The organism is Roseovarius sp., assembly GCF_040219995.1.
In the GTDB taxonomy this organism is placed as follows: domain Bacteria; phylum Pseudomonadota; class Alphaproteobacteria; order Rhodobacterales; family Rhodobacteraceae; genus Roseovarius.
On sequence record NZ_JAVJUC010000024.1, the window covers coordinates 1 to 57,671 of the forward strand.

Below are 57,671 nucleotides of genomic sequence, written 5' to 3' on the forward strand. Positions count from 1 at the left end.
TCAGCGCACTTCGCGCCGGCCTCATGCTCGGTCAGGATGCCGATGATCTGTTCTTCGCTGTATCTCGTTCGCTTCATTGTCCGTCCCTTCGTTGGGTCGGACTCTAATTCCAAATGGAGGAAAAATCCCGTGGCAGGTCAACACCATCACTTCAGCACGGGGGCAATCCCAGCCGGTGCTGATTGCGTTCTTGGCAATCAGGATGCGCACCCAATCGTCCTGCTGCACCCGCTGCGGCTCGATATAGGGAACAGTGTATCGGCCAAAGGTCTCGGTCTTATGCTCACCGAACACGTTCGCGATGCTGTCTTCGGGCAGTTCGGGAAATCGCTCAAGGATCACATCCAGCCATTTGCCTATGTCATTAGGGTTCGGCGCATCCGGCACTTGCAGCACCATAAGGGGCTGCACCTTGCTCCCGTCGCCTTGTTCCTCAGCATAACCCGCCCATGCTTCAGTGATATTTTGCAGCTTGTCTGCCCCACGGCGGAGAAGCACGGTCTCAAAATCCCCAACCTCGTCTGGCACGTCCATCGTGATCGTGTCTTTCAAGAGGCCCGATGCCTGCACTAGACCGGAATCCACCTGTACATGCGGCAGGGTCGTGCGGCCCTGCATCCCTTCAAGTGCTTTGTTGAAGCGGTCCACAGTGGCTGAGATGCCCCAAACAATCGGAATGGCGGGCGTACCGCCAGAGCCGTTGATGAGCTGTTTCACGATGGTCTGCCTGCCGGAGGCCGCAGCAATCCCGCCATCGGGCTTCATGCCCCTGTGCGCTTCGTCCAGCACAAGGTGGAGCGTCAATTCGGAATCTTCGATGGTGTTGCGGATCGTGTCCCAGATGGTGAAGGCGCGCATGTCGGGCATAATCTTCTGTCCGTCGGCGGTCTCTAGGCTGTCATCGTCCGGGTCATGGCCACGCGTCAGAAGGCTGCTTTTGGACAGCTTCTGCGTGTTGAGGAAGTAGATCTTCCCCGCCTCTAGGGTCTCCCGATTGAAGGTATTCTCTACCGTCACAAGGTCGGAAATGGTTAGCTTGTCGGACGCCTCCTGCAAGCGCCACTTCGATTGCGTGTTGAGCGATGGGTCATCGCTGAACCAGATCACGACTGCGCCGGGGTCGGGTTCGAACTCCAATTCGTCATTGCCGAACAGAAGCGCCTCGAACACGGCGGCGGCCATGACCGTCTTACCGGAGCCGGTTGTGGCGGCGAGTGAAAACGCGGTCTTCATGTCGTGGTCTTGCCAGAACACCCGCGCCTTTTTCATGTTGTCCAATACATCGGCCACGGCTTGGGCCTGATAATCGATAAGCGTAAACTTCATTTCTCAGCGCCCCATCGCGAAGCGGAAATTGTTCAAGTAGGATTCATAAAGGCGCACCGGCTCCACCCCGGCGGGCAGTTCCCGTGTGATAGCCTGAAAGCGGCGCTCGTCGTCGGTTACGATATAGGCGATGCGAATATCGCCCTTTTCGGCGATAGCGGCGCAGAAAGGCGTGGCGCGGTCGAGATTGGTCAGAAGGCCATAGGTATCGGCCACTTCCCAGCCTTCTGCCGGTTCCTTGTCGATGCGCCGCCCTTCGCTACCCGCGCGCATCCATAGAAGCGGGGCAATCCGGGCGAAGGCGCGATTGTGGGCGATCTTGACCGGGGTTTCATAGATGAGGGTGAAGAATTCTGCATTTTCCTTGAAGCCCTCCGCCATGGGAAATTCATCAGTGAATTGATAGTCACTTTCGATAGGCACGCCTTCTGGCGTCGTCCCAACGATAGCGGCTTCGATCCGAGGCTTTGTTATGTAGTCGCAGATTCCATGTTGTTCCCATTCGTGGTCGCCTGGACGAAGTGACTTTTGACGCAGCGCTTGCTGTTCGGACGCTTCCACCTCGTTGTTGGTGACAGATATTGATTGCATCCGATGGCCTAACCGTCTGTTGAGCTTAAATACTGCGTGCGCAGTTGTCCCTGAACCGGAGAAAAAGTCCAACACGATAGCGTCCGGCTTGTCCAAAAGGAAGAAACTGAGGCAGTCCTCAACGGCGTAAAGGCTCTTAGGATATGGAAAACTCCTGCTGCCAATTAAGTCCTTCACGATTTCCGTCCCATACCTCTGCGCATCATGAGAAGGTCTGTTCCAATTTGTCGCGGGCATCTTTTCTTTGCCGGTAGGATAATGGGCTTCGATAGATTTATCAGCCTTGCGTCCCGTCACGATAACCTTACCCAACCCAATGTCTCTGACGATGCCGCCGGTCAGATAGCTGATCACATAGGGTTGCGGGGCATCCTTCGTGAATTTCCCGGCTCGCAAATGACCGTCTCGAAGCAAACGTTTCGCAACATCTGGCGTTACACCCCAATTCATTTCAATGCCATTTGGGCGGATAGGTAGAACAGTCACCATTCCTTTCTTTTGGGGTGCATCCTCGACTTTTACATCCTCCGGTAGGGGGGCACCGATTTCAGCTATCCAGCCAGTCTTCTCATCAACATATATTGGATAGAACTGATTGGGACCGCATGCGCCTTTGCCTTTTTTCCCTCGCGCGCCTGCCAAGCTACTCCTGCGGAGGGTATCCCAAACTACAGGGACATTCTCAAGTTGTCTGTCCTCAGGAGCAACCCGAGCATTTCCGAAACGACAAAAGAAGATATACTCGTCGGTTCTCGCGAATTCCGCCGTTCTGCCTGCGCCTGCCGGGTTAATAACAGAAGAAATCATCTGGATCTTTGCCTCTGGGAATACTTGTTCCAGAAGCAGGCCGAGTCGAAGATACTCTTTCTCGTCGATAGTAGCGATTAGTACAGACGAAGTGGGGTCAAGAAGTTCCTTTGCTACCCGAAGACGCCTCTCCATCATGGCGAGCCACTTTGAGTGCCTATAAATATCCTCTTCCCCAACATAGTTGTTATTGTATTTCCAGTCCCGCGCACCTGAATTGTAAGGTGGGTCGATGTAGATGACATCTATCTTGCCACGATGAGTGAAGGTCAGCGCCTCCAACGCGTGGAAATTCTCGCCGTTGATCACGGTGTGATAGGGCTTGCTGCCTCCGCGCTCGACCTTTCCGGTACTGACAAGGCCGGGGTAGATGTAGTCGCGAAACTCCGCGACCACGATCAGGTCAGCCACCGCTACCTCCTGTGTATCTGGCTCTGTTGCGCCGATCAGCGCCACCTGGGCCATGCGCTCGGCCCCTCTGCCGGACAGGCTGCGCACCTTCCAAAGCCGTTGATCGCCCTTCTTCGTCTCGCCACGCGGAGGCAGAATGCGCACCTTGTCACCCTTGCGTATCGGCCGCCCCGGCAGTTCAACGCTTTCGGGCCGGTGCCGCTCGAAGTTCAGGCCAAAGGCGCGACGACTGGTCAGCGCCTTGAACTCGCGTTGCAGCTCTCGCCCCAGATCGGCATCCTTCGATTTCGCCTGAGCGATAAGATCGGTCAGGCGAGACATTGGCGGGCCTCCTGTCGGGGTGGGCTGTGAGGGGGTGGTGTGCGTCTGCTTCGGATCATCTTCTTGCTCTTGCGGCAAAAGGGCCGGTGTCTGTTAGCGATTGAAAAGGAAGGGGTTTCTCCCGATCATCGTCAACTTCGCATTTCAGGGCGCAAGAGGCTAGAGGGAAGTGAAGCGCTCCGGGCAGGATTAACCCACCCGGAGCGGCAGCAGTATCTGCCAACTGCAATGGGTTCGTATCCTTTGACCTGTTATCTTGCCCTCAAAACGTCATGCAATTTCTTGTCGATGATTAAGTCATGCAATTTCTTGTCGATGATTAAACTGGCTTCCGTCAGGCTGTGGATCGAGTTCCATGAGTCCGCTGCCTAATTCATTTTGTGTTTGGACTGCGGTTGAGCATATGCTGGCGGCGCTCTTAGCTGGTTTGTCGCGGAAAAGGTGCCGGTACTATCAGACCGATTACCTTAGACTTCTCTACTAAACCAGTAATTGTACTCCTAATGGCGGTTTGCATTGGGGACAATTGGAACGAGATGGGGTCACTGGATAAAGTCCTTCCCGACGTCCATTAAGTCAAAGGTGAGCTCAGCCGTTCTACCCTCGATTTCCACGTCACTCAGGAAGTAAAAAGAAACATCCTGAATGCCCAATAATGCATCCACTCCGCTGGGAATAAGTGCTGCGGCTGCTATGCATGTCTCAAAGCTAGCGAGTTGAAGCGGCTGGCCGTCTACTGTACTTCTCCTGATCTCAATTTCACGCCTGTCCGTTCCCATGATGTTATAATAAAATTTGTCTGCTGGAAGTTGCAGGCATCTTGCCGTCGCCACGGAGGGGAAATCCGAAACCCTCAACACGTTTACCTTTTCGTTATTGAGTATCGTGTCTACACCATGCGGCGCGACGATCTCTTCGAAGAAGAGGCGTAGTTCTCGGTATTTATTTGGTCGAGACTTCATGCAGTGCAGATAATGCTCACAAGCAGAGGCGGAACCGACTGGACTAAGGACTCTAACTTGAAAACATCTCTGATTTTCCCAATATCTATCCATTTCCTTTCTGGCGTCCTGAAGGCTTGCTGGATGACATTTTTCGATTTTGGGAGAAACCAGATCATTTCCCCACGAAAACGCCTCCACTATGTACTCCATCTGATTTCCTGTTCTTAGTTGAGTGTCGGACTTGAAAATCACGATGTTATCAAAAAGCGAGGCCTACAACCCCTAGAGGGGTGTTTCTGGTTAGGTCTGGTGGTAAGCGGTTATAAGTTGGAATTTGAAACCCGCGCGGATTGTAGATTAGCCGTCAGCAGGTCCCGCAGTTCGCCATTCGTACCTCCCCAAGGGGCGTCGCCATCTTGGTTGTGTGGCGTAGAAGCTGTCGAGTTCAATGACGTGTGTGGCAGAGAAAAGGTTGACCGGCTTGCCAAGTCTGACATTCTGTCGGGCGGTTTCAAACATGGAATCGAAAGTCTTGGCCCGAGCGGTCAGAGACCCCACGCCTTTGAGCAACCAAGTTGCCCGCTCTTGGAAGAAGTCGTAGCACTGATCCTCGAACAGATACTGGATCCCAATGCGCTCGGCGGCCCATGAGCGGAGCGTGCCATAGAGATAGAATACGGGTTGGCCTTGGGCTGGCCTCAGAAAGAGGGGTGCAACAGGGGCTGGTCCTTCTCCTCGCGTTCTCCAGCAATGCATGGTCGCGGGCGAGGTGTTGACTAGGGCGGCGGCTTGCGGCGACGAAAGAAGCCACCAGGGCGGAATCACCGGCCAAAGGGCGGAATCCTTATACAAATTGGCCCCAGGTTTCTTGGGCATTATTTATATCCTATATTTTGAGAACAGATTCTGGGGTGTAGGTAGTGTAGGTAAAGAAGGTACTTTTCTGGAATCGAAACAGAATAGAAAGGTACCTTCAGAGCCTACACTACCTACACCAATCAGTGACGCGACCGCCGCAAAGATACCCCTGACCAAACCATACCTTCCTTAGTTCGGGTCGGGACGATCTTCGTTTTCTTAATCATTTCTGCCCGGAACTGCGGCTGGCTCAGTGGTCTCAAACCGTTCTCGCCGCACCACATCCGATAGTGAAACTGGAGCTCCTTGGCTCCGACCTTGCCGTCTGGCGTGAAGTTGCAGCTGTCTTCGATGAAGCCGAAGATCATGTCTGAGGATTGGACATATCTGGCGGCCTCGGCCTTCAAGTCTTCTGGGATGGCAAGCCCGTTCGCCCGGTAGGATTCAAGGCCTTCCAGAAGACGGTTCAGTATCCCAGAGGCTTCAGCTTGCAGCTTTTCCGGTAGCGATGAGTCCCGTTTCTCTTCAGGGATAACCTTGTTGAACGGTATCAAAGCTATCCGACGGCCCATCGCGCCGTCTGCCCCATTGATGACCGGTAGAGCGTTGGTAATCATGAACATTACGAACTCCGGGTCGAATTCAAACAGTTCTTTATGCAAGAACCGGGCAGTGATAGGATCACCGCCAGTGATCCGCTTTACCAACGGCGCATCAAGGATCTCGCCCGTCGCAAGTTCGGAGGTTGCAACCATCCGGGCACCTTTTAGGCGGGCGAGATCGTTTCGAATGCCAGGGTTTTTTTGCTTGATGAATGTAGATGGCTCAGCGTTCATCGCGTAGCCGCCCATGGCGTGGGTAACCGCGTTCACTAGTGTCGACTTGCCGTTCGCACCTGGGCCGTAGCACAAGATGAATACCTGCTCCTTAGGCTGCCCCAAGAGTGCGTAACCGAACAATCGCAGAGCAAAATCACGATGTTCTTGGGGGAGAATGTCCTCCAGCAGTTTGTCAAAGAACGGGCATGATGCTTGGTGGTCGAATCTGGCGTTCCCGACTTTTGTCACTAGATCGTCTGGATCGTGATCGCGAAGCAAACCTGTGCTCAGATCGAGAGTCCCATTTTGAAGGTTGAAGAGGCTAGGTTGCGCGTCGTAGCTGGCCCATTTGGTGCGAAGACAATCATCGCTGGCTGCCAAGGAGATGGCCTTCGCAAGTTTTCCGGCTCCGAGGATCTGACGCGCCCGCTTGGCCGCATCATTGTCTGGATCACTGTTCGCATGCGCAGACTCATAAATGCGTTCTGCGAACTTTTTGGCGCATTCCTGAACTGCGGAGCCATTAGTATCCGGTTCCCAGGCGATCCCGTCGTAAGCCATCCAGCCGACCGCTTCAGTGCTGCGAAATGTCGGCGAAAGATGCGCCGCCAACTCACGGGACAATGGAACGTCGTCGTAATTTGCTAAACCGTTGGCTGCGTATCCTGAAACGCTTTTAGCGATCGCGCGCACCTCAGCCTCGGCCAATGGAGAGGGAGATCCCGCATTCGTCACCATCAATTGGCGATAGAGCTGGTCTGCGTCGTATCCATGTTTTCGGCGATAAAAACCCGCTAAGCTGGTCAGATCGTTATTACGAGATCCTTCGCGCATAAACCCAGCGACGGGAGAGTTCGTGTTTGCGGCAGATCCTTTTGAAGATGTCAGTTTTTCCACCAGCCATTCCGGCGCGTTCTCAATACTATTCATCATCTGGGGTCTCCCATACGTATTTTTTTCCTGACAGGTGAATAGAAGGCGGGGCCACCACATATCCTCCGTTGGCGCGGATATCTATTGCAGCGCCAAGTTTCCCCGTGCTGCAACCGAATGGGCGGTCTGGCATGTTCAAATAGATATGAACCCCACCGCTTCCGGTTCGCACGCGTGCGGAAAACGGGATATGTCCAAATTCCCGATCGAGCGCTGCTAACGCGCCAAATCCATCTTTGCCCGGCCCGCAGTCGATATCGATTACGAAGAGACCGGAAACCTCACCTGTTGCGATGGCAATATTCGCGTTCGGGTGGTCAGACCACCAAGCCTCAATTGTTTTCAGCTCGGTGGTGGCATTCTTGAACCCACCCGCATGGAGCGGATGTTTCCCCGGGCTGCTGCAGTCCTGCTTCCCACAGGTGCAACGCCCATCTTTGATGCCGTGCACGGGAAAGACGGACCAACCGGCCTCGGCATATATAAATGCATGATCCAAGATGCTCATATCATGCCTCCCCGAACGAACGTGTGGGGTGGGTCTCATTCTTAGCGAGCCATCCCTCGATCGCGTCGCGCCGGTACAGAACCTTGCGTCCGACTTTTGCGCGACCGGGGCCAACACGCAGCGCATGCCAGCGGCTCAATGTGCGCTGGGAGACGCCGAGAAGCTCGGCGACGTCAGCGGGTTTCAGGTAGGTGGTACTGTGAGGCATCGAAATCTCCTATGTTTTCCTGTGTGGAGACTTCTAGCCGTGAGTGACGTTCTCGTTTGGCGGTTGCTTTGTCAAAGACCTTCGGGCGGCCAACTCCGCAGGCTAAATTCCTCAAGAGAAGCAAGAAAGCTAGCTATTGCTAGAATGCCGCGCGCGTCATCAATTTGACCGTTTTCCCAGAGCTCGGGCGTCTCTACCAGGATTGCGAATAATTCGACCGGGTCACTTGGCAGGTCATCATTAAAGTACCATGCCGTTAACCATGCATAGAGACGTGGCCCCATTTTTGGAGGCTGCCCGCCACCTTGTCCTGTTAGACCAAGCACGCGATTAACTTGGCTGGTTTTCAACGTGATGCTAACGAACGCCCGCTCGTTTGTGCTGTCGATCAGGTTGGCTTGCGTGCCAAAATCGCTGTCATGGCTGTAGTTTAAGGAATGATCTTGCCATTCGGCATCCGTCATAGGCTCCTTTTTGTTACTTGTTCGCGTGAACGGCAAATGGAGATCAAGCCATCCGACAGATGCTGCGCTTTCGATCCGCCCACGGCGCAAGGCATCTATCACTGTGTCGACTTGCGCCTGGCTCAGATTGTCGAAAAGCCATCCGAGTGGAACGGTACGGTTTTCAATAGGCTTGTTTAGGTGGCGGCGAGTATCGTGATGGGTTTCCCCTGACAGGTTGGTCATAGAGTGTTCTCCAAGGCGTTGCGGCGTTAGTGCTGGACTTGGAGATGGCAGTGACTGCGCGGCATGACAAGCCGGGCTGCAGTGCAATTAAGCCACTGTCATTAAACTAAAATTTCAAGATATCACTGCAGTGAAACCGCTTGAAAAAATCACTTGCCGGGAAAATTGGAAGCCATTTTGTTGGCCGCATTGCGCAATGGATCATCCATCAAATGGGCGTACCGCATAGTGGTCTGATGCTGTGAATGACCCAGTAGTTTCCCGATGGTTTCAAGGGTTTCGCCGCTCGACACCAAGGTGGACGCAAAGGAATGGCGCAGATCATGGACTCTCAAATCGGGCATGCCAGTTTCCTTCCTGAGCCAGCGCCAAGGCCGATTGATATCTGGAAGATGCCCCCCCGTTGCGGTCGGGAATAGAAAACTACCGTCTGCAGTCTCATGCATGGCCTTCAATAGAACGAGTGCCTCATTGGACAGGGGAATCCTTTTGCGCTTCCTGTCCTTGCTCTTGTGAGGCGGCCTGTTCCAGATTCCCAGGCTCAGATCAAGATCGGCCCATTCGAGCCCCAGCACCTCACCGCGCCGTGCGCCGGTTAAGATAAGCAAACGAATTGCGTTCGCTGCTTTGCGGTTTTCCATTGCGTCAAGCGCTGCAAAGACGCGCTCATACTCATCCTTTGAAAGGTACCTCTCACGGGAATGCTCTGCATTCCGGCGGAAGCCATCTGCAGGGTTCTTCTCGATCCAGTCCCACCTTATAGCAAGGTTGAGAGCCTTCCGCAGAACCTCCAGAACGCGGTTTGCGCGGGTAGGCGCCGTCATGCTGATCTTGGCATGAAGGCGATCGATCTGGCGGCTCGTGAGCTCTCTGACGGCTATGGAACGCAGATCCGGAAGGATATAGTTGGCCCACATTCCGCGTTGATCAGTCTGGCTTCGAGGGGAAAGCGTCTGAAGGTGAACCTTCTCGTACTCATCCCAGAGATCGGCCACATTTGGAGCCTCGCGTCGTTCGTTGCGCTCCTCCAAGGGGTCTGCACCCTGATCGATGAGCCTACGTAATCCTGCGGCTTTTTCACGGGCAGCGGCGGCGCTCCAAGCGGGAGACTTGCCGATCGTGTACCTGCGTTCTTTCCGGTTGATGTGATAGTTCAAGACGAAGGCTTTGGTCCCCGTCTTGGTGACACGCAACCCAAATCCGGGAACCTCGCTATCGTAATGAATCTTGTTGCCTGTCTCTGGGGCGGCAGCTTTCTTGACAAACGTCTCGTTGATCTTTTGCACCTTGTGTCCGTTCTGTGTCCGGCTAAATATTGGAAATCAATGACACGCGGCGTCTCCCAATGTCAATGAAAAGCATTGATATTGCACTGCAATCAAAGAGAATTGCAGAGATTCCTTGAGGAAATCGAAGGTATGGCACGCAGGCTCATAACCTGAAGGTCGTAGGTTCAAATCCTACTCCCGCAACCATAAATACTATACTTTGCATAACCTCCTGTTCACAGGAGGTTTTTTGCTGTCCGGGCTTCCCCGCATCACCAAGGCTCAGCGCCAGAATGCCCGCAAGCGCGCCGTGAAGGTCCAGCTGCGGCTCCATGCGCTTGCCGCCTGTCGGCACCGGCGTGACCACGATCTTCTCGATCAGGCCACGGATCGCCTCGCGGGCATCGCCATCGCGGCATGGCTCGTGATCTGACCCTCGCAAACTGGACCGTTTAAAGGTGGAGTTTCCGCTACGATTTCCCGGCTGGGAGAGGAGCGGACTCACATGAAGGCATCGAAGTTTTCGGACGCGCACCGGGGTAGACTTCTTGGCGCGGATGCGACAAAGAACTGGGCCTGACAGAACCCCGCGCGCGTGCGCCTTTCTCAGACAGATACCATGGACCTCATCTCACTGCCTTGCAATCCTGGCCGCGAAACTGTGCGCAGGCCATTTCTGTTCGTAAGCTCCTCGGGCATGCGCGCCCGTCCATGCCGGACCACAAGCATTGGTGAAAGCGGCCTCCTGATGCGCACTGATACCGACAACATTACCCTTGCTGACATGGCGCCCAGCCTCGTGCGTTTTGACAGGCTCTTGCCCGGAGCGGATCGATAATGGTTCGTGTCAGCGTGCTTACCAATGCGACGAGCGGCAACAATCGCAAAGGGCTCGTGCGTCTCACCACTCGATTATCTGCATACAGTCACGTTACGCATCACGTGACCCGCTCGCCCGAAGAGGCACGTGCACTGATGCCCGCATTGTACAACGCGGCCCCGGACGTGGTGATTATCAACGGCGGCGACGGCACAATTTCGGCCACGCTCGGCCTGATGCTCGCACATTGGCGCGCTGAGACGCTGCCCCTCGTCATGCTGCTACCGGGCGGCACGTCCAACATGACGGCAGGCGATATTGGGCTGGCCTCCTCGCCCGCCCGCGCGCTTGACCGGGTGTGCCGCTGGCTCGACGCCGGCGCGCCGCTGAAAGGAGGGGACATCCGCAGCCGCCATATCATGCGCGTGACAGGAGCCGCCGATGGTGCTGTGCGCTATGGCATGTTCCTGGGTACCGGCGCGATCATGCAGGCCACGCGCTTTGCCCATGAAAAGGTTCATTCGCGGGGCCTGCGCGGAGAGTGGAGCCTTGGGCTCATCCTCATCCGCACGCTCTGGGGACTTGTCCGGCAAGATGCGCGCTTTTACCAGCCCACCCATGTCGGCCTTGCACTGCACGGTCCGGAGACAGCCCCCGTCCGCCGCGCCGAGGCTCCCATGCTCATTCTGGTGGCAAGCACGCTCGACCGGCTGTTCCTGGGTATGCGCCCGTTCTGGGCGCAGGAGAGCGGGAGCATCGGCCTCACCGCCATTCGGGGTGGCGCCGAAAGATTCGGACGCACGATCCTTTCGGTACTGCGGGGACGGCTCAATCGGCACACCACCCCCGGGAAGGGCTACGAAAGCTTCCGCACCGACCGTATCGAGATGCACCTTGACGGCGAGTTGAATCTAGACGGCGAGCTTTTCATGACCGAAGGCGGCAAGAATCCCCTTGTCGTGAGCGTCGAAGGTCCGATCCGTTTCCTGCGTCCACCGCAATGAGACCCGCACGATATCTCGACCGTCCCGGGCCCGGGGGCGTAAGACCCGGCTGTCGCATCTGGGGCAACCCGGGCGCAGACCCCGGTTGTGACGCCACCTAAACCCGTAAGATTGTTACAAGCCCGTGCGCCAGAACGGCGGGTCCTTGCCACAGAGCGCTTGCAGATCAAGAAGCAAAACCCGATCAGCAGCGAACAAACCGTTCATCGCGCAGAGGTGCGTCTTGTCCAAATACATCCTCGGAAGCCGTCTTAACCACAAGGTGCTCGACAGTCGGGTCGCTGCGACAGCACTGTGGCTTGTCGATCTTGCCCTGATCGGCACCATCAGCGCCTTTTTCGCGGCGCTGCCACTGACCTGGGCCTCGGCCACGGGCACGCGGTTCGGCCGCTTTCTGGGGCGTGTCTTCAGGAACCGTACCCGCCACGTATGCGCCAACCTGGTGCTGGCGCTGCCCGGCACGTCGCCCGAAGAGATCGAGCAGCTGGCTGAAGAGGTCTGGGGCAATGCCGGCGCGGTCTTCGCCGAGTATCCGCACCTGGCAAAGTTCACTGACCCCAAGCATGGCCTTCTGCGCATCGAGACGGTCGAGCCCGACCCCGCCTATTGCCGCCCCGGCACGCCGGTTGTGTTCGTCGCTGCCCATCTCGCGAATTGGGAGGTGGCCTGCGCCGCAATGACGCAATTGGGCATCCGTTCGCACGCGCTTTATGCGCCGCTGGCCAATCCGTGGCTTGACAGGATCATGGTGCGCCACCGCTCCAAACTCGGTTGCGAGACGGTCTCGCGCGAGGCCGGGCTGCGGGGTTTTCTCGAAGCGCTCAAGAGCGGCGAAGCCCCGGCGATGATCATCGACCGGCGCATCAAGGGCGGCAAGCCGATCCCCTTCTTCGGAGTGGACAAGGACAGTTCAACCCTGCCTGCGGGCCTTGCGCTGCGCTTTGACGCGCCGCTCGTGCCTGTGCAGGTCGAGCGTCATCCCGGCGCGCGCTTTACCGTACGCTTTCACGCGCCGCTCACGCCGCGTGACCCGGATGCCGATATGAACGCTCAGGCGCTCGATCTCACTTGCCAGATTCACGAACACTATGAAGACTGGATCCGCGCGCGCCCCGGTGACTGGCTCTGCACCAGCAGGATCTGGCTGGATTCCGCCATTGAAGCGAAGGCGGCCCCAAGCGGTCAGGACTGCCCGCCGGGGCGTGACAAGGCACCTGCCGGTGTCTGATTTTGGTGTCGTGGCGCTCACCCTCAGGGCAGCGCCGCGCACTTGCTCGCAGTGCTCCTTGCGCTTATCCCGCCCGCCGGAGCGGTTCGCCAACCTCGAGCCGGTGAACCACGTCTGCAGCCTTTGCGAGCGCGTCGTTATGGGTGATGGCGAGGATCGTCAGATCGTTTCTCAACACCTTTAGCGTGTCGATGATCTCAGCCTCGCTATTGGGGTCGAGCGCGCTGGTCGCCTCGTCAAGGATCAGGAGCTTCGGCGCGTTGATCAGGGCGCGGGCGATGGCAATACGCTGCCGCTGCCCGCCAGACAACTTGCCGCCGCGCTCTCCCACCATGGTCGCCAACCCCTCGGGCAGGGAGCGTACGAATTCCCAGGCCCCGGCCTTTTGCAGCGTGGCGATGACCTGCGCCTCGGAAATGGCAGGATCGCCGAGTGTAACATTGTGAAGCACTGTGTCATGCAGGAGCACAGTTTCCTGCGGAACATAGCCAACCATCCTTCGCCAGCGGCGCAGGTCCACCGCCTCGAACGGCACCCCGTCGATACTTATTCGGCCGCTTTCGGGGCGCAGGAGGCCGGTCACGAGGTCGATGATCGTGGTCTTACCCGAGCCCGACGGACCAATGAGCGTCGTGATCCGATGCGCCGGAACCTCGAGACCGACACCGCTTAGAACCGAATACCCCTCATAGGCAAAGCGCAGCTCGCTGAGTGTGATGCCGCGTTCCAGCGTGGGTGTGACGAGACCGCCCAGATGCTCTTGTTCGGCTGCGGCACGCGCGCTCGTGTCCTTGAGCGACCAATAAGCGCTCTCAGTTTGCGCGAGTTTCTGATACTGTTTCTGCACTTTACCAAGAAAGGCAAAGGTCCGCCCCAGCGCAACCGCGAGGATGAGCACGGTGGCGAACTCCATCGACAGAACGTCGATCGCCAGATAGATCCCCAAGGCGATCAGCATCACGAACATCAAATCCTGGCCCGAATCGAGTGCTGCGCCCGCCAGCACCTGCTTGCGCAGCGTCTTGTTGAGGCGATTGGTCTCGCCGCTCAGCACTTCGTCGATCTGGGCTTCGCGCGCCATCGCCTTGAGCGGCTTGACAGAGTGCAGCGTGTCGGTGAGGTGGGAGACCAGTGATGTCATGAGTTCGGTCTGCCGCATGCCTGCCTTGCGCATCATCCGGACGAGGAAATGCGACAGCCAGATTACCGTGGCGCCCGCCATGAGACTGACTACGGTCACCTTCCACGAGACCGCGAGCCCCACTGAACCGTAGACAATCGCCTGAATAAGGAAGGTCAGCGAGGTGGTGCCGTGAAGATAGGCATCTGATGCACGCTGCGCCTCGGTCGCAAGCGCATTGGTCAGCCGGCCCGCCGGTTGATGCAGGAAAAAGCTCCAACGGCTGCGCATCATGTTGCGTAGCACCTCGAGCCGCAGGTCGGTCGCCACCCGCGCCGCAGTATAGCCTACCTGCCGCTGCGCCACGAGCAGCAGGATCGCCTTGACTGTGGCCATGGCGACGATCAGCAATAATAGCGCGCCAAGCGTCGCTGGCACCCCGAGCCATGCCAGAACGTTGAGCACCACCTGCTCCACCTCGCCTGGCGGTTCGGTATGTGCCGCCGCCTCGCCCGAGGACAGCGCGATCTTGAGCATCGGCAGCATCGCCGAGAGGCCAAGCCCCTCAGCCAGCCCTGACAGCAATAACGCCAAGACCATGAGGAGACTGGCCGTCGGATAGGCGCGGAAGAGGTGAAGCATCAAGCGCATGGTTTGGCTCTCCTGTGATCTCTTGCGCTGGAGATCCGGAGTGGGGACCGCTTCACTGCCTCAACGGGCGGCGTGGGATGTGTGGCTATCGCCGAGAACCGGATCAATGAATCGAAGGAGAGTAGTCGTAACTTGCTCGGGAGCCTCATCGGCGTTCGCCTCTTCGTTGGGACGTTGCTCTGTCATGGCGCGGTCGCGGAGATTGGGTGCTCGCGTGAGCGTGCAGCCTGCGTCGCTCAGCCGGGAATGATCCATTCAGCTTGCGGCACCAAGATGGTCATCACAGTGAATCAGTATTTTGATTGCGGATTTGATATTGATCAAAGACCGGCACTTTTTCGGCGCGTTTATTGATGGGTGTGGTGCCGACACTCGGGCGCTTTTTGCCCCATGGGTTGCGGAACGCACAGCTGTGTCCGCAAGACTGAGTGCGATTGCGTGACAAGCGAACGGAATGCCAATCCGCGCAGGATGGAGAACACGATGACGACGATTACAGCCATGAGCGACGAGTCTCGGGCACGATGCCTGTGTCCGGTGCCATCGTGAGGCCTGTGGGGATGCGGCTTGCGCGCGTGACCGCGGAGGGACGCGGGGCGAAGGATCGCCTTTTGGCGACGGTCGTGGAGCGGTTGCATGCGGAAGGCTTGCGGATCGCAGGCGCCGTGCGCGCGGTCGCGCCGGGTGCAGAGGCTGGCCATTGCGACAGTGCGTTGCGGCTGCTGCCGGAGGGTCCCGTTGTCGATATCACGCAGAATCTGGGGACCGGGTCGGCGGCGTGCCGGATGGACTCCGGAGCGCTTGAGCTGGCTGTGGCGGGGGCCACGGAACGGTTGAAGACGCAGGGGGCCGACCTCGTGGTGGTCAACAAATTCGGGATAAGCGAGGCGGAGGGACGTGGGTTCCGAACGCTGATCGCCGAGGCGCTCGGGCGCCACTTGCCGGTTCTGATCGGTGTGTCCGATGTGCACCGCGAAGCCTTTGACCGTTTTGCGGGTGGCATGGCCGTCGCGCTGCCTGCGGATGAAGACGCTGTTCTGGCCTGGTGTCTGGACGCGATACCGACGTCGGATCGGGACATGGGCGGTTGCAGTGTGTCGGGGCCGCATCACGCCTGATGAAAGGCCGCAGATCACGAAAGGAGACTAAAATGACCGAACTGGATGAGTATAGCGCCGCCAAGGCCCCAACGGCAAAGTTGGTTTCACATATCCTGTCGCGTTACCATGAGACGCATCGGCGTGAACTGCCCGAATTGATCGCGCTCGCCCGAAAGGTCGAAACATCCCACGCTACCGATCCAAACACGCCGCACGGTCTGACGCAGACGCTCGAGGCGATGATTGCGGATCTGGACGCGCATATGCGCCGGGAAGAGGCGGATCTGTTTGCCGCGATCAAGGCCGGGAGCGTGTCGGCGGATGGCTCTATTGCCAGTCTGCGTAACGACCATGACGGGCACGAAGCAACAGTCAACCGCATCGCGGCGATCACACATGGCTTCCGGCTGCCCGATTATGCCTGTCGCGCCTGGGCCCGGCTTTATGCCGGGCTGGGCAAGCTGGTCGAGGACCTCGACGAGCACAGGTATCTTGAAGAGCGTGTGCTCTTTCCGCGCCTCGAGGCCGGGCAATGAGCGCGCCTGGCACATATGCGCCGCGTCCCGCGATGCTTGGTGGCGGCCTTCTGTCGCGCCTCGCCTGTGGTGCGGTGCAGCCGGTCCTGTCGCGCGTTGTGCGCCGCATCGCCGCGCGGCACCCGTCGCTTTTCGCGCGGCTTGGGGCCCATCAGGGCACCGATTTCCTGATCGACCCGGTCGATTTGCCCTTTGCCCTGCATCTGCGCCCGGACCCGGAGGCGCTGCTGTTCCGGGCTGTGCCGCGCGATGCCGCGCCGCAGGCAGGCGCCACCATCCGGGGGCGATTCATGCTGCTGCTGGAACTGGTCGATTCCGAGGAAGACGGCGACGCCGCCTTCTTCTCGCGCGATCTCGAGGTGACCGGCGATACCGAGGCGGTGGTGCGGCTGCGCAACGCGCTCGATGATGTCGAGGGCTCTATCGCCGAGGAGACGGCGGCGATGTTCGGCCCGCCCGGTCGCGCCATCCTCGGGCGGCTCAGGCGCGCCTATTCCAATGACATGAACGCACAGGAGGTCGCATGAGCCTTGCCGAACTGATCTGCCCCGCGGGCACCCCCGCAGCACTCCGCACTGCCGTCGATGCGGGCGCAGACGCGGTCTATTGCGGTTTTCAGAATGCCACCAACGCGCGCAATTTTCCGGGACTGAACTTCACCCCCGACGAGCTGGCCGAGGCGGTGGCTTACGCCCATGCACGCGGCACCAAGGTGCTGCTGGCGCTCAACACCTACCCGCCGGCGGGCAAGGTCGATCTCTGGCGGCAGGCGGCGGATCTGGGCGTGCGGCTGGGGGTGGATGCCTTCATCGTGGCCGATATGGGCGTCGCCGATTATATCGCGCGCACCCACCCGCAGGCGCGGCTGCACCTTTCGGTTCAGGCGGCGGCCTCCTCCCCCGAGGCGATCCGCTATTACTGCGACCATTTCGGCGTGCGGCGCGTGGTGCTGCCGCGCATCCTGACGATCCCGGAAATTCGCCAGATCAAGCGCGAGATCCCCTGCGAGATCGAGACCTTCATTTTCGGCAATCACGGGCTGATGGTCGAGGGGCGATGCAGCCTCACGAACTATCTCACCGGGCAATCCACCAACATGGACGGCGTGTGCTCGCCTGCCTCGGATGTCGAATATGCCCGGCACGAAGACGGCGCGATGTCGTCGCGGCTTGCGGGCTTTACCATAGACCGTTTCGGTCCCGAGGAGAAGGCGGGCTATCCCACCATCTGCAAGGGCCGCTACACCGCGCCGCATCGGCCCGAGGGCTATTACGCCTTCGAGGAACCGGTAAGCCTCAATCTGTCGCGGCTGCTGCCCGAGTTGATCGACGCGGGCGTGCACGCGTTCAAGATCGAGGGGCGGCAGCGGTCGAAATCCTACGTGCGCGGCGTGGTGCGCGCATTCCGGGCGGCTGTGGACGATATCCGCGCGGGACGGCAGGCCAACATGGCCGATCTGGTCGCGCTGACCGAGGGGCAGAAACAGACGCAGGGCGCGTTCGAGACGAAGAAATGGCGGTGAGAGAGATGACGAAACTGACCCTTGGCCCGATCGCCTATCACTGGTCCGCCGAAACGCGGCGCGACTTCTACGCGCGCATCGCCGACGAGGCTCCGGTGGACGAGGTCTATCTGGGCGAGGTCATCTGCTCGAAGCGGGCACCGTTCCATGAGAGCGACCTGCCCGAGACCATCGAGCGGCTGGAGCGCGCGGGCAAGACGGTGATCGTCTCGACGCTGGCCGAGGTGATGCTGACGCGCGAGCGCAAGGCGACTGCGGATCTCGCGGCGATGGAGACCCCCGAGATCGAGGTGAACAACGCCGCAGGGCTTTTTGCGAGGGGCGCGCGTCCGCACCGAATCGGCCCGTTCATGAACGCCTATAACGAGGTCACGATCGCTTGGATGGCCGCACAGGGCGCGACGCATGTCTGCCTGCCTGCGGAAATGCCCGGCCCCGCGATTGCCGTGGCGGCGAGGGCCGCGTTCGATCTGGGAATCGGGGTCGAGGTGCAGGTATCCGGCCGCGCCTCGCTCGCGGTTTCGGCACGCTGCTACCATGCCCGCGCGCATGGCAGGACCAAGGATAACTGCCAGTTCGTCTGCGAGAAGGACGCCGACGGGATGCCCCTGCGCACCCGCGACGATGCCCCGATCCTGCGGGTGAACGGCATCCAGACCCAATCTGAGAGCTATCTGGGCCTGTTGCCTGAGACGCCCCGCCTCGTCGCCGATGGCGTGACGCATCTGCGGCTCATGCCGCAGGATGTCGACATGGTGGCCGTGGCGGGGGTATTTCGCGATATGCTCGATGGTGGTCTGCCGGTAGAGCAGGCTGATCATCGCCTTAGCCTGCTTAGCGGGGCCATGACCCTCAGCAACGGCTTTTACCACGGTGCGGCAGGCTACCGCCGGATCGCCATGGCGGCGAGGACCTGACGGCGCAAAGGAGAGGGTCAAATTGCGGCGGCGACGACTGAGCGCATGCGCTCCTGGAGGGCCCCCGCGATCCTGGCCTACGGCTTTCGCCCGCTCTTCTTCGGAGCGGTGTTCGCGGAGGCGTTCTGGCTGCCGATTTTGTCGGGGCTTGTGAGCTTGGCCTAACTGGATGGGCAGAGTTCCCACCAAAGCAGTTACTTTTTCGGCGATAAGTGCTGCGATTGTTCTGTTCCTGCAATTTCTAGAAGAAACCTACCACATCCCCCAGCAGAACACCCGTCATCGAGATATCCAAGGAACCTTCATCAATGTATTCGAACGCGGCACCGGTATCGATGGCGCTGTTTCCGCGGTCGATTCCTGAAAGATCGGTGTCTGACTCAAAAAATATCCAGCGCGGTTCGTGCTCGGTTTCAGCGCCAACCGCGAGCGACAGGACACTGAGGGCATCGTCGACAGTCACTTGGCCATCCTGATTTATATCGGCCGCGATGAAATCGATAGGATCGGCATCCCCAGAACCGGACGTAAGTCCAACCGCCAGACGCAGGACCGCAAGGGCATCGTCCACCCCGATTTGCCCATCCGTGGCTGAATCATAAGTGCGCATCGCGTCGAAATGGCCTGCCGCGCCGGCCTCGATCGGAAAATGAGTGATGCCGGAGGTGTCGGTTTGTCGTTCAGACGTCCCATTTGACGAGAAAACCACAGTCGTCGCATCCATGCCATGGCCCGCCCTGTCTATAATCTGAACGGCGACCTCCGCTTGGTCGTCGGCTACGACTTCCGGCAAGTTGTCCGTATCAACATCGGCGGTTTGGTTGAGATCGTCTTCCGACCCAGCCAAATCCTGGTTCATAAAGCGAATGATCGTGTCGTCATCGACCGTCTCGACACTCAGATGGCTCTGCTGAAAATCGCCCTGCAAGAAAATGGATGCATCGACAACGCCGTCTGAATTCGTGTCCAACTCGAGCAGAGATACATCTTCACGCAACTGCAGCGACACGGTGTCGATGACACTATCTGTGATGAAAATCATATCATCCGTCGAAAAATCAGTGATCGTGTCTCCATCCAACTCGCTCAGGTCGCCGACAAAAGAATCTGCACCGGAACCGCCGGTCAGCGTATCATTGCCTGTACCCCCCATAAGCCTGTCATCGCCTGCCCCGCCAGATAGGACGTCGTCCCCCCAGTCGCCTGCAAGCGTATCATTTCCGTCAAGGCCGTTCAGGGTATCATCGCCCCATCCTCCCTTGGCACGGTCGTTTCCGGCATCGCCCGAAACTACATCGTTTCCTTCGTGCCCATTGAGATTGTCATCACCAACGCCGCCCACGAGGGTGTCGTTCCCATGACCGCCGCGCAGTCGATCAGCCGCATCCGACCCCTCGACGTGCCGGGCATAGGGAGCGGTGACGTCGCTGCGGGGGCTGCCGGCCTCTTCGGCATCGACACCTTGAATATCCATGCGAACCACGGACCATGCCTGCATTGTAAGGAGAAACTCGTCAAACGCGTCGGCGGTCATCAGATCTGTAACCCGGGTTGTGCTTATCACCGGTTGTGCCAACCCATCGACACCTCCTGCACCGCCGTCCCAAAGTTCCGTCCAGGATACTCTGTAATAAACGGCATCAAGAGCGTCGATCCCGTCAAGATCGAGGGTCATTTGGTTCTCTGCACCGCTGCGCTCGGAAAACAGATAGACGAGGCTGTCACTGTCGGAATAACCGTGAACGGCAAACTCGCCCGCCACCTTGAAATCCAGAACCGGTGTCAACCCCGCGAGGCTCTCGCTCATCAGGGCAAAGCCTTCTCCGGCAATTGTCAGCGCCTCGGCGGAATTGTGCACCAATGTTCCGGAATTGCTAAGATTGAAAATCACAGGCCAGAAATTCGCCGCTGTCACACCATGCGTGACCATCTCGTATAACATTTCAATGTTCATCGAGACTTGCTGCAAGCCGCGATTGTTCGCCTCGTCGATGTCCCCGTTCTTGCGCGTGTTCCATTCGGTTATGTAGTAATCGAGATCGGGGAGCGTCGTATCGCGCCTCTCCAGTTCGACATTCCACAACTCGAGTTGATTGAAGCCGTATTGTTCGCCCGTGTTTACAACGTCAAACCCGCCATCGACGTAGTAGTGATCCACAACCCCGTCGATCGCGTTTGCCGCATCGGAAACGTCGAATTGAACGAGAGTCCCCCCGGACGTCTCAATCAGGACGTTTTCCTGCTCGAATGCCGCGATGATATCCCGCGCCTGTTCACGCGCTCTGCCCTGCGCGGGCACGGCCACTTCGGTCAGCCTGTCCGTCACGTCAGACGACAGTCCATCCAGTTCCGAAGTTTGGTAGACGAAATGTGTCATGGTGTCGACAAACACAGAGCTTTCGTTCTTCGGAGACATCATCCCTGCCGAGCTTGGCGTCTGAATAACGATATCGGGCTGATCTTCCGCTGTTATGCCCAGATTTTCGAACGTCGCCGCGATAACCTGCGACATCGCGGCCGCCAGTTGGCCGTATTCTGCGGCCGCCATCTGGCCAGATGCCCAGAATTCATTGCCGATCTCGATTGCTGCGATTTCGACACCCTCAGCCAGAGCAATTCCCGTTGCCTCGCCAATGAATTCTTCCACATCTTCGAGATAGTCCGCGCTGACCACGCGCTGACCGTAGTCACCTGTCAAAAGCGCGTCGCCCGCCGTTTGTGTGAACCCGCCGATTGTTGGAACGACAAGCGTGGCGCTTGTACCAAGCTCCGCCGCAAGTTCGACAAATTCTGTAAATGTGATCAAGGGGCGCTCATTGCCCTGGAAAGATCCTAGAGAGTTGTCGATGCTACCACCCGCAGCATCGGATATGTCGAAATACCATTCCGTAACGGAGCCTCCGGGAAAGCGCAGATTGGTAACCCCGAGTTCGCGATACCTTTCAAGCATCAGCTCATCATCCGTGGCCTCAACCGTTGTCAGGGCATTCAAACCGAACATATCCTCCGTTACAGTCGTACCTGAATTCTGGTCTGTCTGATCGTATACACGGGTCATGGCGAACTGGTCTCCTGAAATCAAAACGCGTCGCGTTTGTGTTCAGAGAGCATGTCCCATGCCATTTGCCGGCTTAGGTCGGGCGCTTGGAATTACGTGCTAAATCTTTTCCCATGTGCAGTTGCGTTTTGAGAACGTGTAAGCGCTCAACATGATTGCCGGAATTTCGCCACATTGTCTGAAGGTTATGAACCGGGCGGTGGGGGCACATGTCAGATCGACCGTGATCATCAGACCCCGGTCCTTGCGGGACAATCGGGGTCGCTGCTGTGCGGCTCTTGATGCGGGTCATTCACGACGCGTGCGATATCTCCATCAAATGTTCCCAGGTCAGGAAAGGCATGGGCCATCTGACAGCCGGACAGGCCGCGTCGGTATAGGTAAGGGTCTGTAGCCGGTTACGGCCCGTGGGCGTTCAGCACGGCGCGGATCCGCAAGGCGAGATCGTTGCGCCGCCACGGCTTGCTCAGAAGTTCCACGCCAGCGTCAAGCCGACCGTGATGAACAATCGCGTTGCGGGTATAGCCCGAGGTATAGAGCACCTTGAGGTCGGGGCGCTCGGCGCGCGCGTGTTCGTATAGCTCGCGGCCGTTCATGCCACCGGGCATCATCACATCCGTAAACAGAAGCACCACATCCGGGGCCGCGCGCAGCGCCGCCAGCGCCTCGGGTCCGCTGGCCGCCTCAGTGACCTTGTACCCAAGGGTCTGCAGTGTATCGCGCCCATGCGAACGGAGCGCTGCATCGTCCTCGACAAGCAGGATATGCTCGGTTCCGCCCCTGATGCCGCTATCAAGTGTGTCGCCGCTCTCCGGGGCTGCCGCCGCACTCGACCGCGGGAAGTAGAGACGGACAGTCGTGCCCTCGCCGAGTTCGGAATATAGCGAGACGTGACCGCCGGATTGTTTCACGAACCCCCACACCATGCTCAGCCCGAGCCCGCTGCCCTTGCCCGTGGTCTTGGTCGTCAGAAACGGCTCGAACGCGCGGGATCGGGTTTCGGCATCCATGCCAATCCCGGTATCGGAGACCGAGACCATCACGTATTCGCCGGGTTCGAGTTCCGCGTCGCGCCGCGCGTAAGTTTCATCAATCGTGGTATTGGCCGTCTCCAGCGTCAGCAAGCCGCCATCGGGCATGGCGTCACGGGCATTCAGGCAGAGGTTGAGCAAGGCGTTGTCGAACTGGCTGGGGTCGATTTCAACAGTGCCAAGTGCCGCCTGCGGGATAACCTTGATATCGATTTGGGCCGCAAGGGTCCGATGCAGAAAGCCCTCGAGCTCGGCCAGCTTGCGATTGAGGTCGATCACCTTCGGCGCCAATGGCTGACGCCGCGCGAAAGACAGCATCCGGTCGGTCAGTTCGGCACCACGCTCTGCGGCATGCAGGATCGCGTTGGCCATCTCGTGCGCGCTGCCCGACTCGTCAAAGTGGTCTTCCAGAAGCTCAGCATTGCCGATGATGATCGTCAGCAGATTGTTGAAATCATGGGCAAGTCCGCCAGTAAGCTGCCCGACGGATTCGAGCTTTTGCGAATGCCGAAGCTTATCCTCGAGTTGGCGTGTTTCGGTGATGTCAGTGAGACTGCCCAGCATACGGGTCGGGGCCCCGTCCCAGTCACGCATGAGAATCGCCCGGTCGAGCACCAGGGCCCACGACCCATCGGCACGGCAAACCCGGTATTCCAAGTTGCGTTTGCTGGCCTTGCCATCGAGAAATGCCTTGTTGGCGGCTTGTACGCGCTTCGCATCCTCAGGGTGCAGGTTCTTGCGCCAGAGCCACTTCGGGTTCTGAAGCGGCTTCGGCGCATGGCCAAAGGTCTTGACCAATCCTTCACTCCACCAGATCCGATCCTTGGCTATATCCCAGTCCCAGATCGCGGTACTGCTGGCGTTGGAAATCAGGCGGAACCTTTCTTCGCTCCTGCGCAAATCATTCTGTATGGACTTGCGGAGCGTGATATCGCGATAGACGGCGATCCAGTGGGTGATCTGCCCCTCTACATCATGGAGGGGGCGAATGCTGAGATCCTTCCAGAACTCAGTGCCATCCTTGCGGTAATTCAGGATCTCTGTCTCTATCCCCTCACCGCGTTCGAGTGCGGTGCGGATCCGGGCCCGCGTCGCACGGTTGGTCCCCGGCCCCTGCTGAATCCGGGGGGTCTGACCGATCGTTTCCTCGGCCGTAAAGCCCGTCACACGTTCGAACGCGCCGTTGACATACACAATACGCGGCCCGTCTGGCGGCTCGATATCGGCCTCCGTGATGACCAGGACGTCACCTTGCTGTGCGACCGCGGCCTCGAGCAGGCGCAGACGGTCTGTGCCAGCGCGTTCTTCGGTGATGTCACGGAAATAGCCGATCAGGCGTTGGGCCACCGGGTAAAGCCGGATGCGATACCACGCGTCATGGGGCGGGTAGAAATTCTCCAGGATTTGTGGCTCTCCAGACTCGACCGCCCGCTCGCAGGCGTGCTGAAATTCGGTATTCCTGGCCTCGGGGAATGCTTCCAAGATCGAGCGCCCTATCAGCTCGTCATGCGTCTTGCGCAGCATGTCGCAGGCGAAGGCATTGACGAAAGTGAACCGCCACTCGCTGTCGAGCACGTAGAACCCGTCGTTCATCTGCTCCAGCAGGCTGGACAGAAGCTCTGAGCGTTCTTCGGCCTCGCGCCGCATCTTCTCGAAACGGGTAATGTCCTGAAACGCGCCTTCGACCATTACGATCTGTCCGTCGGTGTCGTAAATCGGCTGGCCGGTCGCCCGGGCGATCACATGCCGACCACGCGCGCTGGTGATGTCAACGATCTCGTCGAACGGTACCCCTTCGTTGGCGCAGCGGTCGAACACCGTGCGGATATTGGTGCGAGAGGCCTCATCTGCATAAAACGCAATCGCCTGATCGAGACTGACCTGCCGTGTACCCGGGCTGTCGTGGATATGCGCAACTTCCGGTGACCATTCGCACATCCCGGCGGCGAGATCGACCCGCCAGCCACCAAATCCAGCGACCCGACCGGCAGTCCGCAACAACTCGCCGGATCTGCGTATCTCTTCTGTGGCGGCAGTCATCGTCGTGACATCCTGCACCACGCCGACCAGTTTCTGGCCGGTATCGGTCTGGACGACTTCGCCATAACCGCGCAGATACTTGATCTTGCCCCGCGACGACACGACCCGGTGTTCAAACCGCAATGTCTCCATCTCGCCGTTCCGCCAGGCCGCGAGCTTTTCCTCCATGCTATCGCGATCCTCGGGGTGAACGCGCGCCATGATTTCATCTATATCCGGCGTCGGGCCGCCTGGCTCCATGTCCAGAATCCGATAGACGTTTTCGGACCATGTCAGCATTTCGGTTGCGGTGTCGATCTCCCACCAACCGATATTGAGCAGCCGCTCAGCCGCGCGTTTGCGCGCTGTCAGTTCCTTGATGCGCGCCCTCGCTGCGCGTGTTTCCTGTCGGAGCAGCGCGGCCTCGGTCTCCAGCGCCAATGCGGATTCGGGCGCATCAGGCGCGGATGCTTCTGTGACGTCAAGGCGCAGGATGATCGCGGACAAGGCCCCTTCGGTGTCGCGCACGGGGATCGCGGTCGCATCGACCATCGCGCCCTCTTCCCGCCCCCCGTGCCCAAGCGAGATACCGCGCGCGTCCTGCGTCTGCACGGTCTCGCGTACATGATGCAGCAGGGTGCGCAGCGTGGCGATACCCTCACGCGCCGGTTGCGACTCGTCCGGCGGCAGAAGATCGAACAAGGCACGCCCGGTGACGGCGTCCTCATCGGCTGAGAGGAAGGCGCAGAAGGCATCGCTGGCGATCCGGACATGTTCGCCGTCGGGGCCGAGCAGCACGTGACGGCCCGGCAAGGCGGCGGCCATTGCCGCGAAATGCGCCTTGGCCTGCTCCGCCGCCGCAATCTGTCGCGCCAGATCGGCCTTGCAGCGCGCCCGCTCCGCCTTGAACGCGACCTGCTCGGTTACGTCGCGGAACTGGCCAAGCCGCGCCACACGGCCCTGCCACTCGATCGGGCACACCCGGACATCGACATGCAGCACCGTTCCGTCGCGGGTCAGATGGCGCCAGACGCCCAAATTTTGCAGGCCCGAAACGCGCCGCCGCGCCATTTCACGGACTGCGGGAATATCCTCTTGGGGTCGTAGATCCTGAATGGTCATGTTCAGGAATTCCGACCGGCTGTAGCCATAGCGCGCGAGTGCCGCGTCATTGACCTCGAGAATGCACAGTGTCTCGTGGTCGAAGATCCACATTGGATCCGGGCTGGCCTCGAAAAAAATCATTTACGATATCCCGTCGATCACATCGCGGCATCTTGCAGCCTATTCACTTGTGCAGCAACGCCTCTTTGCGCGTTGCACAGGGTCGTCATTCTGCACATGCGTTCACCGCATCTCTGCGCGTCTCGCAGCAGGGCATGCTAGCCCAACGGGCTTGCGAAGTCTCGTCTAACGCGCATCACTTGCAAACCGGATACAACCAAGGCCCTTCCGGCCCCATGGGCGAAACCGGCTGATGAGGGTCGAAACGCGTGTCCACCTTGTCGCGTTTGTCAGCCAGTTCAGCCATCGTGCCGGGCTCAGCTTGCGAGGCGCGCAAGGGCCGCATACGCATCCGGTCTGATCGGAGCCCGTGAGGCGTCGTGGCGGGAACCCATCGGGGTCAGTACCGTTTTGGCGGATTGCTTCGGATCGGTCGCACTTTTCGGACGCACGCGGAACCGATACCCAATGCCGTAAACAGACTGGATCCCGTCAAAATTAGGATCGAGGTCCCGGAATTTCGCACGGATACGTTTCATGTGGCTATCGATCGTCCGCTCATCGACGTGAATGTTGTCTGCATACGCTTGATCAATCAGGCTGCTACGGCTCTGGACGACACCGGGACGCTGAATCAGCGCGGCCAGGAGAGACATTTCTTTGCATGTGACGTCCAGTTCCTGTCCGCGCCACTTCACGTTGTGAGCATCGATATCCAAGTCTAGATGATCATGGCTCAGAACGCGGCGTCGCTCCACGTCCTGCTGACAGTGGTTTGCAGTCAATCCGATCTTGAGCCCGTGCAAAATCCGCGCCGCGATCAACTCGCAACTGGCACCGCCGTCCAGAAAGGCAGACACTCCCAATTGCAGAGCCGCGAGCTCCTCGGCCTCGTCATGGTTTTCTGATATAACAATGACAGGAACCTTCCTGTTTTGAAGAAGGGCTTTGCAGAGTGCCTGCGTGTTGTCGCTGTTATCTGAAGTCGCCACGATGATGCCGATTGGTGCGAGCCGGTTGGCCTCCATTGCGCATTGCTCTTCTGATGAGACTCTGAATACGTTTATATCGCTCCTGAACAAGGTATCTGCGATCTTGCAGGAAAGCTTAAAACTGTGATCCAGTAGTAATACGGTATTCATGTCGACCCCCAAAGTCTGGTTTCGGATGAGTCACATTTAGGCCGCAATCATGCCTGCGGTTTGCACCGCGCTTTCAAGTTTGTGCAATTCTTTGTCTGGTTGCTCAGGTCTGTGTAATGGCGCAGGTGTGGCGAGCACCTGGCCTTACCCGATTTGACGTCAACACTAAAATGCCGGAACCCGCGCCGCTTCATGGAATGGCGTGGACCTCGGATCCCGCATCAATGCCCCTGCCGCAGAGCGATATGGCCGCGGACTCAGACCGCGAGGTCGGTCCTTGTCGGGGCGATGTCTGTCCTGCACGGTTAACGTCTCCAGTTTTGGTGTCAGTTCTGATCGAAAAACAAGCCAAAGTTCGCACATTCAAGCATGCCCAAAAACCGGGGCGGAAGCGTGGCTGAACAATGACAATGCATATGATTTCGCGGCTGGATCTGAATTGGGTGACATAGCCGCGGTTGGCGACAGATCGATAGCGGGAAATTTTTTACGTGTGAACCTGGCTCACCACTTGAACAAGTCAGCTGAAAGAATAAATAAAAATCTTGTTAAAGTTGTTATGAGCTCGTCGTGCGAGCATATTCGAACCGCCCTTGACGTTGGTTTCCGCAACAATAGGGTGAAAAAGCATACTGGAAAACTTGCAGAAAGACCTTGATGACCCATCTGACAATCGTCTTAGATGACGAGTTGGAAATAACGCGGATCTTGGATAAAGCGCTTCGCGAGGAAGGCTTCGAGGTCATTTGCTGCCACAGCATGCAGTCCTTCAAGGAAAAATTTGAAGAGAACGCGGCCGATCTTGCTTTTGTCGACCTCGGTTTACCTGACGGCAACGGACTCGAGGTCGCCCGCTGGGTCAAGGAAGAGTCCGATGCCGGCGTCATCATCCTGACAGGTCGCGGAGACGAGATCGACCGGGTCCTCGGGCTCGAACTCGGTGCCGACGACTACATCGTAAAGCCGTTCGGGATCAGAGAGCTGAGAGCGCGGGCAAAGGCCGTCCTGCGGCGTGTACTGGCGGCGCGCCAGCCGGTTCAGGATACGCCCGCGCCCGCGAGCAACAACGTGCAGGTTTTGCACGGGCTGACGATTTCATATGAATCGCGGGTCGTCCGGGATGAATCTGGCCAGGAAATCGAGCTGACGACGCTTGAATTCGACGTTCTTTGCGTCCTCGCCGCTCGTCCTAATCGGGTATTCTCACGCGATCAGATCATGGATAATGTCAGGGGGCCCGACTGGGCCGCATATGATCGCTCGGTCGACGGATTGATCAGCCGGTTACGGCGAAAATTGTTCACGGATGGCAGCGGTACGAATAAGATCAAGACCATCCGCGGAGTTGGTTATATGCTTGTCGGCGACAGGTAAGGTGTCATGACGGCACATCGGAGCGGGTAAATTTCAACCCGACAAGGGGTCGCTCGAGGCTATCGCGCTCACCAAGTGACCGACGCCGCAAAAGATGGAGGACGCCATGACAAAAGCTCCTGTGCTGTCCCGCGCGGTGCTTGACGCGTACAACCACCTATCGCTCCCCGTCTGGCTGTTCTCGACCGAGAGCCTCCGGATCGTGTTCGCGAACGACGCCGCGCAGGACTGGTTGGGCTATGCTGCGCACGAATTGCAATCCATGACCATAGCGGACCTGCGGCCTTACGGCGAGCGGCGCAGAATTATCGATCAGGTTCGTCAGTTCGATGGGCTCACAAGCGATGCGGGAACCTGGACGATCATCGGAAAATCGGGAACACGATTCGCCGCGTCGTTCAGCTGGAGAAAGGTCACGCTTGACGGGGACGAGGCGGTCGTGGCGAGCATTCGTGACGTCACGCGGGTCAAGCACGCGGAAACCTGGGCGAAAGCTCTGAGCATAGAAAACAGGGAGCTTGACCGAAAAGCGCGCTTGTCAGCCGAACATCTGGCGCGGCTCTTCGATGGATTGCCGGGAAAGATGCTTGTTCTGACGCCCGGCGACTACAGGATCGTCGCAGCCACGGACGAATACGCGAAAGCCGTGATGCTGAGCCGCGAGTCACTTCTTGACCAGCACTTGCTCGAGCTCTTCCCGGATGATCCCTCCGAGCCCGAGGCGGACGGGGAGCGCAACGTTCTTGCGTCTCTGCAGCGTGTCGAATCTCTGGCCGTGACCGATGTAATGAACTTGCAGCGTTATCCGGTGCGCCAGCCTGACGGCACCTTTCAGGAGCGTTTCTGGCTGCCGCGCAACAAACCCGTGCTCGATGCGGACGGGCATATCATCTACATCATCCACCGGGTCGAAGACGTGACCGGCGTTTTGAGCGGGGCGGACCTTGAGGCTGGAAATGCGTCGGAAGCAAACGAGATTGACCTGCCGCGACTGGCAGATACGCGCGCCGTCCTGTACGCTCTTCAGGAACGCGAAACACGGCTGAAAACCGCCGAAAGGCTGCTCAGCCTCGGGTCATGGGAGTATGATTTTCAGAGCGGAGCGCTCAATTGGTCTGCACGGGTCTTCGACATTTACGGGGTACCGCACGAGCAGCCGCCCCCTGATTTAGACGGCTACGTGGCTCTCGTCCACCCGGACGACCGCGAGCAGATGGTGGACAACTACACCCGCTTTTTCGAGAGCGGCGCGCCGGACTTCGAGTTTCAGCACCGGATCATCGGGCAGGACGGCGGGATCACGCATGTGCGCGGGGTGGGTGCGCGGCATACCACGGAAGACCGGGAGATTGCCATCGGCTTCGTGCAGGACATTACCTCGATCAAACAGGCCGAAGAGGAACTGTTGCGCGAGGCCCGGCGGCGCAGGCTCGCGGGGCGTCTGGTCAGTCTTGGCAGTTGGCGTGTCGATATCGGGGACACCCACGTCACGTGGTCCGAGGAAACCGCCGCCATTCACGACGAGCCCGATGGCACGTCACCGACGCTTGAGGACGGGATAAACTATTACGTTCCAGAACACCGGGAGCGCATCCGCACACGCTTTGACGCCTGTGTCAGTGAGGGCGCGCCGTTTGACGAGATCGTGCAGATCGTAACCGCCAAGGGGCGGCGGGTCTGGGTGCGCACCGTCGGCGAGCCGATCCGAGATGACACAGGACAGATCGTCGCCGTCAAGGGCGCATTCCAGGATATCACCGACCTGATCGCCGCGCGAGACGAAGCTGCAGACCTGTCCGCACGGTTGCAAAGAACGCTGGAAGGCATGAGTGACGCCTTTTTTCTGCTGGATGACGACTGGAACTTTGCGTTCGTCAATTCCCAGGCCGAATCCTTGCTGCAACGCACAAAGGAGGACCTGATCGGCAGGAATATCTGGGACGTGTTTCCCGAGGCAGCCGGCACCATTTTTCAGCATGAGTACGAACGTGCCGTCTCCGAGGGCTGCCCCGTCCAGTTCAGAGAGTCGTTTCCTCCGCTCGACGCGTGGTTCGAGGTCAGCGCCGATCCCACACCGGCGGGGCTGGCCGTTTATTTCGAGGATATAACCGGACAACGCGCCCGCGACATGCAACTACGCCTGCTCGAATCGGCGGTGTCCCGGCAAAACGACATCCTGCTGATCACCGAGGCCGAGCCAATCGACGCGCCCGGCGGCCCCAGGATCGTCTATGTCAACGATGCCTTTGAGCGGCGCACGGGATATTCGTGCGAAGAGGTGATCGGCCAGACCCCGCGTATCCTGCAAGGCCCGAAAACCCAACGAGACGAGTTGGATCGTATCCGCGAGGCCCTGGAGAGGTGGCAGCCCGTGAGATCCGAACTCATCAACTACACCAAATCGGGAGAAGAATTCTGGATTGAACTGGATATCGTGCCGATTGCCGATGACTCAGGCAGGTTCACGCATTGGGTGGCCATCGAGCGGGACATCACCGCCCGAAAAAAGAGCGAGGAGGTTCTGCAAGCCAACGAGGAACGTTTCCGCCTTGTGACCAAGGCTGTGGGCACCGCCATCTGGGACTGGAACGTGGAAAACAATCAGCACTGGTGGAGCGAGGGCCTGCAAGATATTTTCGGGCATGCCGCAGACCCGTCCGGAGCGATCCCGACAATCTGGCGCCAACACCTGCATCCCGATGACGCGGCACGGGTCGATGCGGCCACCAAACGCCTGATTTCTGGTCAGGATACTATCCTGCACGAACAATATCGCCTCCGGCGCGCCGACGGAAGCTGGGCCTTCGTCGAGGACAAGGCCTTTGCCCTGCATGACGACGAGGGCAAAGTGCTGCGTGTTCTCGGCTCGATGACCGATGTGACCGAGCAACGGCATCTCGAAGACCGGCTGCGCCAGGCCCAGAAGATGGAGACCGTCGGCCAACTGACGGGCGGCGTGGCGCATGATTTCAATAATCTGCTGACGATCATCCTGGGCAATTCGGAACTGCTGGAAGAGGATCTCGAAGATCGGCCGGATTTGCGCAGCATGGCCAGGATGACCGCTGACGCCGCCGAACGGGGGTCTGAACTGACCCAGCGGTTGCTGGCCTTCTCGCGAAAGCAGGTGCTGGAACCCAAGATCATTGATGTCGCGCAGCTGATCCAGGGAATGGATGGCCTGTTGCGACGCACGCTGCGCAAGAATATCGACATAGAAATTATCCGCGCAGGCGGGTTGTGGCAGATCGAGGTTGATGCAGCCCAAGTGGAATCGGCGATTCTCAATCTCTGTGTGAATGCACGCGATGCGATGCCCAACGGGGGCTACCTGACCATCGAAGTGGCCAATGCCATGCTCGATGGCGATTACGTGGCACTGGAGCCGGACGTTAGGCCGGGCCAATATGTCGTTATCACCGTCACCGATACGGGCCATGGAATTCCAGCTGATATTGGAAACCGCGTGTTTGAGCCGTTCTTCACCACCAAGGACACCGGCAAAGGGTCGGGGCTGGGGCTCAGCATGGTCTTCGGCTTTGTCAAACAATCCGGCGGCCATATCCGTATTTACTCGGAGATGCACAAGGGCACCGCGGTCAAGATGTATTTCCCGCGCTCTAACGCCAAGCCGGAACGCATCGTGACCGAACAGACACGTCGCAGGATCACCGGCGGCACCGAGACGATCCTGGTCGTCGAAGACGATGGCGCCGTGCGCAAATATGTCACCACGCAACTCAGCGGCCTGGGCTATCACGTTCTGGAAGCAGCAAGCGGGGCCGAAGCAATGGACGTCCTGACACGCACGCCTGTCGACCTGTTGTTCACCGACGTCGTGATGCCCGGCACCATGGGGGGCCGCGAACTCGGTGCGGCAGCGCGCGAGGTGTACCCCGGCCTCAGGATTCTCTTCACATCCGGCTATACTGAAAACTCGATTGTCCACCATGGCAGGCTGGATCAGGGGGTCAGGCTCCTGAGCAAGCCCTACCGCCGGGAGTTGCTGGCCAAGAAAATACGTGAGGCTCTCGATGACGCAGGGCCCGAGGTGCCCGGCGCTGACTGATCTCGAACTGCGATCAACGCAGGGCCGCCGGGGGTACCCCCGTTAACGAGACGCTAGTGCGCGATCTGGCCTCCGAGGAGTTCCTTGGTACATCAGCGCAACGTTGTCCTTATCGGCGGCACCGGGACCGGCAGATCCCACCTGCGCCAAGCGGCGTATCAACCCAAAGGGCTCCGATTCCGAACGAATGAAAGTTCAGTGGCAGGTCACCAGCTCTGCGATTGCGAAAAAGAAGCGGAAGGAGAGAACAACATTGACGCCATCATGACGCAAAGAACATAGCAACTGGGTGGGTCAAGTCTCGGTGACAATCCCGGGTCAGTTCTCTGCATCCATCGACCTCTGACCATGGAGGAATGACGTGGCATGAGATGTCTATGGAACTTTGAACCGTTGGTTGGTTGAGACGCGCCGAGCGGGAATTCAACTTTGCAATTAAAAAGCCCGCTTCGTCCCACTCTGCCGACCTTCACCCTCCGAAAATGCTGCACCATGCACGAGTGGCCGGACTGGTGAAGTTGCGCCGCAGCGCCGGTCACCTTAGCGATCCTGACGGGTGGGTTCGGGGGCCGATGCGGGGCGCGTCATTGTCTGCGTCCGCGTCACCGTGTCCTGTGTCTTGCGCTTCGTTTCGAACGCGCCCTCGGCGGGCCAGAGCGACGGGACATCGAGAGTGACATTCATCGCCGAGGCACCGGAGGCGAGCGTCAGGCCGAAGACGGTGGCGATCAAAGTAAGGCGGGTCATGATATCGTCCTTTCAATGGTGCGGGCCTGTTTGGCGCGCTGCGATCTTATGTCATTGAGGTTAGGCCGGGGCGGCGAGTGACGCATGGGCAACTTTACTCAAGGCGATCGAATTTTTTGCGGTTAAGATGAGTCTGCAGCCTGTGATTTCGCCGTGTGATTTTCCCCAGAGGCATTCGAGATGAAACCCGTCGAGATATCCCATGAAGAGCTGAGCGGCCTGATCGGTCTGATCTACGAATCAGCCCTTGAGGACCCGCAGTGGCAGCGGTTCCTGGACAGGATGGCGCAGGTTTTTCCCGGCACCGGGGCCATGCTCTTTGGCCATGAAGGCGAGCGTGTCTTTCCCTCTTACGTTCACACTGGAAAGTTGCCCAATGTCCTGAGAACCGTTGGGTTCGAGGTCGATTTTCTCAATGTCCAGAATATCGGCGGGCTGAGCGCCATGCTGCTGTCGCCCAACGGGTTTGTTGGTCGTTCGAAGCGATATGTCGACCCGGCGTCCTACGAGCGGTCGAATTTCTACAGGACCCTGATGCGGCCCTATGGCTATCACCATTTCATGAACCTGAAGCTTGATGCGCGCAATGACCGGTCGGCGCAGATGACCTTTGTCATTCCCGCCGATCCTGCCATCGAGGCGGCGATCCACGATCCGCTCTTCGAGACGCTGAGGCTGCTTGCGCCGCACGCGGTGCGCGCGCTGAAGATGGCGCGCGCGCTGAGCCTGGCGCGCAACGCGCTGAGCGTGATCGGCGGGTTTCTCGACACCATCGTGCTGCCGATGGTGGTAGTAACGGGCCGGGCCGAGTTCGTCTTTGCCAATGCTGCCGGGCGGCGTCTGCTGGCGCGCGAGGTGCCGATGCGGGTGGCGGGCGACGGCCGGGTGGAGATGCGGGACGCCCGCGCCTTTGCCGCCAAGCTGCGCGAGATGGAGGGGCAGCCGGTGGCCGGCGGGCTAAGGGTCGAGGGCGAGGACGGCCCGCTCTCGCTCTGCCTCACGCCGTTCCGGCCCAGCCTGAGCGATGTGAGTCCGCTCGACCGCGATCTCCTGCAAGAGGAGCGGCTGTTCGCGATCTTCATCGGGCAGCGCGGCGGGGACGCGATCAATCTGGGCCTGTTGCGCGATGTCTATGAGCTGACCGCGCGCGAGGCGGAGGTGTGTGGCGCGCTTCTGGCCGGGCAGAGCCCGGTGCAGATCGCCGACGGCTCGGGGCGCGCGCTCAAGACGGTGCGCAACCAGATCCAGGCAGTGCATGAGAAGGTCGGCGTCACATCGGTGGCGGAACTGAGCGAGGCGCTGTCGGTGTTTCGCACGGTGGGGGCGGTGTTTGACGGGGGCGCGGGGCCACCGCAATTGACAGGGGGTGGGCGCCATGCAGGTTGAAATCAGCCATAAAGAGCTGAGTGGCCTAATCGGGCTGATCTACGAGTCGGCCCCTGAGGACCCGCAATAGAAACGGTTTCTGGACCGGATGGGGCAGCTTTATCCGGGTATCGGCGCGCTGGTTTATGGGCACGAAGGGAAGCGGATGTTTCCGGCTTACGTGCAGACGCAAGACTTTTTGTCGGATGAAGCCGAGGTTGATGTTTTTACCCCCGATAAGCAGCCCGCTCTGACGGCGACGCTTCGTGCCCCCAACGCTGTTTGACACGAGCGGCGGACAGCCGACCTCCGCTGCAGGGGCTCGGACTACACTTTGGCAGAGAAAAAGCGGCCATTCGTCGATTGAAGCACCTGAAATTGTTGCTGCTGCCCCAACCAATTTCAGTAATGTGTAGAAGAACGCACTTGCAATTCATGGCCCGCTTTCCGACAGAAGCCTTTTGAATAGCTTACGGGGTACGGGCCGCGGCGGCGGCCCGCATTCGCGAACTATTTGAGATGTTCAAGCTCGGCGTCTGCCGACAGCGGCTGTGATGCGCCAATTGCCGCATAAAACGCGTCGAGCGCCTCAAGTGATGAGGCCGGTGCATAACCGTCATTCCCCGAAACAGAGGCTATGGCAAAACGAAGGGACCAGTCGTCTCCGTTCCGACAGGCCACTCCGACATGGCTGTCTCCACCTTGTGCAGTCGTCTCGTATTCCCGACAGAATGCGCCCGCGCTATCGGTGAAGGACGCCACGACGCTGATGCGCCGCCCGTCCGGCAACCGGTCTTCCGCGCCCGAAGGCAGGGTGCCCAGCCGCTCCTGTACATCGGCGCTCAGCAGCGGCGCACCTGTCTCAGGCGCGCCGGGTGCAAGCAACAGCCCCGCCGACAGGCCGATTGCCAGCGCCAGCGAGGCGGCCATCGCCACCGGCTGCCACCGGGATGTCGGACGATGCAGCGGCACCACGTTCTCCGCCTCGGGAGACGTGGTCGCCGCCATCTCGCGAATGCGCGCCTCCAGATCGGGCGACACCGTGGCCTCCGGATTGGCCAGCGACGCCGCCTTCACCCAGTCCGCGCTCTGCGTGAAGAGCGCGTAGCGATCCGCCAGCGCCGGATCGGCGGCAATCTGCGCGTGCAGCCGCGCGGCCTCGTCGCCGTCGATCTCACCATCGGCGAGCGCCATCAATGTGTCATCGTCGATATCCATCGTCACGATCCTTTGCGTTGCACGGCGTCAACGGCCCATCCCGCCCTTTATTCCCACTTTTTCGCCAAGGGCGCGCCGAGCCCGGCTCAACCGGCTCATCACCGTGCCCTGGGGGATGTCCAGCGTCTGCGCCGTCTCGGCATAGCTCAGCCCCTCGACGCAGACCAGATGCAGCACCGCGCGCTGATCCTCGGGCAATGTCGTTATCGCCGCATGCACCGATTGCAGCATCAGCCGGTCATCGGTCTGCGCGGCGCTGTCCACCGGATCGGCCTGCGGGCTGTCATGAATGTCCACCGTCTCGCCCCGCGTCCTGTCGCGCCGGAGCATGTCGATCCAGGCGTTGCGCAGGATGCGGAACAGCCACGCCTCCAGCCGCGTCGCAGGGTCGAACTGATGGCGCGCGCGAAAGGCGCGCTCTGCGGTGATCTGCACAAGGTCGTCGGCCACATCCGGCCTGCGGCACAGCGACAGCGCGAAACGCTTGAGGTTGGGCAGGAGGGCCACGACGTCCTCGACAAAAGAATCCTGCATGACCCACACTTACCAATTGCAAAACTGCGCCGGGGAATAAACCTAGGCTTCTAACGTTGAGCATTAGATGGCATCATTTTCCCAATAAGCAAAAGGAGATTTCCGGGATGCACGTATTCGGAGGGACTGTGTTGGTCTTGACGGCCTGGCTCTGCGCGCTTGGCGCGGTTTCGACCCTGACCGCCAGCATGATCGCCGCGCCTGCCTGGGCAGACGATGGCGATGGCGGTGACGGAGACGGCGATGACGGTGATGATGGTGATGATGGTGGCGGCAGCAGTAGCTCCTCCAGCACAGGCGGCGGCGCGTCGCGCGGCGGCATCAACTCGGGAGAAGTCGATGATCCCCGGGAGATCATCCGCGGTCTGCGCCGTCTCTTTCGCGGACAGCCCGTGGAGCCGCAACGCGCCCGCCGTCGACCCGCCCCGCAACCGGTCGCCCGGCCCGAGCGTGCGCCCGCCGAGATCGTCGCGCGCGGCTTGACCGACGACCAGACGACGGCCCTCGTGACACAGGGCTACGTGGTTCTCGAACGCGCTGATCTCGTCAGCCTCGCCACCACCGTGCGCCGCTTTCAGGTGCCCGAGGGCACAACGCTTGACGCAGCACGCGACACCATTCGCGCCCTGCCGGGGGCCGAGGCGGCGGATTTCAATCATTACTACCGCGCCGGACAGGACAGCGCGGCGGTGATCCCGATCGCCGCAACCGCGCCCGCCTGTGACGGCCTGCACTGTCCGGCCCGCGCCCTGATCGGCTGGCCGCAGGCGCTTGGCCCCGAGGGATGCGGTGCGCCGGTGATGATCGGCATGGTCGATACCGGGCTGAACGCTGATCACGAGGTACTGGCCGGGGCCGATATCGACCTCACGCGCATCGCCCCAGAGGAGTATTCCGCCTCCGCCGCGATCCACGGCACGGCGGTCGCTGCCATTCTCGTCGGCGACCCCGAGACCCGCGTGCCCGGCCTGCTGCCCGGCCTGCCGCTGGTGGCGGTGGATGCGTTTCACCGGTCCTCAGACGACGAGCGGACCGACGCCTTCACGCTGGTGCGTGCGCTGGATCATCTCTCAGAGCGCGGCGTGCAGGTGATCAATCTCAGCCTCGCCGGACCACCCAACACGGTGCTCGAAGACACGCTCCTGCAACTGACCGAGCAACGCAGGATCCCGGTGATCGCGGCGGCGGGCAATGACGGCCCCCGCGCCGAACCTGCCTATCCGGCCGCCTATGACAGCGTGATCGCCGTGACAGCGGTGGATCGCAGCGGCACCATCTATCGCCGCGCCATTCGCGGCGCGCATGTCGAGCTTGCCGCCCCCGGCGTCGAGGTCTGGACCGCGGCCTCGGTCAAGGGCGCGCGCTGGAAGACCGGCACCTCCTTTGCCGCGCCCTACGTCACGGCGGCGGTGGCGCTCTGGCTGCAACACGACCCGATGCTCACGCCCGAAGAGATCCGCGCGCGGCTGACCGCCTCGGCGGGTGACCGTGGCCCGGATGGTCTGGACGATACATACGGGCACGGGCTTCTCAACCTTGGCGGCATCTGCCCCGGCCAGGCCGCGATCATGCCCGCTTCGGCGGAATAACGCCCCCGCTTTCCTCTCCTTGGAAAAAATACCAGCGCGCCGGGAATAACTCCCGGCGCGCTGCGTTTGCATGACAACGGATCACTGACCGGGAGAGGACCGATGAAAGACACCCTGATCGAGACGAGCCCCCTGACCCTGCGCCGGGTCACGGCCTGCAGCAGCGCCGGGCGGCTCAGCGCCCGCATAATCCGGCCGGTGCGCCGTGCAGACGCGCCGCCAATGGTGGTGCTGCATGGCATTTCGCGCAACGCGGGCACGCTGGCCCGGCTCTTTGCCCCCGAGGCCGAGCGCACCGGGCGCACTCTGATCGTGCCGCATTTCCCGGCGGACACATGGCCCGATTTCCAGCGCCCCAGCAAGGCCGCTCGCCCCGATCTGGCCTTGCTGGCCCTGCTCGATCTGGTGGCGTCCGAATACCCGGATATCCCGGGGCCGGTGGATATATTCGGCCATTCGGGCGGGGCACAGCTCGCGCACCGTCTGGCGATGCTCTATCCGCACCGCGTAACCGCGCTCCATCTGGCGGCGGCAGGCTGGTATTGCCTGCCCGATGAGACGATGCGCTATCCCTACGGCCTCGCCCCCGGCAAGGATGCGTTTGCCGCCAAGCTGGTTCGCCGCAACACCGACGCGCTGCGCGATTTCCTGCATATTCCGGTCCACGTTTATATCGGCACCGAGGACGTGACCCGTGACGACGCCCTGCGCAAGACCCGTGCGCTCGACACCGGGCAAGGCCCGCACCGCCGCGCCCGCGCGTGCAGCTATGTGACTGCCCTCAACGCAGCCGCAGAGGCCGCAGGCGTTCCGCCCCGCGCCCGCCTGATCGAGATGCCAGGCTGCGATCACGACGTGGTGCGCGCGATCACGCAGAATCACCTCGCCGCGCGCGTGCTCGATGCGCGCACCGCCCTCATCTGACCCACCAAAGGAGAGCCGACATGACCCTCGCCGACACCCTCGCCCAGGCAAAATGGACCTTTGCCACCCGCCGCGTTGACCACGCCTGCGTCACGGCCACCGATACTGATTTTACCGCCGCCAAACCCGGCGACCTGATCCTCGCCCATGTGGACACGATCGGACAGCACCAACGCGTGCAACTGCCCTCAGGGCGACCCTCGCTGATTTTTCCCGGCGACGCGGTGGTTATGGCCTGCGGTGCGCGTTATGCGCCTGATCAGTTCGAAGGGCTGGCCGAGATCGACGCGCAAGGTGCCGACCTGCTCGCCGGAGGCGGCTGCATCGGGCGTATGGTCGCGCGCAACAGACGGATCAAACCCGCGACACGTTTGGTTCCGTCAGCCCGCCTGCTCGGCGCCGATGGGCACGCGGTCAACCTCGCGCAATTCGCGCTCGCCCCACGCCGTGCCGCGCAGCACCCGCCAGTGATCGGGGTGCTCGGCACCTCAATGAATTCCGGCAAGACGCTTGCCACCGCGCAGCTTGTGCTCGGGTTGCGGCGCGCGGGCTTTCGCGTGGGGGCGATCAAGGCGACGGGCACCGGGGCCTTTGGCGATTTCAACGAATACAGCGACAGCGGTGCGCATTATGTAGGCGATTTCACCGATGCGGGCATGGTCACCACCTATCTGGAGCCGCTTGACCGTATCAAGACCGCCATCGAGACGCTGATCGCCGAGGCCGGGCATCGCGGCTGTGATATCGTGGTGATGGAGGTGGCCGACGGACTCTTGCAACGCGAGACCGCCGCCCTGATCGCCGATCCGTGGTTCGCGCGGCTTGTCTCCGGCCTTGTCTTTGCCTGCGGTGACGCGGTGGCGGCGGCGGGCGGCGTGGCGCATCTGGCGCGGCTGGGGCTGGTGCCTGATGCGCTGACCGGCCTTGTCAGCTGCTCGCCGATGGCCGCGTCCGAGGCGCAGGCGGCCACCGGCCTGCCGGTGCTCACCAAGGAGGATCTGGGCGACCCGGCCGAAGCCACCGGCTTTGCCCTGCGCGCGGGGCTTGGCCGCAAGGAGGCCGCCTGATGCCCATGCCGCGCCTGCTGGAGAACGGCCGCTGGCGCGGGTTGGTGGTCGTCAGCCTTCTGACGCTGGGGCAGGGGGTAGCCGCCGGGGCGGCAGCCTTCGCCACCCGTGGGTTGTTCGAGACAATGGATGCGGGCGCGCCCCTGCACTCCGGTCTGCTCGCCGCGCTGATCGCCTCCGGACTCGTCATCGCAGGGGCCCGCGTGCTCTCGCGCCTGATGGGCGAGCGGCTCGGGCAGGGTTATGCCCTTGCCATCCGCCTTACGCTGCTCGATCATGCCTCTGGCATGGCCGCGAGCGCCGTCGCCAAGCGCCGCAACGGCTGTATGAGCCTGCGCTTTGTCGGCGACATGACCGCCTTTCGCAACTGGCTGGGCAAGGGGCTGCCCCGGCTCATTGGGGCCATGGTGATGATCCCCGCCGCCTGCACCGTGCTCTGGCTGCTGGAGCCACGCTTCGCCCTTGCCATCGCGCCTCTATTCGCGGTCACGCTGGCCGTGCTGGCCGTGGTCGGGCCACGGCTGGAGCCGCTGCACCGCCGCCTGCGCGCCCGCCGCGCGCGCATCGCCGCCGAGATGGCCGAACGCATGCCGCTCGCGCCAGAGCTTGACCGCATGGGCCGCCGCCCCGCCGAGATCCGCCAACTGCGCAAACGCACCGAGCGGATGATCCACGCCGCCCTGCACCGCCTCGTCTGGGCGGAAACGCTCAAGGCGCTGCCCGATGCCGTGGCGGGCCTCGCTGCCTGCGCGGTGATCGTTACCGGTGCGCATACCGGGGCCAGCACCGGCACCATCGCAGGTGCACTTGCCACCATCGGCCTCGTGCTGACCCCGCTGCGCGATCTGGCCAGCGTCTGGAATTTCCGCGCGGCCTATCTCGCGGCGCGCAAGAAATGCACCGCCGCCCTCTCGCGTGCGCAGCGCGGGACCGGTCAGGGCGACACCCGCCTTCCAACTGGCCCGCTCCGCGTGACGGTGCGCGATCTGCCGATGCCCCAAGGCAACACGCTCTCGATCGACATCTCCGCGGGCGAGACGCACGCCCTGACCTGCACGCCCGAAGAGGCCGACACGCTCTTTTCCGCTCTTTGCGGGTTGGAGCCGGTGCCGCCCGGTCATATCAGCCTCTCCGGTCATAGTCTGACGGATCTGTCGCGCGGCAGCCTCCGGCGCGGGGTGCATCGCCTGAGCAGCGCGCCCGTGGTGCTCAAGGGCTCGTTGCGCCGCAGCCTGTCCCTTGGCCTGCTCAATCGCCCGTCGGATGCAAAGCTCAGGAAAACCGCCCACGCCGCCGGGCTGCGGACGCTGATGGACCGGATCGGCGGCCTTGACGGCGCACTTGCCGAAGGCGGCCGCAACCTGTCCCCGGCGGATCGCAGCGCGCTCTCGCTCGCCCGCATCCTGCTGGGCAAGCCTCAGCTTGTCCTGTTGGAGGACGGCGTCTGGCATCTCGACCCCGACGCCAGAGACACCCTTGCCGCGCATATTGACAGGACAGGAGCCACGATCCTGCGCCATCCCGTTCTGGCGAAAGGGGACTTGGTTGTGCCTCTTGCTGCGTGATAATCTATTCAATGAACCCACGCCGACACTACGACGTGGCCCGGGGTTGCGAGGCTGTGTTCATCTTCTCTGATCGTTATCGCGGTGCGAACCATAAAAAGACAAGCCCGCAAGCGCTGAGAAAGCTCCCAACTCCGGAGTCGGGCTATGCAATGGATGAGAAATAATTCCTTGGCAATTTGCGGAAGCGATCATAGCTGCAACACGTGGCTGTATACGACCATCTGTATCACTCCAGTCTCTCATGGTTGTCGAAAGTGGCCGCTGCGAGTGTCACATCTAACGCCTACTTCGTCCGCATTGCCGCCGCTCGCCGGTCTCCGATCATGCGCCTGCAGCGAACGGCAGATCTGGTGAAGCTGCAACGCGGCGCTTGACGGTGAGACGGACGTCCGCTGTGGGCCGTCCGTGAAGACGGCCCTTTCGATCAGATTTCTATGGCTTCGGCGATTGCCAATGCATCTTCAAGCTCAACGCCAAGATACCTGACGGTGCTGTCCATCTTCGTATGCCCCAAAAGCAATTGGGCTGCGCGGAGATTGCCTGTCTTCTTATAGATCTGCGTCACCTTCGTTCGCCGCAACGAATGTGTGCCGTATGCGCTCGCCTCGAGCCCAATCGAGGTCACCCAATCACGAACAATGCGCGCATATTGCCGGGTCGAGATGTGGAGCCGCTCGTGGAACCGACCGGGCCAGAGGTATTCGGACCCGACCATCAGCGGGTCTTGCATCCACTTTTCCAGCGACGTCCGCGTACCTTCAGAGATTTCAAAGCGCACGGGTTTCTGCGTTTTGCTTTGTAGAACCGATGCGCGTTCCTTGATCTGGCCAGAGGCCATAACATCAGTGACCTTCATTTTGACCAGATCGCAACCGCGAAGCTTGCTGTCGATGGCCAGATTGAACAGCGCGAGATCGCGATGGTTCTCGGCCAGTTCCAGTCGAACTCTGATCGCCCAGACATGTTTTGGCTTCAAAGGGCGTTTCTGACCGACGATGCGACCTTTGTTCCAGGCAGGGCGAAGAGCGCGAATGGCAGGTAGGTTTGGTGTTTCCTTAACTGATCCTCACATCCGCCACGTTCACCCACAACGACAACCCGACGTTGACGAAAGCAGCATATCACATTGTGCTGCGGCGCATCTGAGGTCGGCTTCGAGCCCTTTCAACAAATGCTGCAGTCCTCACCGATAGCGACAGCCCTGATCAAAGCTGCTGTTTGAAGAGCCAATTTTGCCTGTGCCGTTGAACACGGTGTGGAGCTTGATGACAAACATTGAATGCGGATGGTGACAGATCTGCCTGAACCTCGACAACCTCGTCCCTGCCACAAACTGGATGCAAAGGTACGAGTTCTGTATTCTGCCGGTGTGCCTTTTCGGGCCCAGCTTCAATAGATAGCTGTTTTTGGCTCGCCGCCGTCTTCCACGCACCCGCGATACATCCCTTCACAGTTGAATGGCATGGTCATGGCCCCATCACGGTCGATACAGATCAATCCGCCCGATCCGCCGATGGCGGTCAGGTCGCCCAAGATGATCTGGCGTGCCGCCTCGGTCATCGGTTGTTCAGCCAGCCGCATGCGCGCGTCGATTTCATGCGCGACCGAGAGGCGAATAAAGGCTTCGCCGTCGCCGGTGGCCGAAACTGCGCAGGTGGCATCGTCGGCGAAGGTTCCGGCACCGATGATCGGGCTGTCGCCGATACGGCCCCTGCGCTTGGCCGTCATGCCGCCTGTTGATGTTGCTGCGGCGAGATTGCCCTCGCGGTCCAGCGCGACAGCCCCCACCGTGCCGTGACGCCGGGCCGGGTCATCGTCGAGCGTGCCGTCAGCTTCCATCTTCAGGGTGCATTGCAGACTGTCCCAACGTTCTTGCGTGAAGAAATAGGAATCATCCTCAAAGGCCAGCCCCGCGTCGCGCGCGATTTCAAGTGCCCCGTCGCCGACCATAAACACGTGATCGGTCCGCTCCATGACGGCGCGGGCAAGGTGCACAGGGTTGCGCACCCCGGCGATGCCGGCGACCGCCCCGGCCATGCGCCCACGCCCGTCCATGATCGCGGCATCCATTTCGTGCGTGCCATCCCGAGTGAATACCGCGCCACGACCAGCATTGAAGAGAGGTTCGTTTTCAAGCGCCTCGACCGCGATGGTGACCGCATCGAGTGCCGTGCCATTGCGCGACAAAACCGCCTCTCCGGCAGCCAGGACGCGCGCGAGGGCGGCGTGGCAGGCTTCCTCGCGTTCAGGCGACATCTCGGCACGGGGCAAGACACCGGCACCACCGTGAATGGCGAGCACGAAACCTTTGGTCATGGGACACCCCTCCTTGATTCAGTTACAGTTGCCGTTGCACAGGTACCATCGACTTTCTGGTACCATACTGCCCGAGTAAACATGCTTGAAAGTGTGACAAGCTTGTTACGGTGCGGCGCATCGCATAGCGACGTCGGGTATATTGTTACAAACTTGTTTGTGGAGTGGCAGCTTCCACAATATGTAGGTCTTGTCTACCGCAGACTGGAGGTCCGTTCATGGACATGTCGATTCGTCCCGTGCCCAGAGGAAAACTTGTCGCTATAGGCGGCGCCGAGGATAAAACCTCGGATACCGAGATTCTGAGGCAGGTTCTGGCACTAAGCCAGACCTCGGAGCCAGTTGTCGGGGTCATCACCACAGCCAGCAGTATTCCCGAAGATGTTTTCTCTGATTACCGTCAGGTGTTCGAGAGGCTGGGCGCTGGCGAAGTTCTTGACGTTCGCATACGCGAGCGCGCCGATGCGGCCGCATCAGCCATGCTCGACATGCTGTCGCGCAGTGACGTGATCTTCATTTCCGGCGGCGACCAGATGCGCCTGACCAGTATCTTGGGCGCGTCGGACGCGCTTGGGATGATCCGCAGACGCTATGACGAGGGCGCTGTCATCGCGGGGACAAGCGCGGGCGCAGCGTGCCAGTCGACCACCATGGTCTATGGCGGTCATGCGACGGATTCTCTTCGCAAGGGCGCGGTCAAGATGTCTGCGGGCTTTGGACTGATCGAGGGCGTAATCATCGACACGCATTTCCTTGAAAGGGGGAGATTCTCGCGTCTGATGGAGGTCGGGGCGACGAATCCCGAGTATCTCGGCGTTGGCCTCGGAGAAGATGCGGCAGTCCTGTTCGAGAACGACAATATTTACGCTTTCGGCCCCGGTCACGTCATCCTCGTTGACAGTTCGGCGATAACCAGTTCCAATGTATTCGATCTTTCTGACGGTGAGGCGGTGAGCGTCCACAACGTCATTATGCATGCGCTGGTCGATGGAAACGGGTACAGTTTCACAGACCGGCGGGTCCTTGGGCCGAAAGAGCTTGGGACCGGCAGTCTGGAGCAAAGGAATGCGTATACTTGAGCACCGCGCGCTGCGCGGGCCGAATTATTATAGCCGTTATCAAACCATCTACATGCGTCTCGACATCGAGGATCTGGAAGATCGCCCGAGCGACAAAGTGCCCGGCATCGCAGAAAAACTCGAAGCCATCTTTCCCAGCATATACGAACATCGCTGTTCGATCGGAGAGCCCGGCGGTTTCCTGCAGCGGGTGCGCAATGGCACCTATGCCGGACACATGGTCGAGCATCTTGCCATCGAATTGCAGAATCTGGTCGGGTTTTCGGTGGGCTATGGCAAGAGCGTCGACAGCTATGAGCGCGGCGTCTACAACGTCGTCTACCGTTACCGCGACGAAGCCACCGGCCTTGCCGCGGGCGAGGCTGCGGTCGAGATAGTGCGCAAGCTCTACGATGGCGGCCATGTCGATCTTGGCCCGGTCATCGAACATCTCAAAGAGGTGCGCGACGCCAATGCTCTCGGCCCCTCGACGGGGTCGATCGTCGATGCTGCCAAGGCCCGCAACATACCCTGGACCAATCTGACTGAGGGGACCAGCTATACGCAACTGGGGCATGGCGTGAAACAACGCCGGTTCCAGGCCACGGTGACCGACGAGTCGGGCATCATCGGCCACTCGATCGCCGACGACAAGGACTGGACCAAGCAGATACTGGGCGATGCCGGGATCGCGGTGCCGCAGGGTTACACCTGCTATTCCTGGGACGAGATCAAGGAGGCCGCCGAATGGATCGGCTGGCCGGTGGTGACGAAGCCGCTGGCGGGCAATCACGGGCGCGGCGTGACCACCGATATCAGCAATCTCGACGATCTGAAATCGGGCTACGAGGCCGCGCTTGCGCGGGTGCGCGACGACTCCGGTGCGGTGATCGTCGAAAGCTATATCAAGGGCGAGGATCACCGGATGCTGGTGATCGGCGGCAAACTCGTGGCCGCCGCACGCCGCCGCCCGGCGCATGTCACCGGCGATGGCAAATCAACGATCCAGGCGCTGATCGACAAGGCGAACGAGGATCCACGCCGCGGCGTCGGCCACGAAAACCTGCTGACCCAGATCCATATCGACGAACAGACCCATCGCATGCTCGAACAGGCCGGGCTCACGCTCGACAGCGTGCCGCCCGAGGGCGAGATGGTGTTCCTGAAATCCACCGCCAATATCTCGACCGGCGGGACGGCCACCGATCTGACCGATGAGGTGCATCCCGATATCCGCTTCGCAATGGAGCGGATCGCGCGGCATGTCGGGCTCGACGTCATTGGGATCGACCTTCTGGCCGAGACGCTGACCAAACCGCTCGATCAGCAATCGGCGGGCGTGGTCGAGGTGAATGCCGGCCCCGGTTTCCGGATGCACATGGCCCCAACGCATGGCACGCCGCGACCGGTGGGCGAGCATGTCGTCGATATGCTCTTTCCCGATCCGACCGACGATGGCCGGATCCCGATCACCGCGATCACCGGCACCAACGGCAAAACCACCACGACCCGCCTGACCACCCATATCCTGCGCCAGTCTGGGCATTCGGTGGGCATGGGTTGCACCGGCACGGTCGAGATCGACAACCATGTGATCCTGCGCGGCGACTATTCCGGGCCAGCGGCCGCTCAGGCCGTGCTGCGGGAGCCGACAGTCGAGCATGCGGTGCTTGAGGTTGCACGCGGCGGCATCATGCGCCGCGGTCTGGGCTTTGACGAGTGCGATGTGGGTGTACTGCTGAACATCGCGTCGGATCACTTGGGCGAGCGGGATATCCACACGCTGGAAGAGCTGGCGCGCTGCAAGACCGTCGTCGTCGACGCGGTTAAGAAGGAGGGCGGCTATTGCGTGCTCAATGCCGATGATCCTCTGGTGATGGAGCATGGCACATATTGGGCGCGGGGCGAGATCATCTACTTCACGATGGACCCGGAAAACCCCGATCTGCACGATCACCTGAGCGAGCGGCGCATGGTCGTCACCGTAAAGAACGGGCGCATCGTCTTGCTGCGCGGCAAGGTTCTGGTCGATGTGGTGGATGTGAACGACGTGCCGATCGCCTTCGAGGGGCACGCACCCTTCAACGTGCAGAACGCGATGGCTGCTGCCGCCGTGGCATTGGCGCATGGCATCGAGATCGACGATATCCGCGCCGGGCTGCTGACCTTCCACCCGACCCCGGCGCAGATGCCCGGGCGCACCAACTATTTCGAGGCCGACGGTGTCTACTGCCTGATCGACTACGGTCACAACGTGCCGGCGCTGGTGGCGTTGGAGCCGCTGGTGAACGGGCTTGGACAACAGCGCAAGATCGGCGTGTCGACCGCGCCCGGCAATCGCCGTGATGAAGACCTCGCCGCTCTGGGCGCGCAACTCGCCAAGATGTGTGACGTGCTTTACGTCTACGAATCCGACGCACGCGGTCGCGCCGAAGGCGAGACCGCGAACCTGATCCGGAACGGCGCAGCCGACGCCGGATCGGACTGCGCGGTCGAGGTCATCATGAAGGAAAAGGACGCCGTTGACCGGGCCATGGCGGATGCCGTGCCGGGCGATTTTCTGCTATTGCTGGTGGATGACATCACCGGCACCACGGAGCGGCTCAAGGGACGGAGTTTTCCGGTTCAGTCCGATCTCGCGCAGGTCTGAGGACAAACTGCACCCATTCGGTGCGTCAGCCTCACTGGTGCGCACGCCCTGATCAGGAAGGACCAACATCATGACCAAGAATGTCTTCGTCGTCGGATTGAACGCGATGAATGCCGAGCGACTGACCCGGCTGCGGGGGGTCGAGGATGTCGTCTTTCACCCGCTTTTGACCTCCGAGGCGGTCTCGGACACGCAGGAATTCGATATCCCCGCCATGCTGCGCGAGGCCGAGGCGACGCTCGACGCCTTTGACGGCTCGATCGACGCCATCGTGGGGTATATCGACTTTCCGGTTTCCACCATGTTGCCGCTGCTCTGCGCGAAGTACGGCACCCGCAACGCCTCGCTGGAGAGCCTGTTGAAATGCGAGCACAAGTACTGGTCGCGCAAGGTCATGGCAGAAGTGGTGCCGGACCACACGCCCACCTTCACCGCATTCGATCCGTTCGACGACAACGCCCTCTCCAAGATTGGCGAGGCAGACCTGCGCTTTCCCTTTTTCGTGAAGCCGATCAAATCGTCGGGCTCACGGCTTGGCTTTCGCATCGACAGCCCCGAGGATTTCGACTACGCGATCGCCGCCTTTCGGGCAGAAATTGGCCAGATCTCAGAGCCTTTCAACTACGTGCTCGATCAGGCGAACCTGCCCGATGACATCAAGGCGATCGAAGGGCATTATTGCATGGCCGAGCGCGTGATCGGTGGGCGTCAATGCACGGTGGAAGGCTATGTGCATGACGGCGAGGTGGTCCCCTACGGCACGGTGGATTCGATCCGTTATCCGCAGGTGCTCAGCTTTTTCTACTATCTTTATCCCTCAACCCTGCCGCGCCGCGTGCAGGACGAGATGAACGAGATCACCCGCAAGGTGATGGCGCATATCGGCTATGACAATGCGGGCTTCAACATCGAATATTACTGGGACGAGGTGCAGAACAAGATCTGGCTGCTTGAGATCAACACCCGCATCGCGCAATCGCATTGCGATCTGTTCGAGATGGTCGACGGGGTGAGCCATCAGCAGGTCACGGTCGATCTTGGCCTCGGGCGCAAGCCCGACATGCCGAGCGGCGAGGGTCCGGAAAACGTCGCCGCGGAATTCTTCTACCGGGTGTTCTTCAACGACGCGACCCTCGCGCGCGTGCCCTCGCGCGCCGAGTTGGAGGTGGCCTCCGAGCGGGTCGAGGGCACGCGCATTGCCTCCTATGTCAAGCGGGGCATGCGGCTGTCGGAACTGCCCGAACAGGACGCCTACAGCTATGCCGTGGCGTCGATCTGGATGGGGGCAAACAAGCCATCCAAGCTGTTGTGGAATTACGAGCAGGTCATGAAGAAGCTGAATTACGAGTTCAGTGACATCGAGGAATAGGCCAACGCCCGCGCTGGACTTTGTCGGGCGGGGACGCGATACGGTGGCCGCATCGCTGCGCACGTAATTCAGGATGAACGTCATGAAAATCGACCACCCGCTTCCCGTCACCGTTCGGGAAATCGAGCACCTCGAGATTCCGATGCCGGACGGCACCAGCCTGGCGGCACGTATCTGGATGCCGGACGGGGCGGAGCGACAGGCCGTGCCCGCGATCCTCGAATACATCCCCTATCGCAAGAACGACAAGACGCTCGAACGCGACCATGCACGCGCGCCCTGGATGGCGGCGCAGGGCTATGCCTATGTCCGGGTCGATCTTCGCGGAACCGGCGAATCCGAGGGGGTGATGACCGACGAATATACCGAGATCGAGCTTCAGGACGGATGTGATGTCATCGCCTGGATCGCTGACCAGCCCTGGTGCGATGGGGGTGTCGGGATCGTGGGCATTTCCTGGGGCGGGTTCAACGGCCTGCAACTCGCCGCCCTGCGCCCCCCTGCGCTCAAGGCCGTGGTGTCGATCTGTTCGACCGATGACCGCTATGCCGACGACATCCATTACATGGGCGGCACGATGCTTTGCGATCAACTGTCCTGGGCCTCCGTGATGTTCGGGATCAATACGCTACCGCCAGACCCCGCGCATGTCGGCGAGCGCTGGCGCGAGTTGTGGGAAGAACGGCTCGACGGGTCGGGTTTCTGGCTCGAGACATGGATGGAGCACCAGACGCGCGATGCATTCTGGAAGCACGGATCGGTCTGCGAAAATTTCGAAGATATCGAGGTACCCGTTTATGCTGTGAGCGGCTGGGCAGACGGCTACTGCCGTTCTGTCTTTCGGCTGGTCGAGAACCTCAAGGGTCCGGCAAAGGGCATCGTCGGCCCCTGGTCGCATCGCTACCCGCATGTCGGAGCGCCGGGCCCGGCGATCGACTGGCTGAGCGAGGAAACCCGGTGGTGGGATCAGTGGCTCAAGGGTATCGATACCGGCATTGCCGATGAGCCGCCGTTGCGGGTCTATCTTCAGGATCACGCCGCACCCAGAACCCATTACGAGCACCGGGACGGGCACTGGATCACCGAGCCGTCATGGCCCTCGCCGAATGTCACCCCGACCGAATTCGCTCTGGGGTCCGATGGGCGGCTGTCGCGGTCGGAGGAGGTGCCCGGCGGTTGGTTGACTATCGCCTCGCCACTCTGGGTCGGGTTTCAGGGCGGCAAGTGGTGCTCCTACGCGCTGCCCGGCGATCAGCCGGGAGATCAGCGGCGGGACGATGCGGGCAGCCTGTGCTTCGAGACCGCGCCGCTTGCCGAGCCCCTGCACATGGTGGGCGACGCGCACCTGACACTGACATTCACTTCGGACCGGCCTGTCGCGCAGGCCGCCGTGCGCCTGATGGACGTGGCCCCCGACGGGGCCGCGACCCGGATCAGCTACGGGTTGCTCAATCTCACCCACCGAGACGGGCACGAGCATCCGGAGCCCCTGACGCCGGGGCAGACCTACACGGTCGATGTGCCGATGAAGCACGTCGCCCAGACCTTTCGCGCGGGGCATCGCATCCGGCTGGCCCTGTCGACCAGCTACTTCCCGATCGCCTGGCCCGCGCCAGAGGCGGTAGAACTGCGGGTTCTGACCGGGCAGAGCACGCTCACCTTGCCGTTGCGGGACGATGATCACAGCGATGCGGCGCCGTTCGGCCCGCCGCGCGCTGCGGTGCCCCTGGAGCAGGCGGTCGAGACGCCCGCGACTGCGGAATGGAACGTGACGGAGGATCGGGCCACCGGGCGCGTGACCGCCGATATCCGCGTCCACGAGGGCGAAGCCCGTATCATCCAGCACGGTCTGACGCATTCCGCCGAGTGCACCGAGCGCTATTCGATCCTGCCGGACGATCCCACCTCCGCCGAAGGCGAAGTCACCTGGGTCCACGAGATGCGGCGGGACGACTGGGTCGTGCGGACGGTGACGCACACGCACCTGTCTTGCGACAGAACGCATTTCCATCTCCGCGCGCGGATGCAGGCATTCGACGGAGACACCTCCGTACGCGACAAGACTTATACGGCGAGCATTCCGAGAAAGGCAGTGTGACGCGCAACCACCGGTCGCGGGCAGGCTAAGCTGGCTTTAAGAGCAGCCAGTGAATTGCCGATATACTGTCAATCCGCATTCAAAACTGAGCCAATGCGATCATTCCAATCGGACCACCCTTTCAATCGCAGCAAAAGCTTACTTCGTCCCGCATACTGAGAGTTAGACCATCTCCAAGTTTCGCACGCGCGGCGAATGGCGGCTATGCGGGCTGCGACCGCAGAAAGTCAGCTGGTTGCTGCGAGTCCGGTATGGGCCGTACTACCCCACCGCGAGTGTTTGCTCTCAGGGACTGACACTCCATTGTGCTGAGCCCAGTGAGTCCCAACCTAGATGCGGTGGGAGTCGCGTCGACAGCTATAGGTATAGAGTTGGGACTCCATGGGGCCAGTGATCCTCGATCCGGATTCTTGGAGGATCGTCGAAATCGAGACCTGCGAAAGGAGCACTTGTGAACTCCTCGCGCATGGCATGGATCAACCCTGCCGGTTTTACCGCGTCAGGAACGGCGGCCGCCTCTGCGACGTGGGGCTCGGCCGCTGTTTCGCCCAGCTTGATCGCCGGTCCGACCAGCGCGAAGGCGGGATGGATTGCAAGGGCTGCTATCGCGCCGACAAGTTCTACGATGCCCGCGCCCCATTTAAGCCTGACTGGTACGTTGGTGGCCGCGACGGCCTTCGCGTAGGCCTCGACCAGTGATTCCATACGCTCACGCGCCTCCTTGGTGCTGGTTCCTCTCAGAGCCTCGACCGATGTCCATGCGCGCAGGGCGTTGCGGTGTGCCTGCACCTCGGGCATTCTGCAAAGGTCGAGCGCAGCCTTGATCTGGTCTTGGTGCGACCGCGTCTTGCCCTCGGCGGTTTCGTGGTGAGGGACCAGGAATTCCCAACCGAACGCGCGCAATAACTGCTCCTGCTCTGGGGTGTCGTCGAGGAACGCCTGTGGTCCGTCATAGGCCGGGACAACCGCAACGTTGGTGCGCGGTACTCCCTTGATCAGCGCCCGGTTCCGCTTGGCATCCACGAAGTCCTGGAGAACCCGTCGGGTGAGGTGAAACTCCGGCGCATCGAAGTCCTCTTTCCTCTGTGCCGCTTCGAACCCGGGCTGTTGCTGAAGATCTGCAACGTCCATTTCGGCGTCCGATGCGATCTTTCGTTTTTCCCACTCCATGTGCTGAGCGTTGTCCCAGGAAACCTCCATCAAACGGTCGCAGGGAATCCAACTCAGTACCTCGTCCTGGTACGCATCGTCCCATTCCGCGGGCCAGGTCGCCCCTTGCGGCGGCCGGGGAACCACCAGCGCATCGAAAAGAACCAATTCGGCAACGAAAGCGTGCGGCCGAAGGTGATCGCGGACGGACATCGTGCCCCAAAGCTGAGAAGAGTTGGTCATAGCAGTTCTCCCGCAACGGTTCATTTGATCAGGCCACCACTTTGGACGCTAACTTAAGTCATTTGCTCACACATGTCGCGAACAACGCACACGCAACTAATGCATTGGGATTGCAGAACGCCTGTTCGGCCGTCAAATCGCGGAATGGTTGCGACCCGACACTGTCCTATCGCGCAACGGCGGAAATGCTGCACCCTGTCGCGAACGGTCGGTGTGGGGAGCTGCGCCGCGGAGGGATGACCCCTCGCGAGAGTCCGGTATGGGCGAGAGTGACAGATGGCTCCACCAAGACTGCGCCTGTATGTTGAATCTGTTGCCTGGCGGAATGCCTAAAGCCGGTTACATCTTCGTAAATTCCATTCGGTAGACAACCTCTTCGCCGGTCTTTGGGTCGATGCCGGGAGCGCCGCTGATCACCAGCCGCTCCCCCTTCAGCTTGAAGGGACGAGAAACATCTCCGAACCATTTCGGGTTCCATGAGCCGTCCACGTGGTGAATGACACGGTCTTCCTCGAGCGTGTAGGACGCGACATAGGCGAGCATGTTGTCGAACATCTGCGCCTTCTCCTCGACAGACCAGGCGTCGGGGCTCGGAACGGGCCGATCGCGTCGAAAGACCGTGGCCATCATCCGACCATCAGCATGATATGCGATGTAACCGACAGGCTCAGGCCCCATGGCGTCGGCGGTCTCTCCTGTCTCGACTGACGTGCGCGTCCAAGCGTCCATCTTCCAAGACCCGATCAAAGCGCCAACGTTTGCCATCATATCTCCTGAAAGCGATTTTTCGTTCTAACCTAAGTTGCCACCCGCAAAATCTCGGCCACAATCATATACGCCGCCTCCTTAATCAAGCGACATGTAGATGCCGTTGCGACCAGCTGAGTGAATTGAATTGTTCATTCCCAAATAACCACGTGGTCCGAGACTCAGTGATTCACGTGATCAAAATGCTGCGCGATGCAGGAACGGCCGGAACGACGGGCCGCAGTGCGGCATTGCGCCTGCAGGTCGAATGGCAGGTTTGGGCCGCAAGCGACGGCCGACCTGATCCTCCAACCGTCCGATCCGCTGCGCCGCCGCAAGTCCGCTTGGAGCCCAACGCGGCGCCCGTTCAGTGAATCCGTTCCGCTTGAAGTCCGAGGTAGGACATGAAGCCAAAGAACCGACCGGTGTCGACCCGGTGGCGCGATTCCTGCTTCACCGCCTCGCCGAAGGCGGCGCTGATCGCTCCCTCCCTGACGAGCAAATCAGCGCCTCGGTCCAAGACCGAAAGAAAATATGCTGGATGATCGGGGACATAGCCCTCGGACCATCGCTTCATAATCCGGAAGCCGGCGTTCTCGAGTAACGGCGCTGCACGTCGCATGAAGCGCTTGTCGTGAACGAAGTCGTCGATGAAGCGGCCAACCACGGAGTCGAGCGGGTCTCCGGAGGTCAGTTCGACTGAGGTAGCAGTGTAATCTCCGTCGAAAACTACAACGATACCGCCTGGTCTCGTGACACGAGCGGCCTCCACGAGGATCGCTGCCGGTTCGGCAACATGGCACAGCAGTGTATGCATCACGACAAGGTCCTGAGACGCGTCCGGCAAGCCGGTCTTCGCCGCATCTCCGATCGTAAATGACAGTTCTTCTATGTCACCAAAGAGTTCCCGCGCCCGGGCAATCATTACCGGTCCCGGCTCGATGCCAAGGACTTGGGAACAACCTGCGATCTCGACCATATCCCTTGCCACATGCCCGGTGCCCGAGCCAAATTCGACGCCTACAGCGTCCATCGGCAAGTCCAGTTGCGCAAGGTAGCGGCTTCGCATCCTGACCTGCAAGGGGTCCGCGGACCGAGCCTCCATCGCGTTAGCAATGGCGGTTTGGACCTCGTCTTCCGCAGCGGCCAGGTTCATGTAAGGATCGGTCATCAGGTCCTGCCTCGGCTGGTGCAAAGAGCAATGGCTGGCGGCTCGCGTTTCGAATGCAGTCTCCTGACCGCCGTCCGCAGCGTAGCATAAATAAACCCCAAAGTCCGAGTCGGCCGCACAGTCCCTACTCACCTGTCTCAAATGCTGCGCGGTGCACGAATGGCAGGTTTGGTGAAGCCGCACCGCAGCGATAGGGCTGTAGCTCAATGGCGGGTCTGGGCCGTTCGTGACTGACTTGACCCGCCGACTTGAGGGGCGGAGAGGCACAACTTTTCCCTTCGTCTCTTGGCAAACTGGCCAATCTCATCTTCGACGCAGCGTACATGGGCATCGCGGCGGCGTTATGACGCCGGTCCACAAGGGGCCGGCCCTGATGAGAAGGACCATCTGGAATGCCCAAGGATATAGCCAGCCCCTCGCCCTGCGCGGGATTCATCGTTGCCAACTGCGCCGCACTGGCCTGTGCCGCCCGTCTGCTCGGCGGACAAACAGCTCTCAAGCGCGCCCAGCGTCTGATCGAGGACTTCTCCCTCGCACCGCCATTGACACGGCGGCTGAACCGGGAACTCGACGCGCTGGAGGACCTGTTGGCCCTGCGCCATGTCCACGATTTCGACCGCGTCGAGGCCGCGCAATTCAGCAAGATCGATCCGCTCGATCCGGCCGTCGAGGAGATCTGTCAGTTGCTCGACGGCTTGCGTGCGGCCCGGGAGGCAGAAGCCAACGCAGGCTGAGCGATCTTGCGCGCCCGGCATATTGAGAATTCCGGGCGCGCTACGTCCTAACAGAAAGCGTGCGACCCCTTTCATAAAAAATCCGGAAGACCACGGATTTCTGCTTCTGCTTCGGCTGAAAGAGCCAATGTCCAGATTACCAGCGCCGAGCCCCGAGACATCAACCACCGAGGAGATCATCCGAGCCGCGACAACAACCTGCCGCACGCCCCGACATAGGCCGATCTGACACCAGCAGGAAACGCGTGGCATACGCCACGGGCTGGATGTCGGGAGTGCAAACATGCACATCACTTCAGCCCCCGTCACGGACAGTGACGGGACCACCAAGGCCATCGAGGCCGCGCTCGACGCGCTCGACTTCCTGCGCCGTCACGGTGCCGGGCTTTGCGATCTCCTCGGGCTTCTGGCCGAGGAGACCGCGTTCGACGCGCTCTGCGATCTGCACGGGCAATCCGGATCCGATCTTCCGGATGTTCGCCGCATTCGGCGGTCACTGAGGTCAATTCGCGCAGCGCTCGTGGCGCGCTCAACCCACGCCAATGACGCCCTGAGCGTCAGAAAAGGCTACTGCGTGGACGCATCTGTCCGGTGGTACGGAGCGCGAATCAGCGACTTGCTGGTCGCCTTCCGGTAAATCTCTACGATATCCTCGTACAAGCCGCGGTCTCCCGGACCGCGGCTTTTTTCGTGCGATCATCAACGCCGAGGCGGCCAAGGAGGTCGCGCGCACAAAGACGCGATCGTTTCGGCATCGCACAAGCCTGATGTCGCTGTCCTGTCAGAGCGGCACCGTATTGGCGGGATTGATCGTCTTCGGACAAGTCCTAACAGCCCATGCCTGTCCAAAAAGTCGAAAGAAATGCGCCGACAGCGTTTTTCGCGCTGTGAATGCGAACCTATGTACTCAGCAAGAGTCGAACTGCCACCACGAGGAGTCAAACGATAACGGAGACGTCCAGGATATTCAGCTTGCCACTTCTATTTCACTGGCGCGATGACGCTCTCAAATCCGTTGGCAGCTCTTAACGGTCAGTCAGAGCTCGAAGTACCCATGGGAGAGCACGGGTTTACTCAATGCCCGCGCCCAATGCGTGAAATGGTCGTCTATTTCTAAGAACGACGAGGCCAAGCTTGTGGTCTCGGTGGTCACGTTGTGCTTATCAGAATGGCCAAAAAACTATCCAAAAAGGACAAATAGTCCTTTCAATTTCAATCAGGCCGGAGTGCGCCCTACGCGCATTTGCTGTGCCCGCAGCTTGCGCAGGTCCTGCAGCCTTCGATCATGCGCAGGTCGTAGCTGCCGCAGGCGGGGCAGGCGGGGCCTTTGGGGGGATCGAGGTTCGATACCTGTGCCGTGGGGTCGGATTTGAGGCCGAGGCCCTCGCCCGCGAGAAAGCCGATCTGCACCATGTGCCGTTCCAGCACCCCGCCGATGGCGGCGAGGATCGAGGGGATGTATTTGCCGTTCATCCATGCGCCGCCGCGCGGGTCGAACACTGCCTTCAGCTCCTCCACCACAAAGCTCACATCGCCACCGCGCCGGAACACCGCCGAGATCATCCGCGTCAGCGCCACGGTCCAGGCGTAATGCTCCATGTTCTTGGAGTTGATGAACACCTCGAAGGGCCGCCGGTGCCCGTTCAGCACGATATCGTTCACCGTCACGTAGATCGCGTGGTTGCTGTCGGGCCACTTGAGCTTGTAGGTCGCGCCTTCGAGTTCGGTGGGCCGGTCGAGCGGGTCGGACATGTAGATCACTTCACCGCCCTCGCCCGGCATCGCGCCCTCACCGGGCACCTTGTCGGCGCTCTCGCTCACGCTCAGCACGCTGCCGGTCACGTCATTGGGCCGGTAGGTGGTGCAGCCCTTGCAGCCGGTCTCATAGGCCTGCATGTAGACATTTTTGAACGCCTCGAAACCGATATCCTCGGGGACGTTGATGGTTTTCGAGATGCTGCTATCGACCCATTTCTGCGCCGCCGCCTGCATCGCCACGTGATCCTCGGGGGCGAGGGTCTGCGCGTTCACGAAATGGTCGGGCAGCGGGGCGTCGCCCATCCGGTCACGCCACATTTGCACGGCGTAATCGACCACCTCTTCCTCGCTGCGCGAGCCGTCCTTTTGCAGGACCTTGCGGGTGTAGGAATAGGCAAAGACCGGCTCGATCCCGCTGCTGACATTGCCGGCATAGAGGCTGATCGTGCCGGTGGGGGCGATCGAGGTCAGCAAAGCGTTGCGGATGCCGTGCTCGGCCACCGCCGCGCGCACGTCCTCGTCCATCGCCTGCATCGTGCCCGAGGCCAGAAACGCATCGCGGTCAAAGAGCGGGAAAGCGCCCTTTTCCTTTGCCAGATCGGTGCTTGCCAGATAGGCGGCCCGGGCAATCGCGCGCAGCCAGCTTTCGGTCTGTGCCACGGCATCCTCGGCCCCGTAGCGCAACCCGCACATCAGGAGCGCATCGGCGAGCCCGGTAACCCCCAGCCCGATGCGCCGCTTGGCCTGTGCCTCGCGCGCCTGCGCCTCGAGCGGAAAGTTCGACGCATCCACGACGTTGTCCATCATCCGCACGGCCAGCCCGACGAGGCGGGCGAGTTCGTCTTCGTCGACCGACGCGCCATCCCCGA

At 60.5% G+C, this 57,671-nt stretch carries 43 protein-coding genes and 2 pseudogenes (1 of these 45 running past the window's edge); 24 read left to right on the forward strand and 21 right to left on the reverse strand.

The genetic code is table 11. The features are described 5' to 3' along the window. Positions 1-768: 768 nt before the first annotated feature. From RID11_RS11775 to RID11_RS11810, 8 genes and pseudogenes are all read right to left on the reverse strand, one after another. Positions 769-1,326 (reverse strand): annotated as a pseudogene (locus RID11_RS11775) (DEAD/DEAH box helicase family protein); the annotation flags it as partial. 3 nt (positions 1,327-1,329) lie between these two features. Then, complete coding sequence (locus tag RID11_RS11780) at positions 1,330-3,456, reverse strand: site-specific DNA-methyltransferase (RefSeq protein WP_350139264.1); 2,127 nt, start codon at positions 3,454-3,456, stop codon at positions 1,330-1,332. Between the two features lie 542 nt (positions 3,457-3,998). After that, a complete protein-coding gene (locus RID11_RS11785) occupies positions 3,999-4,610 on the reverse strand; it encodes a hypothetical protein (RefSeq protein ID WP_350139266.1) in 612 nt (203 codons plus the stop codon). A gap of 788 nt (positions 4,611-5,398) precedes the next feature. Beyond that, positions 5,399-7,009 carry a phage/plasmid primase, P4 family gene (locus RID11_RS11790; RefSeq protein WP_350139269.1) on the reverse strand — a complete coding sequence of 537 codons (1,611 nt, stop codon included), beginning with the start codon at positions 7,007-7,009 and terminating at the stop codon, positions 5,399-5,401. Next, positions 6,999-7,517, reverse strand: a complete 519-nt coding sequence (locus RID11_RS11795; RefSeq protein WP_350139272.1) for a bifunctional DNA primase/polymerase — start codon at positions 7,515-7,517, stop codon at positions 6,999-7,001. Before RID11_RS11795 ends, RID11_RS11790 begins: the two co-directional genes overlap by 11 nt. 1 nt (position 7,518) lies before the next feature. Further along, positions 7,519-7,725, reverse strand: coding sequence for a helix-turn-helix domain-containing protein (locus RID11_RS11800; RefSeq protein ID WP_350139275.1), 207 nt, complete (start codon positions 7,723-7,725; stop codon positions 7,519-7,521). Between the two features lie 71 nt (positions 7,726-7,796). Then, positions 7,797-8,414 (reverse strand): hypothetical protein, encoded by a 618-nt coding sequence (locus RID11_RS11805; protein ID WP_350139278.1) that lies wholly within the window; start codon positions 8,412-8,414, stop codon positions 7,797-7,799. A gap of 149 nt (positions 8,415-8,563) precedes the next feature. After that, the gene (locus RID11_RS11810; RefSeq protein ID WP_350139280.1) at positions 8,564-9,700 is read right to left on the reverse strand and encodes a tyrosine-type recombinase/integrase; all 1,137 of its coding nucleotides are present in this window, start codon (positions 9,698-9,700) and stop codon (positions 8,564-8,566) included. A 232-nt stretch (positions 9,701-9,932) separates the two neighbouring features. Here RID11_RS11810 and RID11_RS11815 point away from each other — a divergent pair, with 232 nt between their 5' ends. From RID11_RS11815 to RID11_RS11825, 3 genes are all read left to right on the forward strand, one after another. Beyond that, positions 9,933-10,115 (forward strand): hypothetical protein, encoded by a 183-nt coding sequence (locus RID11_RS11815; RefSeq protein WP_350139283.1) that lies wholly within the window; start codon positions 9,933-9,935, stop codon positions 10,113-10,115. Positions 10,116-10,519: 404 nt separating this feature from the next. Beyond that, entirely contained in the window at positions 10,520-11,506 is a 987-nt protein-coding gene (locus RID11_RS11820) for a diacylglycerol/lipid kinase family protein (RefSeq protein WP_350139285.1), read from the forward strand. Between the two features lie 223 nt (positions 11,507-11,729). Next, positions 11,730-12,734, forward strand: a complete 1,005-nt coding sequence (locus RID11_RS11825; protein ID WP_350139288.1) for a lysophospholipid acyltransferase family protein — start codon at positions 11,730-11,732, stop codon at positions 12,732-12,734. 64 nt (positions 12,735-12,798) lie between these two features. Here RID11_RS11825 and RID11_RS11830 read toward each other — a convergent pair whose 3' ends face one another. Next, positions 12,799-14,505 (reverse strand): ABC transporter ATP-binding protein, encoded by a 1,707-nt coding sequence (locus tag RID11_RS11830; RefSeq protein WP_350139290.1) that lies wholly within the window; start codon positions 14,503-14,505, stop codon positions 12,799-12,801. 81 nt (positions 14,506-14,586) lie between these two features. Here RID11_RS11830 and RID11_RS11835 point away from each other — a divergent pair, with 81 nt between their 5' ends. From RID11_RS11835 to ubiV, 6 genes are all read left to right on the forward strand, one after another. Then, entirely contained in the window at positions 14,587-14,859 is a 273-nt protein-coding gene (locus RID11_RS11835) for a hypothetical protein (RefSeq protein WP_350139292.1), read from the forward strand. 206 nt (positions 14,860-15,065) lie between these two features. After that, positions 15,066-15,623: a DUF2478 domain-containing protein gene (locus RID11_RS11840; protein ID WP_350139295.1), complete on the forward strand. Its 558-nt coding sequence runs from the start codon at positions 15,066-15,068 to the stop codon at positions 15,621-15,623. Positions 15,624-15,655: 32 nt separating this feature from the next. After that, positions 15,656-16,141: a hemerythrin domain-containing protein gene (locus RID11_RS11845; protein ID WP_350139297.1), complete on the forward strand. Its 486-nt coding sequence runs from the start codon at positions 15,656-15,658 to the stop codon at positions 16,139-16,141. Further along, on the forward strand, positions 16,138-16,668 hold the full coding sequence (gene ubiT, locus RID11_RS11850; RefSeq protein WP_350139300.1) for a ubiquinone anaerobic biosynthesis accessory factor UbiT: 531 nt from the start codon (positions 16,138-16,140) through the stop codon (positions 16,666-16,668). Before RID11_RS11845 ends, ubiT begins: the two co-directional genes overlap by 4 nt. Continuing rightward, on the forward strand, positions 16,665-17,663 hold the full coding sequence (gene ubiU, locus RID11_RS11855) for a ubiquinone anaerobic biosynthesis protein UbiU (RefSeq protein ID WP_350139303.1): 999 nt from the start codon (positions 16,665-16,667) through the stop codon (positions 17,661-17,663). The genes ubiT and ubiU overlap by 4 nt, the downstream gene beginning before the upstream one ends. 5 nt (positions 17,664-17,668) lie before the next feature. Beyond that, positions 17,669-18,580, forward strand: coding sequence for a ubiquinone anaerobic biosynthesis protein UbiV (ubiV, locus tag RID11_RS11860; RefSeq protein ID WP_350139305.1), 912 nt, complete (start codon positions 17,669-17,671; stop codon positions 18,578-18,580). A gap of 241 nt (positions 18,581-18,821) precedes the next feature. Here the strand turns inward: ubiV and RID11_RS11865 are convergent, their stop codons facing one another. The 3 genes from RID11_RS11865 to RID11_RS11875 all read right to left on the reverse strand — a co-directional run bounded on the left by RID11_RS11865 (position 18,822) and on the right by RID11_RS11875 (position 27,054). Next, positions 18,822-21,638, reverse strand: coding sequence for a hypothetical protein (locus RID11_RS11865; RefSeq protein WP_350139307.1), 2,817 nt, complete (start codon positions 21,636-21,638; stop codon positions 18,822-18,824). 398 nt (positions 21,639-22,036) lie between these two features. Next, positions 22,037-25,933, reverse strand: coding sequence for a PAS domain S-box protein (locus RID11_RS11870; protein ID WP_350139310.1), 3,897 nt, complete (start codon positions 25,931-25,933; stop codon positions 22,037-22,039). Between the two features lie 296 nt (positions 25,934-26,229). Continuing rightward, positions 26,230-27,054 carry a winged helix-turn-helix domain-containing protein gene (locus RID11_RS11875; protein ID WP_350139313.1) on the reverse strand — a complete coding sequence of 275 codons (825 nt, stop codon included), beginning with the start codon at positions 27,052-27,054 and terminating at the stop codon, positions 26,230-26,232. A gap of 657 nt (positions 27,055-27,711) precedes the next feature. Between RID11_RS11875 and RID11_RS11880 the strand changes: the two genes are divergently transcribed. The 3 genes and pseudogenes from RID11_RS11880 to RID11_RS11890 form a co-directional block, all read left to right on the forward strand. Beyond that, the gene (locus RID11_RS11880; protein ID WP_350139315.1) at positions 27,712-28,428 is read left to right on the forward strand and encodes a response regulator transcription factor; all 717 of its coding nucleotides are present in this window, start codon (positions 27,712-27,714) and stop codon (positions 28,426-28,428) included. Between the two features lie 106 nt (positions 28,429-28,534). After that, positions 28,535-32,497, forward strand: coding sequence for a hybrid sensor histidine kinase/response regulator (locus RID11_RS11885; RefSeq protein WP_350139317.1), 3,963 nt, complete (start codon positions 28,535-28,537; stop codon positions 32,495-32,497). A 23-nt stretch (positions 32,498-32,520) separates the two neighbouring features. Then, positions 32,521-32,641, forward strand: a pseudogene (locus RID11_RS11890) (ATP-binding protein); the annotation flags it as partial. Between the two features lie 396 nt (positions 32,642-33,037). Here RID11_RS11890 and RID11_RS11895 read toward each other — a convergent pair. After that, positions 33,038-33,244, reverse strand: a complete 207-nt coding sequence (locus tag RID11_RS11895) for a hypothetical protein (protein WP_350139320.1) — start codon at positions 33,242-33,244, stop codon at positions 33,038-33,040. A 180-nt stretch (positions 33,245-33,424) separates the two neighbouring features. Here RID11_RS11895 and RID11_RS11900 point away from each other — a divergent pair, with 180 nt between their 5' ends. Next, positions 33,425-34,630: a helix-turn-helix transcriptional regulator gene (locus tag RID11_RS11900; protein ID WP_350139323.1), complete on the forward strand. Its 1,206-nt coding sequence runs from the start codon at positions 33,425-33,427 to the stop codon at positions 34,628-34,630. Between the two features lie 88 nt (positions 34,631-34,718). Next, positions 34,719-34,895, forward strand: a complete 177-nt coding sequence (locus RID11_RS11905) for a hypothetical protein (protein ID WP_350139326.1) — start codon at positions 34,719-34,721, stop codon at positions 34,893-34,895. Between the two features lie 224 nt (positions 34,896-35,119). Here RID11_RS11905 and RID11_RS11910 read toward each other — a convergent pair whose 3' ends face one another. Continuing rightward, entirely contained in the window at positions 35,120-35,827 is a 708-nt protein-coding gene (locus tag RID11_RS11910) for an anti-sigma factor family protein (RefSeq protein WP_350139329.1), read from the reverse strand. Positions 35,828-35,854: 27 nt separating this feature from the next. Then, the gene (locus RID11_RS11915) at positions 35,855-36,361 is read right to left on the reverse strand and encodes an RNA polymerase sigma factor (RefSeq protein ID WP_350139331.1); all 507 of its coding nucleotides are present in this window, start codon (positions 36,359-36,361) and stop codon (positions 35,855-35,857) included. Positions 36,362-36,468: 107 nt separating this feature from the next. Between RID11_RS11915 and RID11_RS11920 the strand changes: the two genes are divergently transcribed. The 4 genes from RID11_RS11920 (at position 36,469) to RID11_RS11935 (ending at position 41,506) form a co-directional block, all read left to right on the forward strand. Next, on the forward strand, positions 36,469-37,950 hold the full coding sequence (locus tag RID11_RS11920; RefSeq protein WP_350139333.1) for a S8 family serine peptidase: 1,482 nt from the start codon (positions 36,469-36,471) through the stop codon (positions 37,948-37,950). Between the two features lie 102 nt (positions 37,951-38,052). Next, positions 38,053-38,874, forward strand: a complete 822-nt coding sequence (locus RID11_RS11925; RefSeq protein ID WP_350139336.1) for an alpha/beta fold hydrolase — start codon at positions 38,053-38,055, stop codon at positions 38,872-38,874. A 20-nt stretch (positions 38,875-38,894) separates the two neighbouring features. Then, positions 38,895-39,941: a hypothetical protein gene (locus tag RID11_RS11930; protein WP_350139338.1), complete on the forward strand. Its 1,047-nt coding sequence runs from the start codon at positions 38,895-38,897 to the stop codon at positions 39,939-39,941. Then, entirely contained in the window at positions 39,941-41,506 is a 1,566-nt protein-coding gene (locus tag RID11_RS11935) for an ABC transporter transmembrane domain-containing protein (RefSeq protein ID WP_350139340.1), read from the forward strand. The genes RID11_RS11930 and RID11_RS11935 overlap by 1 nt, the downstream gene beginning before the upstream one ends. Positions 41,507-41,933: 427 nt before the next feature. On the opposite strand, the gene RID11_RS11940 is transcribed toward RID11_RS11935, so the two are convergent. Then, positions 41,934-42,506, reverse strand: coding sequence for a tyrosine-type recombinase/integrase (locus RID11_RS11940; protein ID WP_350139517.1), 573 nt, complete (start codon positions 42,504-42,506; stop codon positions 41,934-41,936). Positions 42,507-42,898: 392 nt separating this feature from the next. Next, entirely contained in the window at positions 42,899-43,825 is a 927-nt protein-coding gene (locus tag RID11_RS11945; RefSeq protein WP_350139342.1) for an isoaspartyl peptidase/L-asparaginase family protein, read from the reverse strand. A 218-nt stretch (positions 43,826-44,043) separates the two neighbouring features. Between RID11_RS11945 and RID11_RS11950 the strand changes: the two genes are divergently transcribed. The 4 genes from RID11_RS11950 (at position 44,044) to RID11_RS11965 (ending at position 51,000) form a co-directional block, all read left to right on the forward strand. Next, entirely contained in the window at positions 44,044-44,904 is an 861-nt protein-coding gene (locus RID11_RS11950) for a cyanophycinase (protein ID WP_350139344.1), read from the forward strand. Further along, positions 44,891-47,533, forward strand: a complete 2,643-nt coding sequence (cphA, locus tag RID11_RS11955; protein ID WP_350139346.1) for a cyanophycin synthetase — start codon at positions 44,891-44,893, stop codon at positions 47,531-47,533. Before RID11_RS11950 ends, cphA begins: the two co-directional genes overlap by 14 nt. Before the next feature lie 70 nt (positions 47,534-47,603). Further along, entirely contained in the window at positions 47,604-48,902 is a 1,299-nt protein-coding gene (locus RID11_RS11960) for an ATP-grasp domain-containing protein (RefSeq protein ID WP_350139349.1), read from the forward strand. Positions 48,903-48,984: 82 nt separating this feature from the next. Beyond that, positions 48,985-51,000: a CocE/NonD family hydrolase gene (locus tag RID11_RS11965; protein WP_350139351.1), complete on the forward strand. Its 2,016-nt coding sequence runs from the start codon at positions 48,985-48,987 to the stop codon at positions 50,998-51,000. Between the two features lie 357 nt (positions 51,001-51,357). Here the strand turns inward: RID11_RS11965 and RID11_RS11970 are convergent, their stop codons facing one another. The 3 genes from RID11_RS11970 to RID11_RS11980 form a co-directional block, all read right to left on the reverse strand. Beyond that, positions 51,358-52,392, reverse strand: coding sequence for a hypothetical protein (locus RID11_RS11970; protein ID WP_350139353.1), 1,035 nt, complete (start codon positions 52,390-52,392; stop codon positions 51,358-51,360). A 339-nt stretch (positions 52,393-52,731) separates the two neighbouring features. Further along, positions 52,732-53,157, reverse strand: coding sequence for a lipocalin-like domain-containing protein (locus tag RID11_RS11975; RefSeq protein WP_350139355.1), 426 nt, complete (start codon positions 53,155-53,157; stop codon positions 52,732-52,734). A 349-nt stretch (positions 53,158-53,506) separates the two neighbouring features. Further along, positions 53,507-54,310: a class I SAM-dependent methyltransferase gene (locus tag RID11_RS11980; RefSeq protein WP_350139357.1), complete on the reverse strand. Its 804-nt coding sequence runs from the start codon at positions 54,308-54,310 to the stop codon at positions 53,507-53,509. A 392-nt stretch (positions 54,311-54,702) separates the two neighbouring features. On the opposite strand from RID11_RS11980, the gene RID11_RS11985 reads away from it, so the two are divergent. Together RID11_RS11985 and RID11_RS11990 are read left to right on the forward strand one after the other, a co-directional pair. Continuing rightward, complete coding sequence (locus tag RID11_RS11985; RefSeq protein WP_350139359.1) at positions 54,703-55,044, forward strand: hypothetical protein; 342 nt, start codon at positions 54,703-54,705, stop codon at positions 55,042-55,044. A gap of 283 nt (positions 55,045-55,327) precedes the next feature. Further along, complete coding sequence (locus RID11_RS11990) at positions 55,328-55,681, forward strand: hypothetical protein (protein WP_350139361.1); 354 nt, start codon at positions 55,328-55,330, stop codon at positions 55,679-55,681. 596 nt (positions 55,682-56,277) lie between these two features. On the opposite strand, the gene RID11_RS11995 is transcribed toward RID11_RS11990, so the two are convergent. After that, a protein-coding gene (locus RID11_RS11995; RefSeq protein WP_350139363.1) for an adenosylcobalamin-dependent ribonucleoside-diphosphate reductase crosses the window boundary here: on the reverse strand, positions 56,278-57,671 show its 3' portion. 874 nt of this gene lie beyond the right edge of the window; the window shows 1,394 of its 2,268 coding nt (coding positions 875-2,268); its start codon lies beyond the right edge, outside the window — the gene reads right to left on this strand; the stop codon is at positions 56,278-56,280.

Bases quoted from the DNA above. Each gene is read 5' to 3' on its own strand.
- RID11_RS11935 (WP_350139340.1), top strand. From the start codon at position 39,941: ATGCCCATGCCGCGCCTGCTGGAGAACGGCCGCTGGCGCGGGTTGGTG.
- RID11_RS11880 (WP_350139315.1), top strand. From the start codon at position 27,712: ATGACCCATCTGACAATCGTCTTAGATGACGAGTTGGAAATAACGCGG.
- RID11_RS11905 (WP_350139326.1), top strand. From the start codon at position 34,719: ATGGGGCAGCTTTATCCGGGTATCGGCGCGCTGGTTTATGGGCACGAA.
- RID11_RS11915 (WP_350139331.1), bottom strand. From the start codon at position 36,361: ATGCAGGATTCTTTTGTCGAGGACGTCGTGGCCCTCCTGCCCAACCTC.
- RID11_RS11980 (WP_350139357.1), bottom strand. From the start codon at position 54,310: ATGACCGATCCTTACATGAACCTGGCCGCTGCGGAAGACGAGGTCCAA.
- RID11_RS11945 (WP_350139342.1), bottom strand. From the start codon at position 43,825: ATGACCAAAGGTTTCGTGCTCGCCATTCACGGTGGTGCCGGTGTCTTG.
- RID11_RS11960 (WP_350139349.1), top strand. From the start codon at position 47,604: ATGACCAAGAATGTCTTCGTCGTCGGATTGAACGCGATGAATGCCGAG.
- RID11_RS11820 (WP_350139285.1), top strand. From the start codon at position 10,520: ATGGTTCGTGTCAGCGTGCTTACCAATGCGACGAGCGGCAACAATCGC.
- RID11_RS11965 (WP_350139351.1), top strand. From the start codon at position 48,985: ATGAAAATCGACCACCCGCTTCCCGTCACCGTTCGGGAAATCGAGCAC.
- cphA (WP_350139346.1), top strand. From the start codon at position 44,891: ATGCGTATACTTGAGCACCGCGCGCTGCGCGGGCCGAATTATTATAGC.
- RID11_RS11985 (WP_350139359.1), top strand. From the start codon at position 54,703: ATGCCCAAGGATATAGCCAGCCCCTCGCCCTGCGCGGGATTCATCGTT.
- RID11_RS11925 (WP_350139336.1), top strand. From the start codon at position 38,053: ATGAAAGACACCCTGATCGAGACGAGCCCCCTGACCCTGCGCCGGGTC.
- ubiT (WP_350139300.1), top strand. From the start codon at position 16,138: ATGAGCGCGCCTGGCACATATGCGCCGCGTCCCGCGATGCTTGGTGGC.
- RID11_RS11910 (WP_350139329.1), bottom strand. From the start codon at position 35,827: ATGGATATCGACGATGACACATTGATGGCGCTCGCCGATGGTGAGATC.
- RID11_RS11930 (WP_350139338.1), top strand. From the start codon at position 38,895: ATGACCCTCGCCGACACCCTCGCCCAGGCAAAATGGACCTTTGCCACC.
- RID11_RS11800 (WP_350139275.1), bottom strand. From the start codon at position 7,725: ATGCCTCACAGTACCACCTACCTGAAACCCGCTGACGTCGCCGAGCTT.
- RID11_RS11950 (WP_350139344.1), top strand. From the start codon at position 44,044: ATGGACATGTCGATTCGTCCCGTGCCCAGAGGAAAACTTGTCGCTATA.
- RID11_RS11845 (WP_350139297.1), top strand. From the start codon at position 15,656: ATGACCGAACTGGATGAGTATAGCGCCGCCAAGGCCCCAACGGCAAAG.
- RID11_RS11830 (WP_350139290.1), bottom strand. From the start codon at position 14,505: ATGCGCTTGATGCTTCACCTCTTCCGCGCCTATCCGACGGCCAGTCTC.
- RID11_RS11805 (WP_350139278.1), bottom strand. From the start codon at position 8,414: ATGACCAACCTGTCAGGGGAAACCCATCACGATACTCGCCGCCACCTA.
- RID11_RS11795 (WP_350139272.1), bottom strand. From the start codon at position 7,517: ATGAGCATCTTGGATCATGCATTTATATATGCCGAGGCCGGTTGGTCC.
- RID11_RS11790 (WP_350139269.1), bottom strand. From the start codon at position 7,009: ATGATGAATAGTATTGAGAACGCGCCGGAATGGCTGGTGGAAAAACTG.
- ubiU (WP_350139303.1), top strand. From the start codon at position 16,665: ATGAGCCTTGCCGAACTGATCTGCCCCGCGGGCACCCCCGCAGCACTC.
- RID11_RS11875 (WP_350139313.1), bottom strand. From the start codon at position 27,054: ATGAATACCGTATTACTACTGGATCACAGTTTTAAGCTTTCCTGCAAG.
- RID11_RS11870 (WP_350139310.1), bottom strand. From the start codon at position 25,933: ATGATTTTTTTCGAGGCCAGCCCGGATCCAATGTGGATCTTCGACCAC.
- RID11_RS11975 (WP_350139355.1), bottom strand. From the start codon at position 53,157: ATGGCAAACGTTGGCGCTTTGATCGGGTCTTGGAAGATGGACGCTTGG.
- RID11_RS11900 (WP_350139323.1), top strand. From the start codon at position 33,425: ATGAAACCCGTCGAGATATCCCATGAAGAGCTGAGCGGCCTGATCGGT.
- RID11_RS11780 (WP_350139264.1), bottom strand. From the start codon at position 3,456: ATGTCTCGCCTGACCGATCTTATCGCTCAGGCGAAATCGAAGGATGCC.
- RID11_RS11885 (WP_350139317.1), top strand. From the start codon at position 28,535: ATGACAAAAGCTCCTGTGCTGTCCCGCGCGGTGCTTGACGCGTACAAC.
- RID11_RS11840 (WP_350139295.1), top strand. From the start codon at position 15,066: ATGCGGCTTGCGCGCGTGACCGCGGAGGGACGCGGGGCGAAGGATCGC.
- RID11_RS11970 (WP_350139353.1), bottom strand. From the start codon at position 52,392: ATGACCAACTCTTCTCAGCTTTGGGGCACGATGTCCGTCCGCGATCAC.
- RID11_RS11990 (WP_350139361.1), top strand. From the start codon at position 55,328: ATGCACATCACTTCAGCCCCCGTCACGGACAGTGACGGGACCACCAAG.
- RID11_RS11895 (WP_350139320.1), bottom strand. From the start codon at position 33,244: ATGACCCGCCTTACTTTGATCGCCACCGTCTTCGGCCTGACGCTCGCC.
- RID11_RS11920 (WP_350139333.1), top strand. From the start codon at position 36,469: ATGCACGTATTCGGAGGGACTGTGTTGGTCTTGACGGCCTGGCTCTGC.
- RID11_RS11865 (WP_350139307.1), bottom strand. From the start codon at position 21,638: ATGACCCGTGTATACGATCAGACAGACCAGAATTCAGGTACGACTGTA.
- ubiV (WP_350139305.1), top strand. From the start codon at position 17,669: ATGACGAAACTGACCCTTGGCCCGATCGCCTATCACTGGTCCGCCGAA.
- RID11_RS11785 (WP_350139266.1), bottom strand. From the start codon at position 4,610: ATGGAGTACATAGTGGAGGCGTTTTCGTGGGGAAATGATCTGGTTTCT.